The following is a 55644-nucleotide window of genomic DNA, read 5'->3' as shown; positions in this document are numbered from 1 at the left end:
ATGAACTGCTCGCGCGGACGGCGCACTTTTTTCAGGTTGACCAGCCAGTCGGTATCCGGCTTGCGGTAGCCCAGCGGCAGGATCACCACGCTGCGCAGTTTGCGCTCTTTCAGCGACAGGATCTGGTCGACGGCGGCAGGATCGAAGCCTTCCATCGGCGTGCTGTCGACGCCTTCGGCGGCGGCAGCCACCAGCGCCACGCCCAGGCCGATATAGGCCTGACGCGCAGCCGCGTCAAAGTTGGCGACGTCGCCGCGTGCGGCCACGATGCCTTGCAGTTGTTTGCGATAGGCTTCCCAGCCTTCGTTTTTGAAACCGCGCACTTCGTTGGTGTAGTCAAACATCGAATCGATGCGCTCTGGCGTGATGTTGTCCCAGGCCGCGAACACCAGCAGGTGCGAGGCATCGGTCACTTGCGCCTGATTCCACGCCACTTCGCGGATTTTCGCGCGCAGGTCCGGATTTTTCACCACGAACACTTCAAACGGCTGCAGGCCGCTGGAGGTTGGCGCCAGGCGGATCGCTTCCAGGATGCGGTTCAGCTTTTCCTCATCCAGCTGTTTCGATGCGTCGTAGCTCTTGGTGGCGTAGCGCCAGTTCAGGTGTTGAATTACGTCGGTCATATTGATACTCCTATTTGTAATAAGGCCTCCGCAAGCAGGCTCGGGCGGACCATCTTATAATAAGTTTCAAGTCAACTTGAGGGTCAAGCAAAAAATGAAAATCGGTGAACTCTCCCGAAAGTCAGGCATTGCTGCCTCCGCGATACGGTTTTATGAGGAGCAGGGGCTGCTGGCGCCAATATCGCGCACGGCGTCCGGCTACCGCCAGTACGCCAGCAATGCGCCGGATCGCCTGAAGCTGATTCAGGGCGCGAAAAAACTCGGCTTTACGCTGGAAGTGATACGCGACATGCTGGATGAAAACGGCAAGTGCTCGGTCGAGAAGACCATGCGCCAGTCGGCCATCCTGTTGCGCGAGATTGAGGAACAGCAAGCGGCACTGGAACAGCGCCGCCAGTCGCTGCTGATTTTGCGCGCCAACCTGGGCGGCTACCAGACCGAAGATCTGTGCCGCGACAAGCTGACAGTGAACTAACTTAAACGAAGGACAGGCCTTCGAGAGGGAAGCCCTTGATGAACTCGGCCGCCGCCAGGCGCTTGCCGCCCGGTTTTTGCAGCGAGGTCAGACGCAGCGCGCCAGTACCGCAGGCGACCACAATGCCATGCTGCGCATCGGCCGACAGCACCTTGCCTGCTGGCCCGCTGCCATCCACCACTTCCGCGCCCCACAGCTTGACCACCACATCGTTGACCGTACCGTGTGCGCCGGGGAAGGGATTGAAAGCGCGGATCTTGCGGCCGATCTCCAGCGCGGACTGGGTGAAGTCCAGCGCCGCTTCTTCCTTGCTGATCTTGCTGGCGTAGTTGACGCCTTCTTCCGGCTGCACCACGGCTTCCAGCTGCTGGTGCTGATATTTATTGAGCGCCTCGACAATCATCTTGCCGCCCAATGCCGCCAGCTTGTCGTGCAGGCTGCCGGTGGTGTCGCTGTCGTCGATGGCGATTTTTTCGATCAGCAGCATCGGGCCTGTATCCAGGCCTTCTTCCATCTCCATGATGGTGATGCCGGTTTCTTTGTCGCCAGCTTCAATCGCGCGATGAATCGGCGCCGCGCCGCGCCAGCGCGGCAGCAGCGAACCGTGAATGTTGAGGCAGGGCTTGATGTCCAGCGTGCTGCGCGGCAGGATCAGGCCGTAGGCCGCCACCACCATCACATCGTAGGGCGTCGACAGCAGGCGCTGGTGCGCGGCCTTGGCTTCTTCTGCGCGCTGCGGGTCCTTGCTGTCCATGCGCAGCGACAGCGGCTGCAATACCTCGATGCCTTGCGACAGCGCGTACTGCTTGACGGCCGATGGCTGCAATTGCATGCCGCGGCCGGCAGGGCGGTCCGGCTGGGTCAGCACCAGCGGGATTTCGTAGCCGGCTTCGTGCAGCGATTGCAGTGCGACGGCGGCGAATTCCGGCGTTCCGGCGAAGATGACTTTCATGATTAGTAGCGGCGGCCCTGGGCGCGCAGCTGGGCTTCGCGCTGCATGCCGCGCTCTTCCTTCTGCAGCTTGGCCTTGATGCGGTTGCGCTTCAGTGGCGACAGGTATTCCACGAATACCTTGCCTTTCAGGTGATCCATCTCGTGCTGGATGCATACCGCCAGCAGGCCGTCGGCATCCACTTCAAAGGCCTGGCCCTTGACGTCGAAAGCACGCACCTTGACCTTGGTCGGACGCTCAACGCCGTCGTACACGCCCGGCACCGACAGGCAGCCTTCTTCGTAGACTTGCTTGTCGTCGCTGGCCCAGAGGATTTCCGGATTGATGAAGGCGGTCAGCGCGCTCTTGTCTTCGGTAATGTCGATCACCACCACTTGCTGGTGCACATCCACCTGGGAGGCGGCCAGGCCGACGCCGGGCGCGTCGTACATGGTTTCGGCCATGTCGGCGACCAGTTTTTCCAGTTTTTCATCAAAAACGGTCACTGGCACGGCAACTTTGTGCAGGCGTGGATCGGGGTAACGCAGAATATTTAAAATGGCCATGATAACTAAATGAAAACGGTGTATGCCCCGCCAATGCAATCGCCGCGCAGCGTACAGGAGCGCGGTTTCGCTTGCTAGTTCAGGGTTTTATGGGCAGAATTTGATTCAATTTGGCAAGCTTTACAGCTCAGCTGCCGTGTGCTTGCGGCGCACTTACTGGATCTATTATGAAAAATTTTAGCACAGTCGGTACACGCTTGGCATGGGCTGCCTTGTTTACAGTGGCCTCTGCGGCCTCAGCCTCGGCTGCACCGGTCTGCGAGTTCCGCCCGGACGCGCCGGACCAGCACGTCGTCGTCAAGGGCGACACGCTGTGGGATATCTCCGGCGCCTTCCTGCGCAAGCCCTGGTGCTGGCCCACGGTATGGGGCATGAACCGTGACGAAATCGCCAACCCGCACTGGATTTATCCGGGCCAGGTAATCTGGTTCGATCGCGCCGCCGGCCGCCTGCGGCTGGGGCAGCGGCTGGAAGGCGGTCTGAACGATCCTTCGGCACAGAAACTGACGCCGCGCGTGCGCACCGAGGGGCTGGGCAAGGACGCCGTGCCGTCGATACCGCCCGGCATCATCGAACCCTTCCTGACCCAGCCGCTGATTATTGAGGATGACGAATTGCAAGGCGCACCGCGCATCGTCGCCACGCAGGAGGGCAGGGTGTTTCTTGGCAAGGGCGACAAGGCCTATGTACGCGGCGAGCTGGGCGGCAACAGCGCGTTCCAGGTATTCCGTCCCGGCGCGCCGCTGAAAGATCCTGTCACCAAGCAAGTGATTGGCTACGAAGCCTTCTATCTGGGCACGCTCAAGCTGCAGGCCGAAGCTGGGGCCGGCAGCGACGTGCATACCTTTACGGTGGCCACGGCGGTGCAGGAAATGGGCAGGGGCGACCAGTTGCGCGCCGTACCGCCGACGCCGATGCAAAACTACGCGCCGCATCCGCCGGCACAGCCGGTCACAGCGCGCGTGGCGGCCATCTACGGTGGCGTCACGCACGCCGGGCAGAACCAGATCGTCAGCATTAATCGCGGAAAGCTTGACGGACTCGATGGCGGCTCGGTTTTGCAGCTGTACCATGCAGGAAGAACTGTGAGCGACTCCACCGCGAAGAAAACCTGGTATGGGCGCGAGCAGCAGGTCAGGCTGCCGGACGAGGAAATGGGCAGCCTGTTTATCTTCCGCACGTTCAAGCATATTTCCTACGGCTTGATCATGCAGGTGACGGCGCCGGTGGAAGTGGGCGACGTCGCCAAGTCGCCGGAGTAAACCGCGCCGTGCAAGCCACGGATACCCCTGCAGAAATGACCCGTCCAGCGCTGGCAGGCTGGCTGCGTCTGCAACAGACCGAACGCGTCGGCCTGCTGACGGCGCACAGGCTGCTGGAGCGCTTCGTTACGCCGCAAGCCATCTTTGAAGCCGGCCGCGAGCAACTGCTGGCTGTCGTCAAGCCGCATCAGGCCGACGCGCTGCTGGCCGCGCCATCGGCGCGGCTGGAAACCGACCTGGACGCGCTGCAAGCCTGGCAGCTGCAGCCCGGCAACAGCCTGCTGGCCTGGGGCGATGCCGGCTATCCCGACTATCTCAGCAATATCAACGCTGCGCCCTTGCTGCTCTACCTCAAAGGCAGGCCGGCGCTATTATCCGGGCGCGCGGTGGCGGTGGTGGGCGCGCGCAACGCCAGCCGCCAGGGCGTGCTGAACGCCGAGCAGCTGGCGCAGGCCTTGTCGGAGGCTGGGCTGACGATTGTGTCCGGGCTGGCGCTGGGCGTCGACGCGGCCGCCCACGCCGGAGGCCTGAATGGTCCGGGCGGCACCATCGCCGTGCTGGGCACGGGCATCGACCGCATCTATCCCGCCCGCAACAGCGCGCTGGCGCGCCGCATCGCCGAGGAAGGCTGCATTGTCAGCGAATACGCGCTGGGCACGCCGCCCACGCGGGACAACTTTCCACGGCGTAATCGCATCATCAGCGGACTAGCGCTTGGCGTGCTGGTGGTGGAAGCGGCGGCCAGGTCCGGCTCGCTGATCACCGCCGAGCTGGCGCTGGCGCAGGGGCGCGATGTGTACGCCGTGCCGGGTTCGATTCATGCGACACTGTCGAAAGGCTGCAACCAGCTGATCCGCGACGGCGCCAGGCTGGTGGAGAGCGCCGCCGATGTGTTGCAAGCCTTGCAGATGGCGGTCGATGGCAAGGCTGGCGCGCGCGCCGGACTGGATGACAGTTTTGTCGACCGGGTGCTGGCGGCGATCGGTGCCGATCCGGTCCAGGCCGAGGTGCTGGCCTTGCATCTTGGACAAGCCCCCGGCGAGCTGCAAGGGCAATTGCTGGCGCTGGAACTGGCGGGCTTGCTGGAGCGTTTGCCGGGCGGCATGTTCCAAAGGTTATGCGTGTGAACAGAAGTTGTACCGAATTCGTTTTAACTGATAGAGTAGAGCCATGTTCGATGTCCTTGTTTATCTCTACGAGACTTATTACCGTCCCGATGCCTGCCCGGAACCGGCGGCATTGGCCAAGAAGCTGTCGGCTGTCGGTTTTGACGACGTCGAGATCTCCGAGGCGCTGGTCTGGCTGACCGACCTGACCGCCATGGCGGGTGTGGAACAGACGCTGACCGCTTCCTCGACCGGCACCCGCTTTTACGTCGACGAAGAGCAGGACGCGCTGGGCGCAGGCGCCATCGGCTTCATCCAGTTCCTCGAATCGGCCAAGGTGTTGTCGCCGCTGCAACGCGAGATCGTCATCGAGCGCGCGCTGGCGCTGGAAGAAATGCCAGTGTCGCTGGGCAAGCTCAAGGTCATCGTGTTGATGCTGCTCTGGAGCCAGGGCAAAGAGCCGGATGCGCTGATGTTCGACGACCTGTTCGGTTCGGACGAAGACCAGGCACCGCGCCTGCTGCACTAAGCCTGCTGTACTTAGCTGCTTTAAATTCCCTTTTGGCAATAAAACGCGCCATAATCGGCGCTGCGCGCGTTGCGCGCTTGCCGTATGGCGGGCAATCCGCTTATTATTTGCGCTTTGACAAGACTGTGACAGAAACATGCAGATTACCGTGCTATGCATGTATGATGCGCATGCTGTCCTTCCAAAGTGTTACAAACGAGATACTAAAATATGAGCAAAACCCTCATCATCGCCGAGAAGCCATCTGTCGCGAACGACATCGCGAAGACGCTGGGCGGCTTTACCAAGCACGATGAGTACTTTGAATCCGACGAGTACGTGTTGTCCTCCGCCGTCGGTCACCTGCTGGAAATCGCCGTTCCGGAAGAACATGACGTCAAGCGCGGCAAATGGAGCTTTGCGCACCTGCCGATGATTCCGCCGTACTTCGCGCTGAATCCGATCGCCAAGACCGAGGCGCGGCTCAAGGTACTGAACAAGCTCATCAAGCGCAAGGACGTCACCACCCTGATTAACGCATGTGACGCGGGCCGCGAAGGAGAACTGATCTTCCGCCTGATCGCGCAGAACGCCAAGGCCAAGCAGCCGGTCAAGCGTTTGTGGCTGCAATCGATGACGCCGGCGGCGATCCGCGACGGCTTCTCGCACCTGCGCACCGATGAAGACATGATGCCGCTGGCCGACGCCGCGCGCTGCCGCTCGGAGGCGGACTGGCTGATCGGCATCAACGGCACCCGCGCCATGACCGCCTTCAATTCGAAAGAGGGCGGCTTCTACCTGACCACCGTTGGCCGCGTGCAGACGCCGACCTTGTCGATCGTGGTCGAGCGCGAAGAAAAAATCCGCAAGTTCAAGCCGCGCGACTACTGGGAAGTGCGCGCCGAATTCGTCTGCGCCGCCGGCGTCTACGAAGGCCGCTGGCTGGACACCAAGTTCAAGAAGGACGAGACCGATCCGGAGAAACGCGCCGAGCGCCTGTGGAGCAAGGCCGCAGCCGACTCCATCGCGGTGGCCGTGCGCGGCAAGCAAGGCAATGTCACCGAAGAATCCAAGCCGACCACCTCGATGGCGCCGGGCCTGTTCGACCTGACCAGCCTGCAACGCGAGGCCAATTCGCGCTTCGGCTTCTCGGCCAAGAACACGCTGGGCCTGGCGCAGGCGCTGTACGAAAAGCACAAGGTGCTGACTTATCCGCGTACCGATTCGCGCCACCTGCCGGAAGACTATCTGGACACCGTCAAGCAGACGCTGGACTCGGTGAAAGAGAACAACAACTACCACCAGTTCGCCAAGCAGATCCTGGACAAGGGCTGGGTCAAGCCGAACAAGCGCATCTTCGACAACACCAAGATCTCGGACCACTTTGCGATCATTCCAACGCCGATCGCGCCGAAGAATTTGTCCGAGCCGGAGCAGAAGCTGTACGACCTGGTGACGCGCCGCTTCATGGCGGTATTCTTCCCGGCTGCCGAGTTCCAGGTCACTACCCGCTATACCGAAGTGTCTGGCCATCAGTTCAAGACTGAAGGCAAGGTCATGACCAGTCCGGGCTGGCTGGCGATCTATGGCAAAGAAGCCGACGGCGACGACAAGGAAAAAGAAGGCAGCAACAAGAGCCTGGTGCCGGTTGCCAAGGGCGAGAAAGTGCTGACCGACAAGGTCGACGCCAATGGCCTGGTGACCAAGCCGCCTGCGCGCTACACCGAGGCGACGCTGCTGTCGGCCATGGAAGGCGCCGGCAAGCTGGTCGAGGACGACGAACTGCGCGATGCGATGGCCGGCAAGGGCCTGGGCACGCCAGCGACGCGCGCCGCCACCATCGAAGGCCTGCTGACTGAAAAGTATCTGCTGCGCGAAGGCCGCGAGCTGATGCCGACCGCCAAGGCGTTCCAGCTGATGACGCTGCTGCGTGGCCTGGGCGTCAACGAGCTGACCGCGCCCGAGCTGACCGGCGAGTGGGAATACAAGCTGTCGCAAATGGAGAAGGGCAAGATTTCGCGTGACGAGTTCATGCGCGAAATCGCGCAGATGACCCAGGTGATCGTCAAGCGTGCCAAGGAATACGATAACGACACCATCCCTGGCGACTACGCGACGCTGACCGCGCCGTGCCCGAATTGCGGCAGCGTGGTGAAGGAAAACTATCGCCGCTTCGCCTGCACCAAGTGCGAATTCTCGATGAGTAAAACGCCGGGCGGCCGCCAGTTTGAAATCGAGGAAGTGGAACAGCTGCTGCGCGACCGTACCATCGGCCCGCTGCAAGGCTTCCGCTCCAAGATGGGCCGTCCGTTTGCCGCCATCCTGCGCATCTCCAAGGATGAGGATATCAAGAACTACAAGCTGGAGTTCGATTTCGGCCAGAACGACGACTCGGAAGATTCCGAACCGGTCGACTTCACCGGCCAGACCGTACTGGGCCCGTGCCCCAAGTGCAATGGCGGCGTGTACGAAATGGGCCTGGCCTATGTTTGCGAACACAGCGTGGCGAAGCCGAAGACTTGCGACTTCCGCAGCGGCCGCATCATCCTGCAACAGGAAATCCTGCCGGAGCAAATGGCCAAGCTGCTCAACGACGGCAAGACCGACCTGCTGCCGGGCTTTGTCTCGCAGCGCACGCGCCGTCCGTTCAAGGCTTTCCTGGTGAAAGGCAAGGACGGCAAGATCAGTTTCGAGTTTGAAGAGCGCAAGGCCAAGGCGCCGGCCAAGGGCAAAGCTGCGGCCGCCGATGAGGGCGATGCAGCCGAGGAGAAAAAAGCCCCGGTGAAAAAAGCGGCGGCGGTCAAAAAGCCAGCGGTCAAGAAAGCGGCAGCCGTCAAGAAGCCGGCGGTCAAGAAAGCGGCAGCCAAAAAAGCGGCGTAAAAAAGCGCTGACGACAAAAAACGGGACACCGCGGTGTCCCGTTTTTTATTCCCGCGCCAGTGCCGAGTCGCATGCAAGTCACATCCAGGTAATCCCGCCACATTAATATAGTTGCTGTGCTAAACTATTGATTCCTTTGGGCAATTCAAATTCAAGCGCCCGAACAGCAGTTTCAATAGCAGCAACGCATCTTTATTTTCCAACATTGCCTGTTAGGCACGACACTCATGAAAAATCTGAAAATTGGCACGCGCCTGGCGGCGGGTTTTGGCTTGATATTGGCGTTGATGATCTTGATGACGCTGATCGGCATACGCCATATGCATTCGGTGGCGACCGCGACCAACGAGATGATGCAGCAGCCGCTGGCCAAAGAACGCATGATCAGCGACTGGTATCGCCTGATCCATACCAGTGTGCGCCGCACCTCGGCGATTTCCAAGAGCACCGACCCGTCGCTGGGGCCGTACTTTGCCGACGAAACCAAGCAATCGGTGGCCGAGATCAACAAATTGCAGAAAGGCGTCGAGGAACTGATCGACGGCGCCGAGGAAAAAGAGCTGTATAGCAAGCTCAAGGACTACCGCAAGCTATATGGCGAATCGCGCGACAAAATCGTCGCGCTGAAAAAAGAGGGCAAGCTGGACGAGGCGGCCGAAGAACTGGAACAGCGCTTCACGCCTGCCGGCAAAGCCTATCTGGGTAACCTGAGCGCGCTGCTGGAACACCAGCGCAAGAGCATCGATAGCCAGGCGCAAAGGATTGACGCGCTGTACCAAAGCAACCGTACTTTCATGATTGGCCTGGGCGTGCTGGTGCTGGCGCTGGGTGTCTTCTGTGCATGGCGTCTGACGCGCGGCATCACGGTGCCGCTGGGCCAGGCGGTCGAGATTGCCGAGGCGGTGGCGCAGCGCGATCTGACCTCGCATATTGCAGTCGACAGCACGGACGAAACCGGCCGCCTGCTGAGCTCCCTGCAGAAAATGAATGATGGCCTGATCAGCATCGTCACCGAAGTGCGCAACGGCACGGAAAGCATTTCGACGGCGTCGAGCCAGATCGCTGCCGGCAATCTGGACTTGTCGGGCCGAACCGAAGAGCAGGCGTCCAGCCTGGAAGAAACCGCCTCGTCGATGGAAGAGCTGACTGCGACCGTCAAGCAGAACGCCGACAATGCGCGCCAGGCCAACCAGCTGGCGGTGACTGCGTCGGAAGTGGCGCAGCGCGGCGGCGGTGTCGTATCGGAAGTGGTGAGCACGATGGAAGCCATCAACGGCTCCTCGCGCAAGATTGCCGACATCATCAGCGTGATCGATGGCATTGCATTCCAGACCAACATCCTGGCACTGAACGCCGCAGTGGAAGCGGCACGCGCCGGCGAGCAAGGACGCGGCTTCGCGGTGGTGGCATCGGAAGTACGCAACCTGGCGCAGCGCAGCGCGGCGGCGGCCAAGGAAATCAAAGGGCTGATCGACGACTCGCTGGCGAAAGTGGATGCCGGCAGCGCGCTGGTCTCGCAGGCGGGCGCGACCATGACCGATGTGGTCGACAGCATCCAGCGCGTGACCGACATCATGGGTGAAATCACCTCGGCCACGCACGAGCAGAGCTCGGGCATCGAGCAGGTCAACATGGCGATCGGCCAGATGGACCAGGTCACACAGCAGAACGCCGCGCTGGTAGAAGAAGCCGCCGCCGCTGCCGCCTCGCTGCACGACCAGGCAGATGCGCTGACCGCCATCGTCTCCGTCTTCAAACTGCACGACAGCCACACCCCTCGCGCCCCACAGCGCCTGCAACTCCGCGCCTAAACCAAATCCGGGGTCAGTTCTGGCCCCGGATTATTGGGTTTGCAGTTCGATGTTGATCATGTTGTCGTCGGGCTTGCGGTCGATCAGTTTGTTGTCGGGATCGATGCCGGCTTTCGCCGGGCGGCCGTTGACGATGACGGTGTAGCGGTTTTCTTTTTGGCTGATCAGCTTGCGCTCGCGTAGCAGGCTGTTGCCGTCCTTGTCGTCGACACCGATGTCGATCCAGTCGCGCAGCGCCACATCTTTTTCTTCGCCCTGCTCGCCGGCGCGCACTTTCGCCGCGCTGACCGTGAAGCTGACTTCGTACTTGCCGTCATTGAGCTTGCGCGCCGTGGCCGAGGTGGCGTGGTTTTCATACAGGACGATGTGGTTGAACAGGTCGTCGATCAAATAAGCCTGGTCGGCCGGCGTGACTTTACGCAGCGCCTCCACCAGCACGTTGACGCTCGGGTAGGGTGCGGATTTGCGCCCGTAATCCTGCAACATGCCTTTCAGCGCTTCGTTGACCTTGGCTTCGCCGAGGATGTCCTGTAGCTGGTACATCGCCAGGCTGCCCTTGCGGTACTGGATGTAGTTCTGGTTTTCGTTTTCCGCCAGCGGCAGTTCTTTCTTGCGCTCCAGTGCACGGCCGAACAGGTACTGGTCCAGGTCATAGTGCAGGAAGCGCCGCATTTTGTTGGCGCCGAAGTTTTTCTTCATCACCATCAGCGCCGAATATTCCGCCAGCGTTTCGCTCAGCACCGTGCTGCCGCGCGTGTTGCCGCCCACCAGCTGGTGTCCCCACCACTGGTGCGCCACTTCATGCGCGGTGATGTAGAACGGGTAGTCGATGTCTTTCGGATTCTTGTCGTTGACCTTGGCAATAAAGCCCACCGCTTCCGAATACGGAATGGTGTTCGGATACGATTGCGCAAACTGCTGGTAGCGAGGGAATTCGACAATCCGCACCAGCTTGTGCTGGTAGGGGCCAAAGTTTTTGGTGTAGTAGTCCAGCGATTCCTTGATGCCCTTGTCCATCCGCTCCAGGTTGTATTCGTGACCCGGATGGTAGTACAGCTCGATGCCGACATCCTGCCACCAGTCGCGCTTCACCAGGTAGCGCGCCGACTGGAAGGCGTACATATTCAGCATCGGCTGTTCCATTTTGTAATGGAAGTAGCGGCGCCCTTTGGCGCTCCAGTCCTTGACCAGCATGCCCGGCGCGATGGCGGTCTGGTCGGCGCTGGTGCCGACGGTGGCGTCGAAGCTGATCCAGTCGGCGTCGTTGCTGGCGAAGTTGTTGGCAAGGCCGGCCGGATCGTCGCGCGGCAGCATGCGTTCGCGCGCCGCCAGCTGGTGTTTCTTGCGGTCGCGCGCATCGCTCAGTTCCCAGTCCGGCTGGTAGCCGATGTGCGGCATCACGCCGTTGTTGAAGAAGCTGCCGTTGGCGATTGCCGGCGTATCGCGGCCGAGGCCCAGGATGCCCTGTGGTGCGTAGCGGATGTCAAACTCCATGCTTAGCTGTTCGCCCGGCGCCAGCGGCTTGCTCAGCTTGTAGCTGTAGAAGCCCAGCTCGCCATCCTTGAGGCCGTCCCGCACCGGCTGGCTGAAGCGCACGCTGTAATGCGCCACTGTATTGTCCTGCGAAATCATGATGTCACTGATCGGTTGCTGGCCCTTGTTTTGCAGCAGGTAGCGGCCTTTGACCATCAAGGTACGTTGTTCCGGCCAGATGTCGACATTCATTTTGACATCGGTGATGCGCGGCTGCGGTATCACCGCGTACTGCTTGTACTTGCGCTCGTAGTCGGCTTTTTCGGTTTCCTTGTGGTAGCTGGACTCGTAGCCGCCGGCCACCTGCTGGTTGTAGAACAGTACCGCCCCGGCCGTGACGAAGATCAGCAGGCCGGCCGCGATGGCGCTCAGTACCGGCAGCGTCAGCGCATGGCGCGCCAGTTGCAGCCGCTGGCGGAAACCGTCGTTGGTGCCGCGTGCCCAGAACAGCAGCGACAGCACGATCAGCAGCAGCGCCGCGCCGCCCCAGTAGGCTTCGTACCAGCGCTCGCGCGCCAGGAAGTGGCCGTAGCCGTTCATCGCCGAGTAGACGATGGCCGGCATATTGCCGTAGATGAGCATCGGGTTTTCCAGCCCCACCGAGCTGGCCGTGACGCTGATGATGTAGTAGACGATCATCGCGAAGTAGGCGAGGTAGCGCTGGTTGATGAGCACTTGCAGCGCAATCGCCAGCACCGCCGTCAGCGCATAGCCGGGCATTTGCAGCAGGAACAGGTGGTACAGGTACAGCCCCGGTTCGAGCAGGAAGTAGCCCTGGACGACCTGCACCGCCATGCCGGTCAGCATTACCACCAGCATCAGCAGCGCTTGCAGGCCGATCAGCGCGAACAGCTTGGCCAGCAGCGGCAGCCAGCTGGGGATCGGCAGCGCGTCCAGCATCTGCCCCATGCGTGCTTCGCGCTCTCGCCAGATCAGCTCGCCCGCGTAGAAGGTGGTGATCACCATCATGAATAGCGCGAAGGTTTCGCTGACCACTTGCAGCACCTGGTAGGTGACGGGATAGGTATTGGTGCCGTACATCGAGCCCAGGTCCAGCGACGAGGCAAACATCATCAGCACGCCGGCCAGCACGATCACCAGGAAGTAGATGTTCTTGGTGGTTTCGCGCAGGTTCAGCCAGCTCATCTTGATCAGCAGCCAGGCCAGGCTGCGCGACTGGAAGTCCGGCTTTTCCTGGGTGTTGGACGACGCCTGCGACAGGTGCTGCGGCACTTCGCCCTCGCCGGTGCTGCTGGTGCTACTGCGGCTGTGGCCGCTGTCGCTGGTGGCGATGAAGTGGAAGCGCCAGTAGCCGACCAGCAGGCCGACCAGCGCGGCCGAGGCCCAGATCACGCGGTTCAGCAGGTACACGCCTTCCGGGTAGAACATGCGGGTGTTGCGTTCGATGATGGGCCAGTATTCGGTCACGCGCATCACCGCCGTGGTGCCGAACGGGTCGATCAGCGCGGCAAAGGTTTTGTAGTCGAGGTCGCGCGCCAGGCCCGGCGCCACCATGTAGCCGACCAGCATCACCACGCTGCTGATATACACCGGCAGCATGCGCCGCGTCAGCGCGGCCAGGATGAAGAACACGGCGCCGAAGATAAAGATGTTCGGCAGGATGACGATGAAGTAGGGGATCAGGTAGGCCAGCGCATCCGCATGCGCCAGCCGCTCCGGATCGACGCCGGGAATATAGCTGCCCAGCCAGGCGCCCAGCACGATGCTGGTGAAGATGATCGCCAGTGTCAGGTAGGCGCCGAGGAAGCGGCCGAAGATGTACTGGTGTTTCCTGATCGGCGCACTGAAGAAGAAGTGCTGCATATCATATTCAAAATCCTGCTGCACCGAGCGGCCCATCATCGCGGCGATGACGATCACGCCCAGTGAGCCGAGGAAGCTGGTGGTGAACATCAGCGAGCGCGGCGAGTCGATCAGCTGGCTGCCGAAGGTGATCGACGCGCCTTTGAAGAAACCGCCGGCGGCGGCCATCCACAGCAGCGACAGGGCCAGGAAACCGAGGAAGTACACCCAGGTCGACAGCAGCTTGAGGCGCTGGCGCGCTTCAAAGAGGGCGATGGCAAACATGATGCGGCCTAATCGCAGGTGTTCGCGGCGCGGTGGCGGCCGGCGATGGTGGCGAAGTAGACATCCTCCAGATCGCCGATGGCTTCCTCAAAGCCGTCGCCCGGATCGGTGTCGCTGTAGACGTGGATCAGCGTGCGGCCGGACAGCAGGCGCGACGAGATCACCGGATGGCGCAGCTGGAACGATTGCAGGTCGCGCTTGTCGATGAAGCGTGCCCAGATCTTGTCGCTGACTTCGTGTATCAGTTCCTGCGTCGGTCCGCACAGCAGCAAATGGCCTTTGTTGATGATGGCCATATTGGCGCACAGGTCGGCCACGTCGGAGACGATGTGGGTGGACAGGATCACCGTCTTGTCCTCGCCGATATCGGACAGCAGGTTGTGGAAGCGCACCCGCTCCTGCGGGTCGAGGCCGGCGGTCGGCTCGTCGACGATGATCAGTTTCGGATCACCGAGCAGCGCCTGGGCAATGCCGAAGCGCTGGCGCATGCCGCCGGAAAAACCGCCGAGGCGCTGGTTGCGCACCTCGAACAGATTGGTCTGTTGCAGCAGGCCGTCCACCACCTCGCGGCGGCGGTGGCGGTTGCTCAGGCCTTTCAGTACCGCAAAGTGGTCCAGCATTTCGTAGGCGGTGACTTTCGGATACACGCCGAAGTCCTGCGGCAGATAGCCGAGCTGGCGGCGGATCTCGTCTTTTTCGTCCAGTACGTCCAGGTCGCCAAAGAACACCGAGCCGGAATCGCATTCCTGGAGCGTGGCCAGCGTGCGCATCAGCGTCGACTTGCCGGCGCCGTTAGGGCCAAGCAAGCCGAACATCCCGGTCGGGATGGTGAGCGAGATATTGTCCAGCGCCACCACACCGTTGGCGTAGGTCTTGGACAAATTGCTGATACTTAATTCCATGCTAACTCCTGATTCTGCACGACCACACACTTTTCACATGATGGCATTGTATTGAATTTGGTCCACAGCTGGGGCGCCATTGCGATGGGCAGCAAAATGACGCGCCAGAGTGCAGAATTAACGGAACAGCCGGTAAGCGCTTGTTGGTAGTTGAATAGACAACTTATTCAATTTCTAAACAAAACCTGCTCCCGGTTGAACCACCAGCGGCACAGGGCCAGCAGCAGCCCGGCGGTGATGGTTGTTGACAGTAATATCACGGAAAACATGCGGTAGTCCATCGTTCCTTTGACCAGTTCCTTCATCGCCAGCGAGACATTGGTCAGCGGCACCATGGCCCAGCGCCAGTTCAGTTCCACGCCTGGCAGTAGCGCCACCAGCGTCGGCAGGATGGTGACGATAATCAGCGGCGAGATCAGCCCGGCTGCCTCCTTGTAGCTCTTGGCGTAAACCGAGATCGACAGCAGAATGGCGGCGAAGATGGCGGCGGTCGGCACCAGCATCAGCGCCACCATGGCCAGGTCCAGCGGGCCGATGGCGCGCACCATCTGCGCCAGGTCGCTGGCGATCATGTGGCCGAAGAAGTACAGCAGCGTGCACACGCTGACGATCATCAGCAGTGCCGACGCCAGGCCGATGGTGAACAGCATCAGGAATTTGGCCAGCACGATGGCGGTGCGCGAGACGGGCGCCAGCAGCAGGGTTTCCAGCGTGCCGCGTTCCTTCTCACCCGCGCCGGTGTCGATCGCCGGATACATCGCCGCCATCAGGCAGACCATCAGCAGGATGTAGGGCAGCATGCCGCCGATGATGGCGCCCATCTGCTCGCGCTTGTTGGCGGTGGAGTGGTCTTGCAGCGTGACCGGGTCAAGCGCGAAGGCCAATTGGTGCTTGTTCAGATTGAAGGCGGACAGCGCATGCTCGCGCAGCTCGCGGTTGTGCGCGTCGATCACGGCGGCCACGCGCTTGCGGGTCAGATCGATGGCGGAGGCGCTGTTGTAGTGCAGCTGGATCACGCCTTGCTGCTGGGTGGCCAGTTGCGCTTCCAGGCCGGCCGGGATGACCAGCGCGAACTTGATGCGGTCATTGGCGATGGCGGTTTTGATTTCGTCTGGGCTGGCCAGTGCGATTTCATGGAAGCCTTTCTCGCGCGCCAGCCGCTCGGCCAGATGCGGCGCATGTTGTTTGCCGAAAATCGCATAGGCCATGTTGGCTTTGCTGGCCTGCTTGAACATGGTGGACGACAGGAAGCCAAAGCAGGCAATGATCAGTGGCATGGCAAACACCGGGATGAACACGGTGAAGAAGAAGGTGCGGCGGTCGCGCGCCAGTTCCAGCAGTTCCTTGAGGTAGATGGTCCACATGCTTAGGCTCCCTGGTTAATGACGCTGACAAACGCATCGTACAAATCGGCGCTGCCGCCCAGGTGGCGCAGCTCGTCCATGCTGCCGTGGAAGGCGGTCTTGCCATGGTTGATGACGCATACGCGGTCGCACAGCTTTTCCACTTCATGCAGGTGGTGGGTGGAGAAAATCAGCGGCACGCCCAGCGCCTTGTAGCTGGCGATGAAGTCCAGCAGGATCTTGGCCGACATGACATCCAGGCCGGTGGTCGGTTCGTCGAGGATGACGATTTTCGGCTCGTGCACAACGGTGCGGGCGATCGCGCATTTCTGGCGCATGCCGGTGGATAGCTGGTCGGCGCGCTTGTTGCCGAATTCATGCATCTGCAATAGCTCGAACAGTTCGTCGCAGCGCTGCTTCAGGCGCGCCGGGCTAAGGCCGTGCAGGCGGCCGAAGTATTCGATGTTCTCGCGCGCGGTCAGTCGGCCGTACAAGCCGGTGCTGCCGGACAGGAAGCCGATGTGCTGGCGCGCCGCCAGCGGATTGGCCAGCAGGTCGATGCCGTTCGCATGGATGCTGCCGGCGTCCGGCTTGAGCGCGGTGGAGAGCAGGCGCAGCGTGGTGGTCTTGCCGGCGCCATTCGGACCCAGCAGGCCCAGCACTTCGCCAGGCGCACAGCGGAAGCTGACGTCGCGGACGGCGTGGAACCAGCCGTCATGGTCGCGTGGATCACGCGCGGTGGGCTGCTTGCCGCCGCGCGATGGCAGGCGAAAGCGTTTGGCCAGATTGTTTACCTCGATCATCGACGCTTGCTCCAGGTGGAAAAGTTTCAAGAGTAGCATGTTAAAATTCTTGCACGCAAGCCACACGAGCAGCGGCAACTCTTGCTATAGTCGCAGACGGGAGCGTAGCCAAACATGAATCCTCAACTCAGGGAAAAAATACTGGCGGTGATGCACAGTGGCGTCGACCGCGAACAGTCCAGCGGTTTCTTCCGCGTGGCGCTGGGGCTGTATTACCTGTCCAGCCTGATGACCAAGGAAACCCTGGACTTCAAGCAGCTGGACCGCGACTTCAACCGCTTCATCTACCAGACCATCGGCAAGGGCCACAGCATCACCAGCATCCTCCAGTACATGAGTGGCGGCAAGGTGGTGGAGGTGGTCGAGTCCAAGCGCTTCCTGAAAGCCTTTGGCGATTGCTGCACCGAGGTGCCGCTGGAGAATATCCCCTTCCTGCTGGGCCTGAACCTGGGCGTAGCCAAGGACATTTCCAAAATCGATGTGCGCGGCCCTGTGGCCGACTACATCGAGCGTCAGCGGCAGTTGCGTGAGGACGCAGAAGCAAAATAAGAGGGTGGTCCTTTATAATGGGATTTTCCATCTGAAACACGAGTTTGCTTATGGCTGCTTATCACCACACTCCGCTGGACCGATTCATTGCCGGCGCCGACAAGGCGTTGCGCGTCATTTCCGGCATTTCCTCGGCTTCGCGGCCAAATCCGGGCGCGCGTGCGGACGACGCCGAGATGAGCGAAGCCGAACGCCGCCATGCGGCCGGCCTGATGCGCGTCAACCATGTCGGTGAAGTGTGCGCGCAGGCGCTGTACAACTCGCAGGCCCGCTTCGCCCGCACGCAGGCGATCCGCGAACAGTTCGAGCATTCCAGCCGCGAGGAAGAGGACCACCTGGCGTGGACCGCGCAGCGCCTGGAGGAGCTGGGTTCGCATATCAGCGTGCTGAATCCGCTGTTCTACGCCGGCTCGTACGCGCTGGGCACGGTGGCGGCGGTGCTGGGCGACGCGCGCAGCCTCGGATTCGTAGTGGAAACTGAGCGCCAGGTGGAAGCGCACCTGGAAAGCCATCTGGATAAATTGCCGCCGCAGGACGCCAAGTCGCGCGCCATCGTCGACCAGATGCGCATCGATGAAATCGAACACGGCGCCGCCGCCCAGCGCCTCGGCGCGGCCGCAATGCCGGCGCCGGTGCAGGCGGTAATGTCGGCCATGGGCAAAGTCATGACCAGCACCGCGTACTACATCTGAAGATAGGTCAGTGCAATGCTGGCCGGGTAGTCGGCGCGGTGCGGATAGGCGTGGCGGTAGTAGCAGGACCAATAGCTGATGATCCTGCTTTCCACTGTGTGAATATAGCGCGGATTGTCGGCCATGAATTGCCGATACGGCGCCAGGTCCACCTGCTGTAGCCCTGCGCGGATGACCTCGGCGATTTCCACGACGTACTCGCCCAGTAGCTGTATGACGAACGGCGCCAGCCATGCTTCCTTACGCTGCAAAAGTTGCGCGACGCATGCCTGCCGCAAATGGCCGTCGTGATGGCGGCTGCCCAGGCATAGCAGCATGGTCTGGGCGATATCGTCATCCAGCGGCGTCTGTAGCAGTTCGCCGGGAAAGTACAGGCGCACCGGGATGGCCAGCTGCTCGTCACCGAGCTTGATCTGGTAGGCCCATAAGCGATAGTGGTAATCCGGTATCAGTTGCGCCACGCGGCCAGCCTGAGCCGACAGCGCTCTCGGGAATGCGTTGGGGACGTAGCTGCTGGCGGTGGTTTCAATCGCAAAATTCATGTTAGTATCATTCCATGTTCAAGAAACCAAATCAACAAGGTGCATGTTCCCGCGGGCCATAGAAGCCTGCTGATTGCGTTTTCTTTTTATATCTACAGTTTTCTATAGGCCACAGTGAGTTCAGCTCCCTGTGGCCTTTGTCTTTTCTGGAGCCACCATGGAGCTGATGCTGTATGACACCTACGAACGGGCGTTGCGTCCCTTCGTTGCCTTGCAATCTGGTGCAGCGGGCCTGTATGCCTGCGGCCCGACAGTCTACGATTATGCCCACATCGGCAATCTGCGCACGTATCTGTTTGGCGATGTGCTGCGCCGTGTGCTGGCGCTGAACGGCTATGCGGTGCGGCATGTGATCTGCGTAACCGACGTCGGTCATCTGACCTCGGACGCCGATACCGGTGAGGACAAGATGGAGAAGGGCAGCCGCCGCACCAGCAAATCCGCCTGGGATATCGCCGCCTTCTATACCCGCGCCTTTCAGCAGGATATCGCCGACCTGAACATCCTGGCGCCGGCGGTGTGGGCGCACGCGACCGAGCATATCCAGGAGCAGATCGATTTCATCGCCGGCATCGAACGCAAGGGCTTTAGCTATCGCACCGAGGATGGTATTTACTTCGACACGCAAAAGCTGGAACGCTACGGCCATCTGGCGCGATTGAAGATTGAGGGCTTGCAATCCGGCCACCGCGTCGAGCTGCGCGACAAGCGTTCGCCCACTGACTTCGCGCTGTGGAAATTCAGCGGCGATGCGCAACGCCAGATGGAGTGGGACAGTCCATGGGGACGCGGCTTCCCCGGCTGGCATATCGAATGCTCGGCGATGTCGACCCGCTACCTGGGCGCGCTGTTCGATATCCATATCGGTGGCGAGGATCATATCCCGGTGCACCACACCAACGAAATCGCGCAGCACGAAGCCTGCCACGCGCATCCGCCAGCACGCTACTGGCTGCACGGTGCATTTTTGAAAGTGGATGGTGGCGACAAGATGTCGAAGTCGGCCGGAGAATTTCTGCGGCTGGCAACCCTGAGTGAGCGCGGCGTCGATCCGCTGGCCTACCGCTATCTGGTGCTATCAGCCCATTATCGCTCGCCGCTGACCTTCTCCTGGGCGGCGCTGGACGCCGCGCAGACCGCACTGAACCGCCTGCGCCTGGCTTACCACCGCCTGCCAGAAGGCGGCCAGCCAGACGCCCATTACCAGCAAGCCCTGCAAGCAGAGCTGAATCAGGACCTCAACACGCCCCGTGCACTGGCGTTGATGTGGGAGCTATTGAAATCCGACGTGTCGGAGGCAGCACAAAAAGCCACGCTGCGCTGGCTGGATGAGGTACTGGGATTAGGACTGGCCGCGTGGACGCCAGCGCTGCCAGCCGTGCCGGGCGAAGTGCAAGCAATGGTGACCGCACGCGACCTCGCGCGTCAGGAAAAACGCTGGGCCGACGCCGACACGCTGCGGCTATCCATCGAAGACGCCGGCTACACAGTGCGCGACACCCCGGCCGGCACCAGCATCCAGCCGCACTAGCAAGCAGGGCGCGCGCATCATGGTTTGCTTGCCGCCTGACGCGGCTTGCCGTCTACGTACAACGTCTTGTCTTTTTTCGTGACCACGTATTTGATGTCGGCCACCTTGGGCACCGGACCGTACGATACGCCGTTGACGTAGACTACGCGATTCAGCAACTCGACCTTGTCACCGTTCACTGTGATCACGCCGCTGCTGCCTTGAATCTTGCCGACGCTTTGCGTGTCGTCGATCTTGACGCTGGTGGTTTCGGTGCTGGCGTAGCATGCCGGAACGCACAGGGCGGCCAGCAGCGGCAGGTAAGTGAGCTTCATGGCTTAAGCCTCTTCGATGATCTCGAACGAATGGGTGATGTCGGCGGTTTTGCCCAGCATGATCGATGCGGAGCAGTATTTGTCGTGCGACAGGGTGATGGCGCGCTCGACCTGCTCCGGCTTCAGGCCCTTGCCGGTAACGACAAAGTGGAAGTTGATCTTGGTGAAAACTTTAGGTTCGGTGTCGGCGCGTTCGGCTTTCAGCACGCATTCGCAGCCACGGATGTCGGCGCGGCCTTTTTTCAGGATCAGCACCACGTCGTACGCGGTGCAGCCGCCGGTGCCCAGCAGCACCATTTCCATCGGACGCGGTGCCAGGTTGTGGCCGCCGCCTTCCGGTGCGCCATCCATGCTGACCAGGTGGCCGGAGCCGGTCTGGGCCAGGAAACTCATGCCCGATGGGCCATTCCAGCTAACTTTGCATTCCATTGCATTCTCCGGGTTAAAAACTTTGTCCATATTGTAATGGAGCGCGCAAACCCTGTGTTTGCGCGGCTTGCAAGCCATATCGGGCTTGACGTGAGTGCCTTGAAGCGGTTATGATTGTCGGCTTTCCATTCGCTCAGGAAAGTAAATAAAAAGGCCGAGTCCGCTGTAGCTTTAGCGGAACCACCATTTGAGCGGTAATTTCTTATTAAGAAAGTCATCACATGAAAACTTTTTCCGCTAAAGGACATGAAGTCCAGCGCGACTGGTTCGTGATTGACGCGACGGACAAAGTCCTCGGACGTGTTGCCAGCGAAGTGGCACTCCGACTGCGCGGCAAACACAAACCTGAGTTCACCCCTCACGTCGATACCGGCGATTTCATCGTCATCATCAACGCAGGCAAACTGCGCGTGACCGGCACCAAAGCAACCGAGAAGACCTACTACCGTCACTCGGGCTACCCAGGTGGCATCTACGAGACCAACTTCCTGAAAATGCAACAGCGTTTCCCAGGTCGCGCTCTGGAAAAAGCCGTCAAGGGCATGCTGCCAAAAGGCCCACTGGGCTACGCAATGATCAAGAAGCTGAAAGTGTACGCTGAAGGTTCGCACCCGCACGCTGCTCAGCAACCTAAAGCACTCGAAATCTAAGGAACTGACATGATCGGTAACTACAATTACGGCACCGGCCGTCGCAAGAGTGCAGTAGCTCGTGTGTTCATCAAAGTTGGCACTGGCCAAATCATCGTTAACGGCAAACCAGCGTCGGAATACTTCTCGCGCGAAACCGGCCTGATGGTGATCCGCCAGCCTCTGGAACTGACCGGCAACGTTGAACGTTTCGACATCAAAGTCAACGTACACGGCGGCGGCGAGTCCGGCCAGGCAGGTGCAGTTCGTCACGGCATCACCCGCGCTCTGATCGACTACGATTCGGGCCTGAAAGGTGACCTGGCACGCGCTGGCTTCGTAACCCGCGATGCACGTGAAGTTGAACGTAAAAAAGTTGGTCTGCGCAAAGCACGTCGCGCAAAACAATTCTCGAAGCGTTAATTTTTACGCTCTGGCGCGCTGCTTGCGGCGCGTCACCGAAAAAGCCGCCGGCCTTGTGTCGGGCGGCTTTTTTTCCATCTGACTACGGTCATGCGCCTGTAGTCGTTGCCTGATAAAATGGCTCCTCACTCTTATTTCAAGGAAGAACAATGATCAAAGTTGGCATCGTCGGCGGCACCGGTTATACCGGAGTAGAACTGCTGCGTTTGTTGGCAGTCCACCCGGATGTGGAACTGACGGCAATCACCTCGCGCAAAGAGGACGGCTTGCCAGTCGCTGATATGTTCCCTTCGCTGCGCGGCCGCGTGAACATCAAATTCTCGTCGCCGGAAAACGCCGACCTGAGCAAGTGCGACGTGGTGTTCTTCGCCACCCCGCACGGCGTCGCCATGGCGCAAGCGCCTGAGTTGCTGAAAGCCGGCGTCAAGGTCATCGACCTGGCGGCCGACTTCCGCATCAAGGAAAAAGCTGTCTTCGAAAAATGGTACAAGATCGAGCACACCTGCCCGGACCTGCTGGAACAGGCAGCCTACGGCCTGGCCGAGCTGAACCGTGAAGACATCAAGCAGGCCAATCTGGTCGCCAACCCAGGCTGCTACCCAACCACCATGCAGCTGGGCTACTACCCGCTGCTGAAGGCCGGCGTGATCGACGCTGGCTCGCTGATCGCCGACTGCAAGTCGGGCGTGTCGGGCGCTGGCCGCAAGGCGGAAATCGGCACCCTGTTCTCGGAGGCGTCGGACAACTTCAAGGCCTATGGCGTGGCTGGCCACCGCCACACGCCGGAAACTTCGGCCCAGCTGCAGCGTTTCACCTCGGACAAGGTCAACCTGATCTTCACCCCGCACCTGGTACCGATGATACGCGGCATGCACTCGACGCTGTACGCGCGCCTGACCAAGGACATCAGCAACGAAGAACTGCAAAAATTGTTCGAAGAGCAATACAAAGACAGCGCTTTTGTCGATGTGATGCCGTTCGGCTCGCATCCTGAAACCCGCTCGACCCGTGGTTCCAACATGCTGCGCCTGGCGCTGCACCGTCCGGACAACGGCAACACCGTGATCGTGCTGGTGGTGCAGGACAATCTGGTCAAGGGCGCATCCGGCCAGGCGGTACAGTGCATGAACCTGATGTTTGGCCTGGAAGAAACCACCGGTTTGACGCAAATTGCGCTGCTGCCTTGATCTAGCGCCTTGATTTTGTGTGGTTTATCATCAAATTTGAAGCTGGGCGGAGCAGGAAAACTGTCCAAGGTCTATAATGGCTTCCAATGTGTTTTTCTCGTAGGAGTAAAAAATGAATGCTGTTGCTGAAATGCCAGCGCCTATCATCTTCACCGATAGCGCTGCTGAAAAAGTGGCCCAACTGATCGAAGAAGAAGGCAATCCCGACCTGAAACTGCGCGTATTCGTGCAGGGTGGCGGCTGCTCCGGCTTCCAGTACGGCTTCACCTTCGATGAAATCGTCAATGACGACGACACCACCATGGTCAAGAACGGCGTCCAGCTGCTGATCGATTCGATGAGCTATCAGTACCTGGTCGGCGCTGAGATTGACTACAAGGATGACCTGGAAGGTGCGCAGTTCGTTATTAAGAACCCAAGCGCAACCTCGACCTGCGGCTGCGGTTCGTCGTTCTCGGTATAAGTTCGGATTTCCCCGGAAAACGGCGGCCTAGGGTCGCCGTTTTTTTTCGCCTGTGCTGATGATAGTATACCCCCCTATAGTATATTTATTGAGGAGGACGCCGTGCACACCACACGCGACAAAACCAAGTTGCTGGCGCGGGTGCGCCGCATACGCGGCCAGGTAGAGGCCATCGAACGCGCGCTGGAAGGGGAGAGCGGCTGCACCGAGATTCTGCAACTGGTCGCCGCCGCCCGTGGCGCCACCAACGGCCTGATGGCCGAGCTGATCGAAGATCACATCAAGGAACACGTTGCCCATCCGGACGTCAGCGCAGCCGAGCGTGAGGACGCGGTCGAGGAACTGCTGGCCGTGGTGCGCACCTATCTGAAATAAGGACTGCAATGAACCTCGCACACGATCACGTCTTTGACCAAGGCAAGCAGGCCGCCGAGCGCGGCACCCGGCTGGTGATGTGGATTACCGCCGTCATGATGCTGGTGGAGATCAGCGCCGGCTGGTGGTTCAACTCGATGGCGCTGCTGGCCGATGGCTGGCATATGAGTTCGCACGCGCTGGCGATTGGCCTGAGCGCGTTCGCCTACTCGGCAGCGCGCAAATACGCGCGCGATCCGCGCTTTACCTTCGGCACCTGGAAGATTGAAATCCTGGCGGGCTACACCAGCGCCGTATCGCTGCTCGGCATCGCCGCGCTGATGGCGTTCAGCTCCTTTGAGCGCTTGTTCTCGCCTCAGCCCATCCATTATCGGGACGCCATCATCATTGCGGTGATCGGCTTGGTGGTGAATATCGCCTGCGCCTTCATTCTTGGCGACGCGCATCATCATCATGGCCACAGTCATGGACATGAGCACCATCACGGGCATGGCGACCACCATCATCACCACGATCTGAACCTGAAAGCCGCCTACGTCCACGTCATTGCTGACGCCGCTACCTCGGTGCTGGCGATTGCCGCGCTGGCTGGCGGCTGGCTATGGGGCTGGTCGTGGCTGGACCCGGTGATGGGCATTGTCGGCGCGGTGTTGGTGGCCGTGTGGGCCAAGAACCTGATCGCTGAAACCGGCCGCGTGCTGCTGGACCGCGAAATGGACGCGCCCGTCGTCGCTGAAATCCGCGAAGTGGTCGAAGACGGCAATCCTGGCGCCAAAATCACCGACCTGCACGTATGGCGCGTTGGCCAGCAGGTCTACTCGTGCGCGGTCAGCGTGGTCAGCAGCGACCGCGCACTAACGCCGGCGCTGCTGCGCGATCAGCTGTCGATACACGAAGAGATCGTGCATTCGACCATCGAGGTTAATTACACGAGCTAGCGTGGGTACAGCGCGCCCAGCACGCGCTCGCCTTGTGCGCCAGTGACGGCCGGCAGATTGCCGGCCAGCCGCTCGCTGAAGCGGTGGCCCAGCCAGGCGAATGCCAGCGCTTCCACGCGGTTGGGCGCGACGCCCAGCGCCTGCGTGGAGGCGACCATTACCTGCTTGCCCAGCGCCTGGCCCAGCGCTTCCATCAGCACGCCGTTGTAGGCGCCGCCGCCGCAGATGTAGACCGCATCCGCGCCGCCGCCATGCGCCTTGACGGCGTCCGCCAGTGTAACGGCCGTGTATTCGGTCAGTGTGCGCTGCACGTCTTCCGGCGCGGCCGGCGCGTGCACTGCCAGGCGCGCATCCAGCCAGTCCAGGTGGAACAGGTCGCGGCCTGTGCTTTTCGGCGCAGGCAGGGCCAGATACGGCTCCTTCAGCAGTTCCGCCAACAGTTCGGGGATCACCTTGCCGGTGGCGGCCCAGGCGCCGTCGGCGTCGTATTCCTGGCGCTGGTGGCGCATGATCCAGCCGTCCATCAGCACATTGCCCGGACCGGTATCGAAACCGGTCACGCGGCCGTCGCCCTTCAGCACGCTGATGTTGGCGATGCCGCCGATATTCGCCACCACCCGTGCCTGCCCTTCCTTACCGAACATCGCCTGGTGGAAGGCCGGCACCAGCGGCGCCCCTTGGCCGCCGGCCGCCACGTCGCGGCTGCGGAAGTCCGCAATCACGTCGACGCCGCACAGTTCGGCCAGCAGGGCGGGATGATTGGTCTGGCGCGTGTAGCCCAGCTCCGGGCGATGGCGGATGGTCTGGCCATGCGCGGCAACGGCGCGCACATCGGCTGGCGTGTGGCCGGACTGGCGCAGCAGCTCGGCCACGCATTGCGCATAATGCTGCGCCAGCTGGCTGGCGGCCAGCGCTTCGCGTTCGATCTCGTTGTCGCCGCTGGCCTGCAAGGCCATCAGCTCAGCCCGCAGCGATGGCGGGAAGGCGACGTAAGCGGCTGCGACGGTGGTGATGGCCGCATCATCAAATTGCGCCAGCGCGCCATCCACGCCGTCCAGGCTGGTGCCCGACATTAAACCGATATACAAAGCCATAGCATTCCTCTGGTGATTTTCAAAAATTATAGTCGAGAGGTGGCTGGCCGGCAGCGCTGTTGATATGCCTGCAAGGATTGCTGCAAATAACGGGCGACCGTACCGTCGTGCTTGAGCCGCGCCAGCGCAGCCGACATTTTCGGCGCATGTGCAGCATGGGCGCGGTTGAGGTAGCAATGCCCGGTGGTGGACAGCACGGTCGCCAGCTGGCGTACGGCAGGCGTTTCAGGCAGGCTATTGCAAAGCCGGAAGGCGAGGTAGTCATCGACTGCCTCCTGCACGTCGAAATACAAATCCGTGCGGCCAATTTGCAGCTTGCGCAAGCCCTGGCCGATGTCGTCAATCATCGACCAGTTGTCCGCATCGACATGGGTGCCGAGCAGCGCTTCCAGTTCCTGGATGCCGCGGCGGCACTCGCTGCGCAGCTTGTGCAGCCTGAGTTTATCCAGTCCGGGGAAATGCGCGTGTGGCCCCGCGCCGTAGACGCAGAAGTTGACTGCGTTGTTGGGCTCACCGAGGCGTATCAGGCCGGGGAAGAAATCCTGGTAGTCAAATGTGCGTCCCAGTTCGCCGTCGGCCTGGCCTGCCAGCACCATCGCGGTGGCCCGCCTCGGCGGCACGTCGAGAAACGTGAAGCCCACGCCACTGATGGCGCACACGTCCTGGTACACCTTGATCAGCCATTGCGTGCGCGGATTGTCGTAGGGGCGGGAGAAGACGAATTTCAGTGTGACGGCCGGCTTGGCGGCCAAGGGGAGGGCTGATGCCTGCAGAAGCAACCGTCGCGTGACCATAGGCGTCTTTCAGTATGCGTGTGCTGCCACACGGAAGAGGCAGCCAGGAAAGCGCATTATGATAAAAAACAGGCCGACGAGGCGGCCTGTTGAATCGATGCTGAAATGCTTATTTTTGCGCAACCTGCGTCTTCGACGCGCCGCCGCCAGCCGGGCGTAGCAGCGCGAAGCGGTGGGTCATGTCGTTGGCGTAGATTTTGAAACGGCTCATTTCAGCGGCGGTCAATGGCGCCTGTGCCTGGACGTTCATCTTGGCAGGATCCTTGGCTTCGCCGCCGACGCGGAATTCGTAGTGCAGGTGGGCGCCGGTCGACCAGCCGGTGGTGCCGACATAGCCAATCACATCGCCCTGCGAAACCTTGGCGCCTTTTTTCATGCCGGAGCCAAAGCGGCTCATGTGCGCATAAGCCGTGGTGTAGTTGCTCCAGTGCTTGATGATGATGAAGTTGCCGTAGCCGTTCATGGTGCCGGCAAACTCAATCGTGCCATCGCCGGCGGCGCGGATCGGGGTGCCGGTCGCCGCCGGGAAGTCGATGCCCTTGTGGGCTTTCCACTGGCCGGAAATCGGATGCACGCGCATCGAGAAGCCGGACGAAATACGCGAGAACTCCACCGGCGATTTCAGGAAGGCTTTCTTCAGCGATTTGCCGTCGAAGCTGTAGTAGCCGCCGCCCTGTTTGCTCTGCGGATCTTCAAACCATACCGATTGATACGTGGTGCCCTTGTTGGTCAGTTCGCCTGCCAGCACGCGGCCAGCGCGTACGAACTCGCCATCCTGCCAGAAGGTTTCATACACCACGTTAAAGCTGTCGCCGCGTTTCAGGTCGCCGCGGAAGTCCACGTTGGTCGAGAACATTTCGATGATCTGCTTGACGATGGTGTCCGGCAGCTTGGCGCCGTCTTCGCTGGAGTCGGTTGCCGCATACAGCGTCGATTTAATCGTACGCGCATGCATTTCCACGCGGCGTTCCAGCTTGGCTGGTTCGGCGGTGGCCACAAAGCCGTTGCCCTGGCGGGTGATCTTGATGTTGGTGACTGGATCGTCCTTGCCGTCCACCACGGTGGCGCGCAGCCACTGCAGATTGCCTTCGTCGTCGGTCTGCGCCTGTACCCGCTTGCCGGATTTCAGCTGCATGACGCCCTTGGCGATCTTGTCTTTCTTGATGAAGGTCTCGGCCGCGTCGTCATCCACACCCAGGCGTTGCAGCAGGGTGGCCAGCGTATCGCCGTTGCGGATTTTCTCTTCGTGAACGAACTGAGCCTTGGAAGATTGCTGGTCGAGCGCAGTGATTTGCGCGCTCAGGTCCGGCGTGGCAACTGCTTCCTGTACCGTTTTCACTGGCAGGTCCGACGCGTCAGGCGCGAGTGGAGCTACACCGGCGGCACCAAAAGCACATACTGCGAGAAACAAAGCAGAGGCGCTGATGATGCGCGCCTTGCGCGTAGACCCTAGCAGACTGAACAAGCGTGAGCTTGTGAATTTATGTATTTGGTTCATGCAATCAGTTAAAATTTGCCGCTTGAACTATTCAGGAACGTTTTATTTCTTCTAATTATCTATTTTGTTCGTTTTCATGCGGCAAGATTGATCGATCGGGGATTATAACAAACTCCTGCGCCTGACTACCTTTTTCTGAAAAAAACGCTTAAAAAACATGACTACTACTTCTTCGATACCGTCGGCCACCTCTAAAGTAGCGTTGCCCTTATCCGACAACGTACAAGAGGCACTTGCCATCACCAAACGCGGTGTCGACGAGTTGCTGATTGAAAGCGAGTTCGCGCAAAAGCTGGCGCGATCGGAACAAAGCGGCGTGCCGCTGCGTATCAAGCTGGGCCTGGATCCGACCGCGCCCGACCTGCACCTGGGCCACACCGTGGTGCTGAACAAAATGCGTCAATTGCAAGACCTTGGTCATCAAGTCATCTTTTTGATCGGCGACTTCACTTCGATGATCGGCGATCCGTCGGGCCGCAACGCCACCCGTCCGCCGCTGACCAAGGAACAGGTCGAGCAAAATGCGATGACCTATTTCAAGCAGGCCTCGCTGGTACTGGACCCGGCCAAGACCGAAATCCGCTACAACTCCGAATGGTGCGACCCGCTGGGCGCGCGCGGCATGATCCAGCTGGCCTCGCGCTACACCGTGGCGCGCATGATGGAACGTGACGACTTCACCAAGCGTTTCAAAAACGGCACGCCGATCGCCGTGCACGAATTCCTCTACCCGCTGATGCAGGGCTACGACTCGGTGGCGCTGAAGTCAGACCTGGAATTGGGCGGCACCGACCAGAAGTTCAACCTGCTGGTCGGCCGCGAACTGCAAAAGGACTACGGTCAGGAGCCTCAGTGCATTTTGACCATGCCGCTGCTGGAAGGTTTGGACGGCGTCGAAAAAATGTCCAAGTCGAAGAACAACTACATCGGCATCACCGAACCGGGCAACACCATGTTCGCCAAGATCATGAGCATCTCGGATGACATGATGTGGAAATACTTCGATCTGCTGTCGTTCCGCTCGATCGCCGACGTGGCGGCGCTGAAGGCCGAAGTGGCCGGCGGCCGCAATCCGCGCGACGCCAAGGTGGCGATTGCCCAGGAAATCGTGGCGCGTTTCCACTCGCAGCAGGCGGCGGAAGATGCGCTGGCCGACTTCGTCAACCGCTCCAAGGGCGGCATTCCGGACGATATTCCGGAAGTGGCGCTGGGCGGTGCGCCGCTGGGCGTGGCGCAACTGCTGAAGCAGGCCAATCTGTGCGCGTCCACCTCGGAAGCAATGCGCATGGTGGAGCAGGGCGGCGTGCGCGTGGATGGCACGGTCATCAGCGACAAGGGCTTGCAGCTGCAAGCTGGCAGCTTCGTGCTGCAAGTCGGCAAGCGCAAGTTCGCGCGCGTGACCCTGTCCGCATGATCGCGCTGCTGCAACGCGTCAGCAGCGCCAGCGTGGTGGTGGACGGTGCGGCCATCGGCGCCATCGACGCCGGCCTGATGGTGCTGGTCTGCGCCGAACGCAACGACACCGAAAAGGACGCGGATACGCTGCTGGCCAAGCTGCTCGGCTACCGCGTGTTCGCCGACGATGCAGGCAAGATGAACCGCAGCGTCACCGACACCAGCGGCGGCCTGCTGCTGGTGCCGCAGTTCACCCTGGCGGCCGACACCAAGTCCGGCACCCGCCCCTCGTTCACGCCAGCCGCCGCGCCGGCCGATGGCCTGCGCCTGTTCAGCTACTTTGTCGAGCAGGCGCGGCTGAAGCACGCCAAGGTCGAAACCGGCCAATTCGGCGCCGATATGAAGGTGTCGCTGACTAATGATGGCCCGGTCACTTTCTGGCTGCAAACCAACGCCAAGTAAATCATGAGTACAACCACCATTTTGCTGATCCGTCACGGTGAGACGGCCTGGAACGCCGTGCGCCGCCTGCAAGGCCATATCGATATCCCGCTGAATCCGCAGGGCGAACGCCAGGCGCTGGCATTGGGCCGCGCGCTGGCTGAAGAATCGCTGGACGCAGTGATCTCCAGTGACCTGCAACGCGCCATGCAGACCGCACAGGCGGTGGCCGCGCACCACGCCGGCATCACGCTGCAGACCAGCGCGCAACTGCGCGAGCGTGCCTATGGCGTGTTCGAGGGCATGCTGTACCAGGATATCCAGGATGAATACCCGGCCGATTTCCAGCTGTGGCAGGCGCGCGATATCGACGCCATGATGCCGCACGGCGAACGCTTGGCCGAAAGCTTCCGCCAGTTCTACGACCGTGTGATCGCCGCACTGAAGGCGGTGGCCGCAAGCCATCCAGGCCAGGCGGTGGCGGTGGTGGCCCACGGCGGCGTGCTGGAATGCGCCTACCGCGAGGCGCGCGGCATGCAGCTCGACAGCCCACGTGATTTCCAGGTGAAAAACGCCAGCATCAACCGCTTTGTCGTGGAGAGTGGCAAGTTGGCGCTCACTAGCTGGGGCGAGGTTGAGCACCTTGCGTCGGCCGCCATGGATGATGTCATTTAATAACGTCAAGGCTGCACATTTGCCGAATTCATAAAAAATAGTGCTTATTATTTGAGCAGGGCTTCGGTTAAAATAGAAGGTTCCTTCTCACCCCTTTCAGGTATTGCACGTGCAAATCGGCCCTCATTTACTGCGCAACAACGTTTTCGTCGCCCCGATGGCCGGGGTCACGGACCGGCCTTTCCGCCAGTTGTGCAAGGAGCTGGGCGCGGGTTATGCGGTGTCTGAAATGGCGGCCTCCAATCCGCGCCTGTGGGCGACCGAGAAGAGTTCGCGCCGCACCGACCACACCGGTGAAATGGAGCCGAAGGCAGTGCAGATCGCTGGCGCCGATCCGAAGGATCTGGCCGATTGCGCGCGCTTCAATGTCGAGCGCGGCGCGCAGATCATCGATATCAATATGGGTTGCCCGGTGAAAAAGGTGTGCAACGCCTGGTGCGGCTCGGCGCTGCTGCAGGACGAGGTGCTGGTCAAGCAGATCGTCGATGCGGTGGTGGGCGCGGTGGACGTGCCGGTGACGCTGAAGTTCCGCACCGGCTGGGACCGCGAGAACAAGAACGCGCTGAACATCGCGCGCATCGCCGAGGACGCCGGTATCGCCATGCTGACCCTGCATGGCCGCACCCGCGCCGACGGCTACAAGGGTGACGCCGAGTACGACACTATCGCGGCCGTCAAGCAATCGGTTTCCATTCCAGTGGTGGCCAATGGCGATATCACCTCGCCGGAAAAAGCCCGCTTCGTGCTGGACTATACCGGCGCCGACGCCGTCATGGTGGGCCGCGCCGCGCAAGGCCGTCCGTGGATTTTCCGCGAGATCGACCATTACCTGCGCACCGGCAAGCATATGCCGGCGCCGTATGTGGACGAAGTGCGGGCGCTGATGGATGAGCACCTGCGCGCCCACTACGCCTTCTACGGCGACTATCTCGGCGTGCGTACAGCGCGCAAGCACATCGGTTGGTATGTGCGCGACCTCCAGGGCGGCGAGGAGTTCCGACAGAAAATGAATCTGCTGGAGTCCGTTGCCGAGCAGCTGCTGGCGGTCGATCAATTCTTCGAATCCCAGTGGCGCTACGGCGAACGGTTACAATACCGCCTCGCTGAAGATTTGCAGGCCGCTTAAGCGGGCCGAAAGCACCAAAAAAGTCACATCATCAGAAGGGTAAACGTTTCCAGCCACAAGCCGGACGATTTACCAGCGTTATAGATTAATTAGCCGAACGACAAGAAAATGAGCAAAGAAAGTATCCAGGAAGTAGTCCAGAAAAGTCTCGAAGAATACTTCGCCGACCTGGGCGAGCAACAGGCATCGAACATTTACGACATGGTTGTGCTGACCGTTGAAAAGCCGATACTGGAAGTGGTCATGACCCGTGCCGACGGCAACCAGTCTCACGCGGCGCAGATGCTGGGCATCAACCGCAATACCTTGCGCAAGAAATTGCAGGAACACGGCCTGCTGTAAAAGCGCCTGTTCTATCCGGCAATGAGTGGCTGGGGACGGCCGCTGTTGCTGTACCGAATATTCAACCACCTAGTCTTTTCATCGCCATGATTAAACAAGCTCTCATCTCCGTATCCGACAAAACCGGTGTGCTGGACTTCGCGCGCGCGCTGTCCGCCATGGGCGTCAACATCCTGTCGACCGGCGGCACCGCCAAGCTGCTGGCCGACAACGGCGTGCCGGTCACCGAAGTTGCCGACTACACCGGTTTCCCGGAGATGCTGGACGGCCGCGTCAAGACGCTGCACCCGAAAGTGCACGGCGGCATCCTGGCCCGCCGCGATTTCCCTGAGCACGTGGCCAAGCTGGAAGAGCACAGCATCCCGACCATCGATATGGTGGTGGTCAACCTGTACCCGTTCCAGGCGACGGTCGCCAAGGACACCTGCACGCTGGACGACGCCATCGAGAACATCGACATCGGCGGCCCGGCCATGCTGCGCTCCGCCGCCAAGAACCACAAGGACGTGGTGGTGATCTGCGATCCGTCCGATTACGGCGTGGTGCTGGCGGAAATGAAAACCACCGACAACGCCCCTGGCTATGTCAGCTACGACACCCGCTTCACGCTGGCCACCAAGGTCTACTCGCACACCGCGCAGTACGACGGCGCCATCGCCAACTACCTGACCAGCCTGGACGCAACCCGCGCGCACGGCAGCCGCAGCGCCTATCCGGCCAAGCTGAACGTGGCCTTTGAAAAAGTGCAGGACATGCGCTACGGCGAAAACCCGCACCAGTCGGCAGCCTTCTACCGCGACGTGGCCGCCACCGAAGGCGCGCTGGCCAATTACAAGCAGCTGCAAGGCAAGGAACTGTCGTTCAACAACATCGCTGATGCCGATGCGGCCTGGGAATGCGTGAAGAGCATGGGCGGCTTCGACCAGTCGGCCGCTTGCGTGATCGTCAAGCACGCCAATCCGTGCGGCGTGGCGCTGGGCGCGAATGCGGCCGATGCTTACAAACGCGCACTGCAAACCGACCCGACCTCGGCTTTCGGCGGCATCATTGCCTTCAACGTCGAAGTGGATGGCGTGGCGGCGACCGAGCTGGCCAAGCTGTTCGTGGAAGTGCTGATCGCGCCGTCGTTCACTGCGGAAGCCAAGCAGATCCTGTCGGCCAAGCAGAACGTGCGCTTGCTGGAAATCCCGCTCGGCAATGGCGTCAACGCGATGGACTTCAAGCGCGTCGGCGGCGGCCTGCTGGTGCAGTCGGCTGACTCGAAGAATGTGCTGCTGGCCGATGTCAAAGTGGTCAGCAAGAAGCAGCCTACCCAGCAGGAACTGCAAGACATGATGTTTGCCTGGCGCGTGGCCAAGTACGTGAAATCGAACGCCATCGTCTTCTGCGGCAATAACATGACGCTGGGCGTGGGCGCCGGCCAGATGAGCCGTATCGACTCGGCCCGCATCGCTTCGATCAAGGCGCAGAACGCCGGCTTGTCGCTGGCCAATTCGGTGGTGGCGTCGGATGCCTTCTTCCCGTTCCGCGACGGCCTGGATGTGGTGGTGGATGCTGGCGCGACCTGCGTGATCCACCCAGGTGGCTCGATGCGCGACCAGGAAGTGATCGATGCCGCTGACGAACGCGGCGTGGTCATGGTGTACACGGGTACTCGTCACTTCCGTCATTAATCGGAACACGGCCCGGTCCAAAAGCCCGCATTGCTTGCGGGCTTTTTCTTTACTGCATACAATCTGTAAATGATAATTCTCGGCATCGACCCCGGCTTGCGCACCACTGGCTTTGGCGTCATTCAAAAGCAGGGCAGCAAGTTGCGCTACATCGCCTCCGGCACCATCAAGAGCGGCGAGGGCGATCTGCCGACGCGGCTCAAGGTGATACTGGACGGTGTGGGCGAAGTCGCGCGCACCTATGGCCCGGATTGCGCCGCCATTGAGCAGGTCTTCGTCAACGTCAATCCGCAATCGACTTTGCTGCTGGGCCAGGCCCGTGGCGCGGCAATTTGCGCGCTGGTGTCGGCGGAACTGAGCGTGGCCGAGTATTCCCCAACACAAATCAAACAGGCGGTGGTCGGCACTGGCCGCGCGGTCAAGGCGCAGATGCAGGACATGGTCGCGCGCCTGTTGCAATTGCCAGGCTTGCCAGGCACCGATGCGGCCGATGCGCTGGGTATCGCCATCTGCCATGCCCACAGCAGCGAAACGCTGACGCTGATTGCCGGCGGCACCAATGCCACCGCCAACGGCCCGTTGGCTGGTCTGCGCATGCGCCGTGGCCGCCTGGTCGGCTAACTTCTTAAAGGTAAACAATGATCGGACGTCTCTCCGGGATTCTGCTTGAAAAAAATCCGCCGCAATTGCTGGTGGATGTAGGTGGCGTCGGCTATGAAGTCGATGTGTCGATGAGCACCTTCTACAACCTGCCTGGCGTGGGCGAGAAAGTGGTGCTGTTCACGCACCAGGCGATCCGCGAGGATGCGCATTTGCTGTTCGGCTTCGGCAATGCCGAGGAGCGTGCGGTGTTTCGCCAGCTGATCAAGATTACTGGCGTGGGTGCGCGCACCGCGCTGTCTATCCTGTCCGGCATGTCGATCGCCGACCTGGCGCAAGCGGTGACCTTGCAGGAGGCTGGCCGTCTGGTAAAAGTACCAGGCATCGGCAAGAAAACGGCCGAACGTCTGCTGCTGGAACTGAAAGGCAAGCTGGGCGCGGATATCGGCGCCGGCGGCGCGCACGCTGCGCCGGACGCACAATCCGACATCCTCAACGCGCTGGTCGCTTTGGGCTACTCCGACAAGGAAGCCTTGCTGGCACTGAAAACCGTCCCTGCCGGCGCCAGCGTCTCCGACGGCATCAAGCAAGCTCTCAAAGCCCTCTCCAAAGGCTGATCGACCGCAAACGGATCACCGGTGCCTCCGCCTCCGTACTCGACAGCCTGGCCGCGATGAAACTTGACTAAGCCAGGCGCCGAGGCAGGGTAAAATAGCTGTATGAGCATACAGACCGACAATTTTACCGAGCAGCGCATTATTGACGCGGCGCCGTCCTCTCCCCATGAAGAGGCGATCGAACGCGCGTTGCGGCCCAAGCATCTCGATGAATATGTCGGGCAGGCCAAGATCCGCGATCAGCTGGAGATTTTCATCTCGGCCGCCCGCAAGCGCCAGGAGGCGCTGGATCATACGCTGCTGTTCGGCCCGCCGGGCCTCGGTAAAACCACGCTGGCCAACATCATCGCCCGCGAGATGGGCGTCAACCTGCGCCAGACCTCCGGCCCGGTGCTGGAACGGCCGGGTGACCTGGCTGCCATCCTGACCAATCTGGAAGCCAACGACGTCCTGTTCATTGACGAAATCCACCGCCTGTCGCCAGTGGTCGAAGAAATTCTGTACCCGGCGCTGGAGGACTACCAGATCGACATCATGATCGGTGAAGGCCCGGCTGCCCGTTCGGTCAAGCTCGACCTGCAACCGTTCACGCTGGTCGGCGCCACCACCCGCGCCGGCATGCTGACCAATCCGCTGCGCGACCGCTTCGGCATCGTCGCCCGCCTGGAGTTCTACACCACCGAAGAACTGACCAAGATCGTCAGCCGCAGCGCCGCACTGTTGAAAGCCCATATCGACGAAGACGGCGCGCGTGAAATCGCCCGCCGCGCACGCGGCACACCGCGTATTGCCAACCGCCTGCTGCGCCGCGTGCGCGACTACGCCGAAGTCAAAAGCAACGGCGAAATCACCAAGGCGGTCGCCGACGCAGCACTGATCATGCTGGATGTCGACACTGTCGGCTTTGACGTCATGGACCGCAAGCTGCTGGAAGCGGTGCTGTACAAATTTGGCGGCGGCCCGGTCGGCATCGGCAACCTGGCAGCCGCCATCGGCGAAGCCGCCGATACCATCGAAGACGTGCTGGAACCCTACCTGATCCAGCAAGGCTTTTTGCAACGCACGCCGCGCGGGCGCGTTGCCACGCCGGCGTCTTACCGGCACTTCGGCGTCACTCCGCCGCGTACCAATCCGAATGGCGAACTGTGGGGCGATCTGTAATGCAGATCTGGGTGGATGCGGACGCCTGTCCCGCCGTCATCAAGGAGATACTCTACCGCGTGGCCGACCGCGTGCAGATGCAGGTCACTTTGGTGGCCAATCAACTGCTGCGCGTGCCGCCATCGCGCTTCATCCGCTCGGTGCAAGTGCCGTCGGGCGCGGATGTCGCCGACCAGGAAATCGTCCGGCTGCTGGAGCCGGGCGATCTGGTGATTACCAGTGACATTCCGCTGGCATCGGATGTGTTGAAGAAGGGCGGCCATGCGCTCAATCCGCGCGGTGAGTTCTACACCAACGACAACATCGCGCAAATGCTGACCATGCGCGCCTTCATGGACGAATTGCGCGGCAGCGGCGTTGACACAGGCGGTCCGGCAGCGTTCAGCCAATCCGACCGGCAGAACTTCGCCAATAGCCTCGACCGTCATCTGGCCAAGCGCAAACATGGATGAACTGCGCGCTATCTCGACCTTTATCCGCGCTGCCGAACTGGGCAGCTTCAACAAGGTCGCGGAAGCGCAAGGCACCACGCCGCAGGCAGTCAGCAAAACCATCCGTCAGTTTGAGCAGCATCTGGGCGTGCGGCTGTTCCACCGCACCACACGCAACAGCTCGCTGACCGAGGAAGGCCAGCGCCTGCTGGAGTCCATCAAGCCGAGCCTGGACGGCGTTGTCGGCGCTCTGGCCCGCGCCCGCAACGCTGCGCGCGAAGATGAAGGCCTGATCCGCGTAGCTGTATCCGGCTCTATCAGCCGCCGCGTGCTGATGCCGCTGCTGGCCGAATTCCAGCTGCGTTATCCCAGCATCCAGATTGACCTGATTCAGGAAGACGGCTTTGCCGACCTGGTGCATGACCGCATCGACGTCGGCTTCCGTGGCGGTAATCCGCCGGATGCGCAGATCGTCAGCCGCCGTTTGTTCCCGGTGCAGCAAATTGTCTGCGCCACGCCGGCCTACCTGAAGCGCCATGGCACACCGCAAACCTTGCAGGATCTGGCCACCCATCGCTGCACCGCTTATCGCCAGCCTGGCAGTGGCAAGGCGATGGCCTGGGAGTTCGAGGTGAATGGTGACACGGTCTTCCATCACGTACAACCCATCTTGCTTAGCAATGATCCGGACACCGAGATGCATGCGGTGCTGGCCGGCATGGGCATCGGCCAGATCGACAGCATCAATGCCACTGCCGCGATCCGCGCCGGCAAGCTGAAACCGCTGTTGACGCAATATCTCAGCGAACGCATGGGCTTCTACCTGTACTTCCCGCAACGGGCTGACATGCCGGGCCGCGTGCGCCGTTTCATCGACTTCGCGGTCGAACGGCTGCACAACAGCGAGCAGTTTTATATCAACTTTTAGTTGCTATTAAAACGGTTTATTGCGACTACTTCAGTTGTGGTGATGAGCCTATAGTTCACCTGTCTTTCAACCCAACAGGAGAACTCATCATGAAAAATCGTGTCGCTGTCATTACCGGTGCATCAAGCGGCATCGGCCTTTCCACTGCCAAGCTGCTGGCTGCCCGTGGGGCTAAAGTTGCGCTGCTGGCGCGTCGCAAGGAGGTGCTGGAGCAGGCGGTGAATGAGATCCGCGCTGCTGGCGGCGAGGCGCTGGCGCTGGCGGTGGATGTCACCGACCAGGCTTCCGTGGATGCTGCTGCGGCCGCCGTTGAGCAGGCTTACGGCCCGGCCAATCTGGTGTTCAACAATGCCGGCGTCATGCTGCCGGGCGCAGTGGAAGCCCGTGAGATGGACGCCTGGGAACAGCAGATCGACCTTAACGTTACTGGCGTGATGCGCGTGATCTCGGCCTTTGTGCCGCAGCTGGTCAAGAGCGCCGAGCAGGGCGCTGTAGCGGACCTGGTGAACACCTCATCGATCGCCGCGCAGAATATCTATCCCTACTTCGCCGTCTACAGTGGCACCAAGGCGTACGTCAGCCACCTGAGCCGCCACCTGCGCGCGGAGCTGGGGCCGAAGAATATCCGCGTGTCGCTGATCGAGCCAGGCATCACCGAAACCGAGCTGCAAAGCCACTGGACCTTCCAGGGTGCCAAGGACTGGTTCGCTGGCGCAGCGCAGAGCATGGACTTGCTACAGCCGCAGGATGTGGCGGAAGTGGTCGGCTTCCTCGCCACCCAGCCCAAGCACGTCAACTTGCAGCAGGTGGTGGTGATGCCGACCAAACAGGCCAGCTGATTACCAGCGCATTACCAACTATGATGCACGTACTGCGCGATGCGGTTGCGGTAGATCTCGCGCAGTGCTTCCATGGTGTCGGCCGGCAGTGCCGGCACTGCGCTGGCGCGCGCATTGGCCTGCGCCTGCGCCGCGTTGCGTGCGCCGGGAATCACAGTGCTGACTGCGTCTTCCATCAGTATCCAGCGCAGCGCGAATTCGGCCATGGTGGCGTTGGCAGGCACCAGCTTGCGGATTTCCTCCACCACCTCCAGTGCCACATCGTAGGGCACTCCGGCAAAGGTTTCCCCCTTGTCGAAGGCTTCGCCGTGACGGTTGAAGGCGCGGTGGTCGTCGGCCGCGAAGGCGGTGGACGCGTTCATCTTGCCGGTCAACAGGCCGGATGCCAACGGCACGCGGGCAATCACGCCCACCTGGCGCTTTTTCGCCTCTGCGAAAAACAGCGAGGCGGGGCGCTGGCGGAAGATGTTGTAGATGATCTGGACCGACTGCACATTCGGATACTCAATCGCCTTCAGCGCCTCCTCTACCTTTTCGACAGAGACGCCGTAGTGGCGGATCTTGCCAGCCGCCACCAGGTCATCCAGGTAGCCGAACACTTCCTGCTGGTAGTAGACCGCAGGCGGCGGGCAGTGCAGCTGCACCAGGTCGAGGCAATCGGTCTGCAGATTGACTAGCGAGCGCTCAACGAAGGCGGTCATGTTTTGCTTGTTGTAGCCTTCCGCCACGTGTGGTGACAGACGGCGGCCCAGCTTGGTAGCCACGTAGGGTTGGTCGCCGCCACGTTCCTTCAGTACTTCCGAGATCAGCTGTTCCGAGCGGCCATCGCCATAGACATCGGCGGTGTCGATAAAGGTGGTGCCGGCGTCCAGCGATGCGTGCAGCGCCGCCTTGGCGTCTTCCTTGCTCACGTCGCCCCAGGCGCCGCCGATGGCCCATGCGCCAAATCCGATTTCCGATACGGTCTTGCCGGTGCGGCCGAAAGTTCTCTGTTTCATGGTGTGGTCCGAAAAGGTCAAAGACGCTTTTATAGCACCGCATGATAGGATTTGAGGATGAGCTGTATTCATCGTTAGATTGAACATTATTCATGTCTATTTTTGACCGCGTCGATCTCACCGATCTGAGGGTATTCCTGACCATCATGCGCACCGGCAGTTTCAAGGGCGCGGCCATTCAGCTGGGCCTGACGCCGTCTGCGGTCAGCCACGCCATCCGCAGGCTGGAAGAACGGTTGTCGGCCAAGCTGCTGAACCGCAGCAGCCGCGCCGTGTCCGCCACCGGCGTCGGCCGCGAGCTGGCGCAGCGGATCGAGGAAGGCTTCGACAAAATCGGCGATGCACTGGCCGAGCTGGACGCGCCGGGCAGCGGACGCTACGGCGAGCTGCGCATCAATGTGTTTTCCGACGCTGCGCACCTGCTGATTGCGCCCGCGCTGCCGGAATTCGCACGGCTCTGTCCTGGGGTACGGCTGACGGTGGTGGTCGAGGACCGGCCTATCGATATCGTCGCGGAAGGTTATGATGCCGGCATCCGCTACGGCCATTACGTGCCGGAGGATATGATCGCCGTGCCGCTGAGTAAAGCGCAGCGATGGGTGGTGGCCGCCGCGCCGTCCTATCTCGATGCGCACCCGGCCATCCATCACCTGGATGACCTGGCTGGCCACACCTGTTTGCAACTGCTGCTGGGCGATCACTCCAGCTACAAATGGGAATTCAGCCGGGGCCGCAGGTTGCGCATGCCCGGCGCGATCACCATCGCGGACACTGCCACCACCATCATGGCCGCCAAGGCCGGCATGGGGCTGGCTTATCTGCTGGAACAGCGCATCGCCGCCGAACTGGCGGACGGCAGCTTGCGCATCGTGCTATCGGAGCACGCCGCCAAAGGCGAGCCCTTCCACATGTACTACAGCAGCCGCCGCCACAAGCATCCGGCGCTGCGCACGCTGATGAACATCATTCGTCAGCAGCAGGGGATTTCTGAATACGCATGGTCGGCACGAAGCGGGTGAGGTAGATGGTGACGCAGCAGCCGACTGTCACGATCAGCAGACGTACCCACAGATGGTCGGTGCGCCAGATCGAATAGCTCATCGAACCCCACATGAAGATCAGTATCCAGATTTTGCCGCGCAGCGGAATGCCGCGGCCGTTTTCGTAATCACGCAAATACTTGCCGAAGACTTTGTTGGTTTGCAGCCAGTTGTGCATGCGCGGCGAGGCGCGCGCAAAACACGCGGACGCCAGCAGCAGGAAAGGCGTGGTTGGCAATAGCGGCAGAAAGATGCCGAGCACGCCCAGTATCACCGCCAAAATGCCTATCGAGTTGAGAATTATTTTCATTTGGCCAAATCGTATCACCTTGGGTTAGACTATGACAAAAATGATAGCGCTAACTTTTTAGTGGAGGAGACGATGAAGAAAAGCATGCTGGCCGTCGCGGCCGGTTTATTGATGGCGTCCGGCGCCCATGCCGACACTCAGTACAAGATCCTGGTGCTGGCCATGCCGAGCAAGTACCACTACGAATACATTCCGGTGGCGCGTGACAGCCTGGAGCGGCTGGGCAAGCTGCACGCGTTCGAAATGACCTACACCAACAAGCCGGAAGTTTTCGACGGCGACCTGAAACAGTATGCCGCCGTGATGTTCCTGAACACGCCGCCGGAAGAACTGAACGAAGCGCGCCGCAAGAAATTCGAGGACTACATGAAGGCCGGCGGCAATGCCATGCTGGTGCACCGCTCGCTAATCATTCCGCCCAACACCTGGCCATGGTACGAGAAACTGATCGGCCGCCGCACCGGCAACCATCCGATGCTGCAAACCGGCGTGGTCGATGTGGCCGACAAGAAGTTCCCGGCCACCTTCGGCCTACCGGAGCACTGGATCTGGAGCGACGAGTTCTATGTGTTCGACAATCCCTACCAAGTCAAGATCAACCCGGTGCTGAACGTGGACGAGAGCAGCTATGACCCGACCAAAATCTGGCCGGGGCAGGTGTCGCACGGCATGGGCAAGGACCATCCGCTGAGCTGGTATCACTACGTCGAAAAAGGCCGCGTGTTCGTCACCGCGCTGGGACACGACGGCAATATGTACAAGGACCCGCAATACCTGTCGCACCTGATGGGCGGCATCTACTGGACCGCCACCGGCAAGGGCGCCAAGCCTTGAGCGTGGCTTGCGTGCGCCGAACTCGGCAGTTAATTTCTACAATGCGTGGAACTTAATCAAGATGAAGGAGACAGCATGCTCGCATTACGAATGATCGCGCTGGCAGGCGTCCTGGGCTTGTCGGCCCATGGCGCCATGGCCGACGATGCGGTGGGTGAAATCAACGTCGACAAGCAACAGATCGCCATCGCCGGCAACGGCTATGTGCGCACCTTTCCCTGCGAAGGCCGGCGCGTGACCATCGATGGCACGCAGCACAATATCACCTTGACCGGCACCTGCTCCAGCCTGGAAATCAACGGCGCGGAAAACAAGGTCGCGCTGACCTTGGCGCCGAAAGCGGTCTTGGTGGTGGCCGGCATCCAGAACACGGTCAACTGGCGCTCGACCGGCGAGCCCCAGCAACGCATTAGCGGCGTCGGCCACAAAATCCAGCGTAATTAGTCCTGGCGCACCCAGGTCTGTGAGCGGCCCAGCATCGGCATGCCGATGTAGCCGCGCACGTTCAGCTTTTTGCCACCGTCGGCCAGCTGCAGCTTGCTCTTGTAGACCTTGCCGTTGTTCGGATCGAGGATCTGGCCGCCGGAATATTCCTCGCCGTCCTTTTTCAGATTGGACAGAATGGTCATGCCGATGATCGGCTGGTCCTTGCGCGCGCCTTCGCATTTATCGCACTTGGGATTCTGGTCTTCGCCCGGTGCGCGGAACAGTTGTTCGATTTTGCCTTCCAGCACGCCGTTGGTTTCGGTGATGCGGATCAGCGCCTTCGGCTTGCCGGTTTCGTCGTCGATGTTCTTCCACAAGCCGGTTGGCGACGTGTTGTCGGCGAACGCCGGTGCGATGGACATGGCGGCTGCAGCGATGAAAGCGAGGTATTTCATTTGTGTCTCCTGGTTGTTTTTTGTGTAGGCCATTATACGAACTGACCGCTCGTGCTAATTAGAGGCTATCATCGAAATGCACAAAAAGTCTAAAATGAGATAATATGTTCAGATGAAGAAAACATCTGAACATCAGAATCTGCTGGCGCAGATGCAGCAAGTGGCCGAGGGTTTGGGCAAGACGCTGGCGCCGTTCTGCGAAGTGGTGCTGCACGACCTGACGCAGCCGGAACACGCCATCCTGGCCATCCACAACAACTTGTCGGGCCGCGAAGTGGGCGAGCCGGCGACCGAGCTTGGCCTGGCGCGCGCGGCCGATCCGGCGTTCGAGCAGGTCATCGCCAATTACCCCAACACCTTTCCTGATGGCCGGCTGGCCAAGAGCACCTCGATCGGCATCAAGGACAGCGAAGGCCAATACGTTGCCGCACTGTGCCTGAATGTTGACCTGACCGTGTTCCGCAGCCTGAATACCATGCTGACCCAATTCGGCAGCGTGGACACTGCCGTCGCCATCAACGAAACCATGGCGCCTGCCGGCGCGGACGCGATCCGCCAGCGCATCGACCAGTTTGCCGCCCGGCTTGGCAGCACGCCGCGCGCGCTGAAGGCCGACGAGCGCAAGGCCTTGATGCGCGAGCTGAAAGAAGCCGGCCTGAGCGATGTGCGCCGGGCGATGGACATTGTCGCCGCTTATCTCAACGTATCCCGCGCCACCGTCTACAACGACGCGCGTTAATCATCCACAGGAAAAATCATGAGCGAACTGAAACTGCCTACCTTTCAAGACGTGGTTGCCGCCTCCGAGCGCATCGCTGGCGTGGCGCACCGCACGCCGGTGCTGACCTCGTCCACCGCCAATGCCGAACTGGGGGCAGAAGTGTTCTTCAAGTGCGAAAACTTCCAGCGCATGGGCGCGTTCAAATTCCGTGGCGGATACAACGCGCTGGCCAAGTTCACGCCGGAACAGCGCAAGGCGGGCGTGGTGGCTTTCTCGTCGGGCAATCACGCGCAGGCGGTGGCCTTGTCGGCGCGGTTGCTGGGCATACCGGCTACCATCGTCATGCCGCATGATGCGCCGGCGGCCAAGGTCGCTGCCACACGCGGTTACGGCGCCACGGTGGTGATCTACGATCGCTACACGGAAGACCGCGAACAGATCGGCCGCGACCTGGCGGCCAAGCATGGCCTGACGCTGATTCCGCCATACGATCACGCCGACGTGATTGCGGGGCAGGGCACGGCGGCCAAGGAACTGTTTGAGGAAGTAGGGCGCCTGGATTATGTATTCGCACCGTTGGGCGGTGGCGGCCTGCTGGGCGGCACCGCCTTGTCGACGCGCGCGCTGTCGCCGTCGGCGAAACTGTTTGGCGTGGAGCCGGAGGCGGGCAACGATGGCCAGCAATCGTTCCGCAGCGGCAGCATCGTGCACATCGACACGCCGAAGACGATCGCCGATGGCGCGCAAACGCAGCATCTGGGCAACCTGACCTTCCCGATTATCAAACGCGATGTGGATGACATCCTGACCGCCAGCGACGACGAACTGCGCGCCGCGATGCGCTTCTTTGCCGAGCGCATGAAGATGGTGGTGGAGCCGACTGGCGGGCTAGGGTTTGCCGCCGCGCGCGCGATGAAAGAGCAACTGCAGGGCAAGCGCGTCGGCATCATCATCAGCGGCGGCAACGTCGACATCGCCCGCTACGCCGAACTGCTGGCATAAAAACCGGGGTCAGAACTGACCCCGGATCAGGTTTAAGCCGCTGGCAGCTTGGCGATCTGCTCGCGCATTTTGTCCAGCGTGGCGGAGAAGTTGGCGACGCGCTCTTTCTCTTGCGCGACCACTTCCGCCGGTGCGCGGGCGACGAAGCTTTCGTTCGACAGCTTGCCGTTGGCCTTGTTGATCTCGCCTTCCAGGCGGGTGATCTCCTTGCTCAGGCGCTCACGCTCGGCTTTGACGTCGATTTCCACTTTCAGCATCATCTTGGTGGTGCCGACGATGCACACCGCCGCAGGTGATTCCGGCAGCACATCCACAATCTGCACTTCCGACAGCTTGGACAGCGATTGCACGTACGCTGCAAAGCCTTCCATCGCAGCCTTGTCGGCGGCGTTGCCCGGCTCGACGATCAGCGGCACGCGCAGCGATGGCGCCAGTTGCATTTCGCCGCGCAGGTTGCGGGTCGCATCGGTCAGCGCTTTCAGCTGCTGCATCCAGGCTTCGGCCGATTCGTCGATATTGGCGGTGTTGGCGATCGGGTACGGTTGCATCATGATCGAATCACCGGTCTTGCCAGCCAGCGGCGCAATCGCCTGCCACAGCGCCTCGGTTACAAACGGGATCACCGGATGCGCCAGACGCAGCACCACTTCCAGCACGCGCAGCAGCGTGTGGCGGGTGGCGCGCTGCTGGCCTTCGGTGCCGCTTTGTACCTGCACCTTGGCCACTTCCAGATACCAGTCGCAGTACTCGTCCCAGACAAACTTGTAGATGGCCGAGGCGATGTTGTCGAAGCGGTAGTCTTCGAAGCCCTTGGCCACTTCCAGCTCGGCTTTTTGCAGCAGCGAGATGATCCACTTGTCGGCTTGCGACAGGTCGGCTTCCGATGCCGAGCAGTCCTTGCCTTCGGTGTTCATCATCACGAAGCGGGTAGCGTTCCACAGCTTGTTGCAGAAGTTGCGGTAGCCTTCGGCGCGGCCCAGGTCGAAGTTGATGTTGCGGCCCAGCGAGGCGTACGAGGCCATCGTGAAGCGCACCGCGTCAGTACCGTAGGCAGCGATACCGTTCGGGAATTCCTTGCGGGTGGCTTTGGTGATCTTCTCGGCGTCTTTCGGATTCATCAGGCCGGTGGTGCGCTTGGCAACCAGCGCTTCCACATCGATGCCATCGATCAGGTCGATCGGGTCCAGCGTGTTGCCCTTGGACTTGGACATTTTCTGGCCCTGCGAGTCACGCACCAGGCCATGCACGTAGACGGTCTGGAACGGTACTTTGCCGGTGAAGTGCGCGGTCATCATGACCATGCGCGCCACCCAGAAGAAGATGATGTCGAAGCCTGTCACCAGCACCGACGATGGCAGGAAGGCCTTGATGTCCGGGGTTTCTTCCGGCCAGCCCAGGGTCGAGAACGGCACCAGCGCGGACGAGAACCAGGTGTCCAGCACGTCGTTGTCGCGGCGCAGTGGCGCGGTGATGCCTTTGGCCGCCGCTTGCGCCTTGGCTTCCTCTTCGGTACGGGCGACGAAGATGTTGCCGGCGTCGTCGTACCAGGCCGGGATCTGATGGCCCCACCACAGCTGGCGCGAGATGCACCAGTCCTGGATGTTGTTCAGCCACTGGTTGTAGGTGGTGCTCCAGTTTTCCGGCACGAATTTGATCTCGCCGGTGGCGACTTTTTCCAGTGCCACTTCAGCGATCGATTTGCCCGGATTGAAAGTGCCTTCCGGCGCAGGCTTGCTCATGGCGACGAACCACTGGTCGGTCAGCATCGGCTCGATGACCACGCCGGTACGGTCGCCGCGCGGCACCATCAGCTTGTGTGGTTTGACTTCTTCCAGCAAGCCCTGTTCTTCCAGGTCGGCGACGATTTTCTTACGCGCGACAAAGCGGTCCAGGCCACGGTAGGCTTCCGGCGCGTCGTCGACGATCTTCGCTTCCAGCGTCAGGATTGACGGCATGTCCAGGTTGTGGCGCTGGCCGACGGCGTAGTCGTTGAAGTCGTGCGCCGGGGTGATTTTCACGCAGCCGGTGCCGAAGGCTTTGTCGACATAGGCGTCGGCGATGATCGGGATTTCGCGGCCGACCAGCGGCAGCTTGAGCATCTTGCCAACCAGCGGCAGGTAGCGTTCGTCGGTCGGATCAACCGCCACGGCCACGTCGCCCAGCATGGTTTCAGGACGGGTGGTGGCCACGGTCAGCGTGCCGCTGCCATCGGCCAGCGGGTACTTGATGTACCACATCGAACCGTTTTCTTCTTCCGACACCACTTCCAGGTCGGACACGGCGGTGCCCAGCACCGGGTCCCAGTTGACCAGGCGCTTGCCGCGGTAGATCAGGCCTTGCTCGTGCAGGCGCACGAACACTTCGGTCACCGACTTGGAGCGCTCGGCGTCCATGGTGAAGTATTCGCGTTTCCAGTCCGGCGAGGCGCCCAGGCGGCGCATCTGGCCGGTGATGGTGGAGCCGGATTTCTCTTTCCACTCCCAGACTTTCTTGATGAATTCTTCGCGGCCCAGGTCGTGGCGCGAGATTTTCTGCGCGTCCAGCTGGCGCTCCACCACGATCTGGGTGGCGATGCCGGCGTGGTCGGTGCCGGGGATCCAGGCGGTGTTATGGCCCAGCATGCGGTGATAGCGGGTCAGGCCATCCATGATGGTCTGGTTGAACGCATGGCCCATGTGCAGGGTGCCGGTGACGTTCGGCGGCGGCAGCTGGATGCTGAAAGAAGGTTTGCCGGCGTCGAGGGTGGCGGTGTAGTAACCGCGCGATTCCCACTCGCTGCGCCAGAACTGTTCAATGTCGGCAGGCTCGAAAGACTTGGCTAATTCCATGATATGGCTGATATTTTATAAATGCGTTTGCGAAAACAGCCATTATAGATGACGCAGCCCCCGCTGCGTATTATTGTGGCAGTGGCAAAATGATAAAAATCACAAGGAGGAGCGCGCTATGCCAAGTTTTGAAACCCTGACTTTGTCAGTAGAAGACCATATTGCCACCGTGCGGTTGAACCGGCCGGAGAAGCTGAATGCGATGAACGCGGCGATGTGGGATGAGATCCGCGCGGTGTTCCGTCACATCGATGAGACGCCGGAGATCCGCGTCGCCATCCTCGAAGGCGAGGGCAAGGCGTTCACCTCGGGCATCGACCTGCAGATGATGATGGGCGTCGGCGCGCAGGTGCGCGATGACTGCGACGGCCGCTCGCGCGAGAAGCTGCGCCGGGTGATCCTCGATTTGCAGGACGCGCTGACCAGCCTGGAACGCTGCCGCAAGCCGGTGCTGGCCGCCGTGCACGGCGCTTGCGTCGGCGGCGGCATCGATCTGATCTGCTGCGCCGACATGCGCTATTGCTCGGCCGAGGCCTGGTTCACCATCAAGGAAATCGATATCGGCATGGTGGCCGATGTGGGAACTTTGCAACGACTGCCGCGCCTGATCGGCGAGGGCATGGCGCGCGAGCTGGCCTATACCGCGCGCAAGTTCGACGCCGCCGAGGCGAAGCATATGCGCCTGGTCAACCGCGTGTTCGACTCGCCGGAAGCCTTGCGCGCCGGCGTGCGCGAGATCGCCGTACAGATCGCCGCCAAGTCGCCGCTGTCGGTACGCGGCGTCAAGGAGATGATCAGTTACACGCGCGACCACAGCGTCGCCGACGGCCTGAACTACATCGCCACCTGGAACGCCGCCATGCTGATGTCGAACGATCTGCAAGCGGCGATGCTGGCGGGCGCCAGCAAGTCCACGCCGGTATTCAAAGACTGAGCCGCCAGGTATTGCGGCCGGCAGCCTTGGCCTCGTACAGCGCGACGTCGGCGCGCTTGTAGAGTTGTTCGTGGTTTTCGCCGCTGCGGTAGACGGCGGCGCCGATGCTGGCGCTGATTTCGATTACCGCCTCGCCATGCGGCAGCGGCGCCGCCAGATTGGCGAGGATGCGCGCGCACACCGGTTCCAGTGTCTCGCGGTCGGTGGTCTGGCTCAGCAGCACGGCGAATTCGTCGCCGCCAAGACGGAACGGCCGGTCCGCCTCGCGCACGGCTGCGCGCAGCCGCTCGGCGGCGGCGGCCAGCAGCGCGTCGCCGGCGTCGTGGCCCAGCGTGTCGTTGACCGGCTTGAAGCGGTCCAGGTCGATCAGCAGCAGCGTGAAGGAGGCCCCGCCGCGCTCGGCCTGCGCCACCAGGTGGCGCAATTCATCGTTGAACAGGCGGCGGTTGGCCAGGCCGGTCAGCGGATCGCCATAGGCCAGCGTCTCCAGCTGGGTTTGCGTGGCGCGTAGTTCGGCCGTGCGTGCCTCCACCATCGCTTCCAGCTCGCGCTGGCGGCGCCGCAGATAGCTGGTACGGGCCTGCATCAGCCCCGCGCCCAGCAGCAGTCCGAGCGCCACCATTGCCACCCGCGCCAGCGGCCGCTGATGCCAGGCCGGCATGACGTGCACCGGCACCTCGATCGGCGCGGCCCAGTCGCCATTGCGGTTGGAGCCGCGCAGTTGCAGCACATAGTCGCCCGGTGGCAGATTGTTGTAGCTGGCGCGGCGCGACGAGGCTTCGCTGCTGACCCAGTTGGGATCGAAACCCTTGAGCCGGTAGGCGTAGCGGTTGCGCTCCGGTGCGGTGTAGTCGAGCGCCGCGAACTCCAGCGAGAATCCGCGTTCGCGCGCTTCGATCGGCACCACGATAGTCGGCGCCTTGCCGCCCAAGCCCTGGTTGTACGGCGCGAACGGCATGTCCTTGTCGTTGAGCAGGATGCGCGTGACCACCACCGGCGGCGTGTAGCGCCAGGCCTCCAGTGCCTGCGGCTTGACCACGGTGAGGCCGCTCAAGCCGCCAAACACCAGGTCGCCGCTAGCGCTCACCGCGCCGGAGTTGGTCCAGTAGGTCGGCACATGCACGCCTTCGCCGGGACCGAGCGCCTTGATTTCCAGTGTGTGCGGATCGATGCGCGCCAGGCCGGCGTCGGTGCTGGCCCAGATCATGCCCTGACGATCCTGTAGCAGCTTGTTGCCGCCGCTGTCGGGCAGGCCCTGCTGCATGCCCAGCCGGCGGAAGCGGCGCCGCCCGTCCGGATCGGTGCGTTCGAGGATGACCACGCCGGTGCCGAAATTCGACAGCCACAGCCGGCCCTGGCCATCCATCAGCAGCGAGGAAACATAGCCGGGCGGCAGCCGGTCCGGCGTTGACAGGTCGGCGGGAATCGCCTCCACGCCGTTTGCGCCCACGCGCGCCAGGCCGGTGCGCGTGCCCACCCAGACATCGTTGCCGACCGGGAGAATGGCGGTGACGCGCGGATCGCCCAGGCGTTTGTCTTCATGCCGCAGCAGTTGCGGTTCGCCGTCGGGCGACAGTTGCAGCGCCCACACGCCATCCAGGCCGCCCATCCACAAGGTGTTGCCGCTGATCGCCAGCGCCCACACTTCATCTTCTTCGCGCCGCTGCGGCAGCTTTACCCGCTGCGCGCGGCTGCCGTCGGCGTTGGCGCGGAACAGGCCGTTCTGCGTGCCGATATACACTTCGCCGCCGGGACCCGCCGCCGTGGCCAGCACGCGCCCTTGCTGCATGCCGTTGTGCGCCGCCACGCGTCCGCTCAGCCCGTGCTGCGGATCGACGATCGCGACCCCGCCGTTGATCAGGCCCAGCCACAGCCGTCCATCGGACGCGACCATGGTGCTGGCCGCGCTGATCACGCCGCTGCGGCCCGCATCCAGATAGCGGACGGTGGCCACCGCGCGCGGCTGCGGCGCATGCTGGCTGATGCCGGCCATATTGGACGCGTAGATGATGCCGCTGCGTTCGCGGAACATCGCCATCACATCGTTGTCGGCCAGGCTGTCGGGCGCGTCGGCGCGGTGGCGGATGCGCCGCGAACTGTTGTGCTGCACGTCGTACACCACAATGCCGCCGTTGGCACCATTGGTGCCAAACCAGATTTCGCCGGGCGCGGCTTCGACGATCCCCGATACCCGTTCCTGCTGCAGCGTCGCTTGCGGACCGCTCTCGCGCACCGCTACGCCCGCATCTCCCGGCACCGCAATGACGAAGGCGCCGTTGGTGCGGCTGCCGATCCACAGCTTGCCGGTACTGTCCTTGAGCAGTGCGCTGATCGGAAGTCCCAGTTTGCCGCCCAGCGCCACTTGCCGCGCCGGCTGGCCGCGCTTCAGCTGGAACAAGCCGCGGCGCGTGCCGGCCCACAAGGAGCCGTCGGCGTCGCGCAGCAGCGTATCGATGCCGCCCTCGGGCAGCGTGGCGTTACCATAATTGTCGCTCAGCCGGTCGAATGCGCCGCTGGCCGCCAGGTGATCGAGGCCGCTGCCGGTGGCGATCCACAAGCCGCCGGTGCCGTCATCGGTAATGGCGTTCACGCGCGGGTCGCGCAGGCCGGTGGGACTGGCGCGGTAGCGCACAAAGTTGTCGCGCTGCGGATCGTAGCGCACCAGGCCGCCGGAGTTCATGCCGGCCCACAGCCGGCCCTGGGTGTCGACGTGCACGCTCATGACGTAGCTGTCGGGCAGCGCGTCGTCGCGCGCGTCGGCCAGGTATTTGACCTGGCGGTTGCCGTCCCAGCGCACCAGGCCGGCCTGGGTGCCTATCCATACAAAGCCCTGGCGGTCCTGAGTGAAGCACAGGCCGCTGCTGATGTCGTTGTGCACGTAGCGCTTGAACGCGGTGTAGGACATGCTGTCCCAACGTTCGCCGGTGTCGGCGTGCGCCGCGACGCACATCGCCAGGCACAGGGCGGCGAGGAGGGACAGGCGGCGCGGCGGCGGGGCAGGGTGTTGAGCATTGCTTTGTGGCATAAGGACACTATACCCGAGCCCTCGCGCGCTGAATGTAGGATTTTTGCCACTTTGCCTGTCAGCCGGTTTATAATCGGCGCGCTGCCGCAAGGTGGCAAACGCTAGGGGTCCTGCGTCATGCGAATGGCGCGGGTGAGAAATACCCTCCGAACCTGATCTGGATAATGCCAGCGAAGGGAAGCTTAGGATGTCTGCCGTGCGCTGTTCGCGCGGGCTGTCGTCCAACCTCCTTTGCTGGCTCCTGTTAGCCCAACAAAGGAGCCAAATGAACGCCAACCCGAAATTCATGTCCGCCACCGCCACGGTGGACCAGGCAGCGATACAGCCACTTCCCAATTCCCGCAAGATCTACGTGCAAGGCAGCCGCGCCGATATCCGTGTGCCGATGCGCCTCATCTCGCAGGCCGATACGCCGGCCTCGTTCGGCTTCGAGGCCAATCCGCCGGTGACTGTCTACGATACCTCCGGCCCGTACACCGATCCCGCAGCGCGCATCGACATCCGCTCCGGCCTGGCCGAAACGCCGCGCCTGCCGTGGATACTGGAGCGCGACGATACTGAGGAGCTGGATGGTCCGACTTCGGCCTATGGCCAGGCGCGACTGGCCGATCCGGCGCTGGAGGAATTGCGCTTCAATCTGCACCGCAAGCCGCGCCGCGCGCGCGCAGGCCGCAATGTCACGCAGATGCACTATGCGCGCCAGGGCATCATCACGCCGGAAATGGAGTTTGTCGCCATCCGCGAAAACCTGCGGCGCAAGGAATATATCGCGAGTCTGAAAGTGTCCGGACCGAATGGCCAGCGGCTGGCGGAGCTGATGGGGCGCCAGCATCCTGGCCAGGCTTATGGCGCAAGCATTCCTGCCGAGATCAGCGCCGAATTCGTGCGCCAGGAAATTGCTCGCGGCCGTGCCATTATCCCGGCCAATATCAACCACCCGGAAGTCGAGCCGATGATCATCGGCCGCAACTTCCTGGTGAAGATCAATGCCAATATCGGCAATTCGGCAGTGACGTCGTCGATAGGCGAAGAGGTCGAGAAAATGACCTGGTCGATCCGCTGGGGCGGCGACACGGTGATGGACCTGTCGACCGGCAAGCATATCCACGAAACGCGCGAATGGATCATCCGCAACAGCCCGGTGCCGATTGGTACGGTGCCGATTTACCAGGCGCTGGAAAAGGTCAACGGCAAGGCCGAGGACCTGACCTGGGAAATCTTCCGCGACACGCTGATCGAACAGGCGGAGCAGGGCGTCGACTACTTCACCATCCATGCCGGCGTGCTGCTGCGCTATGTGCCGCTGACGGCCAAGCGCATGACTGGCATCGTTTCGCGCGGCGGTTCGATCATGGCCAAATGGTGCCTGGCGCATCACCAGGAGTCCTTCCTGTACACGCACTTTGAAGAGATCTGCCAGATCATGAAGGCGTATGACGTGTCCTTCTCCTTGGGCGACGGCTTGCGTCCGGGGTCGATTTACGACGCCAATGACGAGGCGCAACTGGGCGAGCTGAAAACGCTGGGCGAGCTGACCCAGATCGCCTGGAAGCACGATGTGCAGGTGATGATTGAAGGCCCCGGCCACGTGCCGATGCAGCTGATCAAGGAGAATATGGACCTGCAACTGGAGCAGTGCCATGAGGCGCCGTTCTACACGCTGGGACCGCTGACCACCGATATCGCACCGGGCTATGACCACATTACATCGGGCATCGGTGCGGCGCAGATCGGCTGGTACGGCACGGCCATGCTGTGCTACGTGACGCCGAAAGAGCATCTCGGCCTGCCGGATAAGAACGATGTCAAGGACGGCATCATCACCTACAAGATCGCCGCGCATGCAGCCGACCTGGCCAAGGGCCATCCGGGCGCGCAGATCCGCGACAACGCGCTGTCCAAGGCGCGCTTTGAATTCCGCTGGGAAGACCAGTTCAACCTCGGCCTCGATCCGGACAAGGCGCGCGAATTCCACGATGAGACCTTGCCCAAGGATTCCGCCAAGGTGGCGCATTTCTGTTCGATGTGCGGCCCGCATTTCTGCTCGATGAAGATCACCCAGGAGGTGCGCAAATATGCCGAAGATGGCATGCAGGTCAAGGCGGTGGAGTTCATCAAGAGCGGCGCCGAGCTGTATAGCAAAGCCTGAATCATGATTGACATTGAATTGAACGGCGCACCGCATCGGGTGCCGGCGCAGCACACGCTGGAGCAGTTGGTTGATGCGCTGGCGCTGAGCGGACAGGCGCTGGCGCTGGCGGTCAACCGCAACGTGGCGCCGCGCCAGCAATGGTCCGAGCGTGTGCTGCAGGCCGGCGACAAAGTGGATATCGTGCGCGCCATCGGTGGCGGCTAACTGGAGATAAAAATGAATGACGTGTTGACGATTGCAGGCAAACAGTACAAGTCGCGGCTGCTGGTGGGCAGCGGCAAGTACAAAGACCTGCAGCAAACCCGCGAGGCGACCGACGCCGCCGAAGCGGAGATTATTACGGTGGCGATCCGCCGCGTGAATATCGGCCAGGACCCGAAGGCGCCCAGCCTGCTGGATGTGCTGCCGCCGTCGCAGTACACCATCCTGCCGAATACGGCCGGTTGCTACACCGCCAAGGACGCCATCTACACGCTGCAAATGGCGCGCGAACTGCTGAACGGACATAAGCTGGTCAAGCTGGAAGTGCTGGGCGATGAGAAAACCCTGTTCCCGAATATGCCCGAAACACTGGTTGCCGCGCGCGAGCTGGTGAAGGATGGCTTCGACGTGATGGTGTATTGCAGCGACGATCCTATCCAGGCGCGCATGCTGGAGGATATCGGCTGCGTGGCGGTGATGCCGCTGGCGTCGCTGATCGGTTCCGGCATGGGCATCCTGAATCCGTGGAACCTGTCGCTGATTATCGAACAGGCCAAGGTGCCGGTGCTGGTGGACGCCGGCGTGGGTACTGCCTCCGACGCGGCCATCGCCATGGAGCTGGGGTGCGACGGTGTGCTGATGAACACCGCCATCGCCGGTGCGCAAGACCCGGTGCGCATGGCGCGCGCGATGAAGCTGGGTGTGCAGGCGGGCCGGGAGGCTTACCTGGCCGGACGGATCGCGCGCAAATTCGCGGCATCGCCGTCGTCACCAATGGCGGGCCGGCTGGCATGAGCGTCGACACGCGCGCCTGCGTGCTGGTGTTCGCCGGACTCGATCCGTCCGGCGGCGCAGGACTGGCGGCGGATCAGCAGGCGATAGCCGGGCAGGGCGCGCATGCGCTCAGCGTCTGCACCGCGTTGACGGTGCAGGACAATGACCGCGTGTTCGCGGTGCAGCCGGTGGATGCCGCGCTGGTGCTGCGCCAGGCGCAGGTGCTGGCCGACAAGATGACCATCAGCGCGGTCAAGATCGGCATCACCGGCAGCGCCGCCAACGCGCAGGCGATTGCGGAGTTCGTCAGTCGGCTGCGCCAGCGGCAGCCCGACCTGCCGCTGGTGCTGGACCCGGTGCTGGCCAGCGGCCATGGCGATCTGCTGTCGCGCGACGACGCGGCGCAAGCGCTTGCGCCCTTGCTGCCGCTGACCACCGTGCTGACGCCCAACGGCCCGGAAGCACAGGCGCTCAGCGATGCCACTCAGCCGGAGATGCAGGCGCGCAATCTGCGCGCGCGCGGCTGCCACCATGTTTTCATCACCGGTGGTCACGCTGACGGCGAGGAGATCGTCAACCGCTGGCACGGGCCAGGTGCGCCGCGCGAATGGCGCTGGCCACGCATCGATGGCGCTTTCCATGGCAGCGGCTGCACGCTGGCGTCGGCCATCGCAGGCCAGCTGGCGCTTGGCCTGCCGACCGCAGTGGCGCTGGAACACGCCCAGCATTATGTCTATCACGCGCTGCGCGACGCTTACGTCATCGCTGCGGGTCAGCGCATTCCCTTACGCTAAACGAAAGAGCATCATGCAAGGACTTTATCTGGTCACGCCCAACTGGGACGACACCGACCGCTTGCTGCAACTGAGCGAGCAGGCCATGCAGGCCGGACCTATCGCACTACTGCAATATCGCCACAAGGATGCCGGCCCGGCGCTGCGCGCCGAGCAGGCGGCGGCCTTGCAGGCGCTGTGCCGCCGCTATCAGGTGCCGTTCATCGTCAACGATTTTGTTGAGTTGTGCCAGCAACTGGATGCGGACGGCGTTCACCTCGGCGGTACGGACGCGGAAGTGGCCAATGTCCGCGCACAGCTCGGCAGTGAAAAAATCATCGGCGCTTCCTGCTATGGCGACATGGCGCGCGCCATCGATGCGCAACTGGCCGGTGCCAGCTATGTCGCTTTCGGCGGATTCTATCCATCGCGAGTCAAGCAGTATGCGGTCACCACGCAAGCGTCCATCCTCGATCAGGCACGCGAGGTGATTCGGGTGCCGACGGTGGTTATCGGTGGCATGACGCCGGAAAACGCTGCCCCGCTGGTCGCGCGTGGCGCCCACATGGTGGCCGCGATCAGCAGCATCTATCAAGCTGAAAGTGTGGCTGAAGCCGTTAGCCAATTTAACGTACTTTTCAAAACGAAATAAAA

General features: G+C 61.6%; 56 protein-coding genes and 1 riboswitch (1 of these 57 running past the window's edge). Of the genes, 38 read left to right on the top strand and 18 right to left on the bottom strand.

Annotated features, from left to right (window positions below):
- Positions 1–623, bottom strand: partial view of an NAD(P)H-dependent oxidoreductase gene (locus KW842_RS19515; protein ID WP_218305784.1) — the 5' portion only. Its footprint begins 16 nt before the window's first position; 623 of the gene's 639 nt are visible here — the first part of the coding sequence; the start codon lies at positions 621–623; the stop codon falls past the left edge of the window.
- A gap of 94 nt (positions 624–717) precedes the next feature.
- Between KW842_RS19515 and KW842_RS19510 the strand changes: the two genes are divergently transcribed.
- On the top strand, positions 718–1098 hold the full coding sequence (locus KW842_RS19510; RefSeq protein ID WP_218305783.1) for a MerR family transcriptional regulator: 381 nt from the start codon (positions 718–720) through the stop codon (positions 1096–1098).
- 1 nt (position 1099) lies between these two features.
- Here the strand turns inward: KW842_RS19510 and fmt are convergent, their stop codons facing one another.
- Together fmt and def are read right to left on the bottom strand one after the other, a co-directional pair.
- A complete protein-coding gene (gene fmt / locus KW842_RS19505; protein WP_218305782.1) occupies positions 1100–2050 on the bottom strand; it encodes a methionyl-tRNA formyltransferase in 951 nt (316 codons plus the stop codon).
- Between the two features lie 2 nt (positions 2051–2052).
- On the bottom strand, positions 2053–2595 hold the full coding sequence (gene def / locus KW842_RS19500; protein WP_218305781.1) for a peptide deformylase: 543 nt from the start codon (positions 2593–2595) through the stop codon (positions 2053–2055).
- Between the two features lie 167 nt (positions 2596–2762).
- Between def and KW842_RS19495 the strand changes: the two genes are divergently transcribed.
- The 5 genes from KW842_RS19495 to KW842_RS19475 all read left to right on the top strand — a co-directional run bounded on the left by KW842_RS19495 (position 2763) and on the right by KW842_RS19475 (position 10162).
- Positions 2763–3857, top strand: a complete 1095-nt coding sequence (locus KW842_RS19495) for a LysM peptidoglycan-binding domain-containing protein (RefSeq protein WP_218305780.1) — start codon at positions 2763–2765, stop codon at positions 3855–3857.
- A gap of 35 nt (positions 3858–3892) precedes the next feature.
- Positions 3893–4984, top strand: coding sequence for a DNA-processing protein DprA (dprA, locus tag KW842_RS19490; protein WP_218305779.1), 1092 nt, complete (start codon positions 3893–3895; stop codon positions 4982–4984).
- 43 nt (positions 4985–5027) lie between these two features.
- On the top strand, positions 5028–5492 hold the full coding sequence (locus KW842_RS19485) for a DUF494 family protein (protein WP_218305778.1): 465 nt from the start codon (positions 5028–5030) through the stop codon (positions 5490–5492).
- Positions 5493–5702: 210 nt separating this feature from the next.
- The gene (locus KW842_RS19480) at positions 5703–8351 is read left to right on the top strand and encodes a DNA topoisomerase III (RefSeq protein ID WP_218305777.1); all 2649 of its coding nucleotides are present in this window, start codon (positions 5703–5705) and stop codon (positions 8349–8351) included.
- A gap of 227 nt (positions 8352–8578) precedes the next feature.
- Positions 8579–10162 (top strand): methyl-accepting chemotaxis protein, encoded by a 1584-nt coding sequence (locus KW842_RS19475; RefSeq protein ID WP_218305776.1) that lies wholly within the window; start codon positions 8579–8581, stop codon positions 10160–10162.
- A gap of 30 nt (positions 10163–10192) precedes the next feature.
- On the opposite strand, the gene KW842_RS19470 is transcribed toward KW842_RS19475, so the two are convergent.
- The 4 genes from KW842_RS19470 to KW842_RS19455 form a co-directional block, all read right to left on the bottom strand.
- Entirely contained in the window at positions 10193–13783 is a 3591-nt protein-coding gene (locus KW842_RS19470) for a M1 family aminopeptidase (RefSeq protein ID WP_218305775.1), read from the bottom strand.
- A gap of 8 nt (positions 13784–13791) precedes the next feature.
- Positions 13792–14685, bottom strand: a complete 894-nt coding sequence (locus tag KW842_RS19465; RefSeq protein ID WP_218305774.1) for an ABC transporter ATP-binding protein — start codon at positions 14683–14685, stop codon at positions 13792–13794.
- A gap of 167 nt (positions 14686–14852) precedes the next feature.
- Positions 14853–16049, bottom strand: coding sequence for an ABC transporter permease (locus tag KW842_RS19460; protein WP_218305773.1), 1197 nt, complete (start codon positions 16047–16049; stop codon positions 14853–14855).
- Between the two features lie 2 nt (positions 16050–16051).
- Entirely contained in the window at positions 16052–16831 is a 780-nt protein-coding gene (locus tag KW842_RS19455) for an ATP-binding cassette domain-containing protein (protein WP_218305851.1), read from the bottom strand.
- A 114-nt stretch (positions 16832–16945) separates the two neighbouring features.
- On the opposite strand from KW842_RS19455, the gene KW842_RS19450 reads away from it, so the two are divergent.
- Together KW842_RS19450 and coq7 are read left to right on the top strand one after the other, a co-directional pair.
- Complete coding sequence (locus KW842_RS19450; RefSeq protein ID WP_218305772.1) at positions 16946–17380, top strand: hypothetical protein; 435 nt, start codon at positions 16946–16948, stop codon at positions 17378–17380.
- A 50-nt stretch (positions 17381–17430) separates the two neighbouring features.
- The gene (gene coq7 / locus KW842_RS19445; RefSeq protein WP_218305771.1) at positions 17431–18072 is read left to right on the top strand and encodes a 2-polyprenyl-3-methyl-6-methoxy-1,4-benzoquinone monooxygenase; all 642 of its coding nucleotides are present in this window, start codon (positions 17431–17433) and stop codon (positions 18070–18072) included.
- On the opposite strand, the gene KW842_RS19440 is transcribed toward coq7, so the two are convergent.
- Positions 18063–18614, bottom strand: coding sequence for a hypothetical protein (locus KW842_RS19440; protein WP_218305770.1), 552 nt, complete (start codon positions 18612–18614; stop codon positions 18063–18065). The genes coq7 and KW842_RS19440 overlap by 10 nt on opposite strands.
- A 157-nt stretch (positions 18615–18771) precedes the next feature.
- On the opposite strand from KW842_RS19440, the gene cysS reads away from it, so the two are divergent.
- On the top strand, positions 18772–20145 hold the full coding sequence (gene cysS, locus KW842_RS19435; protein WP_218305769.1) for a cysteine--tRNA ligase: 1374 nt from the start codon (positions 18772–18774) through the stop codon (positions 20143–20145).
- A 17-nt stretch (positions 20146–20162) separates the two neighbouring features.
- On the opposite strand, the gene KW842_RS19430 is transcribed toward cysS, so the two are convergent.
- Both KW842_RS19430 and KW842_RS19425 read right to left on the bottom strand, forming a co-directional pair.
- Complete coding sequence (locus tag KW842_RS19430; protein WP_218305768.1) at positions 20163–20459, bottom strand: hypothetical protein; 297 nt, start codon at positions 20457–20459, stop codon at positions 20163–20165.
- A 3-nt stretch (positions 20460–20462) separates the two neighbouring features.
- Positions 20463–20888 (bottom strand): OsmC family protein, encoded by a 426-nt coding sequence (locus tag KW842_RS19425; protein WP_218305767.1) that lies wholly within the window; start codon positions 20886–20888, stop codon positions 20463–20465.
- A gap of 221 nt (positions 20889–21109) precedes the next feature.
- Between KW842_RS19425 and rplM the strand changes: the two genes are divergently transcribed.
- The 6 genes from rplM (at position 21110) to dmeF (ending at position 24903) form a co-directional block, all read left to right on the top strand.
- A complete protein-coding gene (rplM, locus tag KW842_RS19420) occupies positions 21110–21538 on the top strand; it encodes a 50S ribosomal protein L13 (protein WP_056157909.1) in 429 nt (142 codons plus the stop codon).
- 9 nt (positions 21539–21547) lie between these two features.
- Positions 21548–21940 carry a 30S ribosomal protein S9 gene (gene rpsI / locus KW842_RS19415; protein ID WP_072789011.1) on the top strand — a complete coding sequence of 131 codons (393 nt, stop codon included), beginning with the start codon at positions 21548–21550 and terminating at the stop codon, positions 21938–21940.
- A 149-nt stretch (positions 21941–22089) separates the two neighbouring features.
- A complete protein-coding gene (gene argC, locus KW842_RS19410; protein WP_218305766.1) occupies positions 22090–23127 on the top strand; it encodes an N-acetyl-gamma-glutamyl-phosphate reductase in 1038 nt (345 codons plus the stop codon).
- A gap of 112 nt (positions 23128–23239) precedes the next feature.
- Positions 23240–23590, top strand: a complete 351-nt coding sequence (gene erpA / locus KW842_RS19405) for an iron-sulfur cluster insertion protein ErpA (RefSeq protein ID WP_218305765.1) — start codon at positions 23240–23242, stop codon at positions 23588–23590.
- 102 nt (positions 23591–23692) lie between these two features.
- The gene (locus tag KW842_RS19400) at positions 23693–23965 is read left to right on the top strand and encodes a metal/formaldehyde-sensitive transcriptional repressor (protein ID WP_218305764.1); all 273 of its coding nucleotides are present in this window, start codon (positions 23693–23695) and stop codon (positions 23963–23965) included.
- An 8-nt stretch (positions 23966–23973) separates the two neighbouring features.
- Positions 23974–24903 carry a CDF family Co(II)/Ni(II) efflux transporter DmeF gene (dmeF, locus tag KW842_RS19395; RefSeq protein ID WP_218305763.1) on the top strand — a complete coding sequence of 310 codons (930 nt, stop codon included), beginning with the start codon at positions 23974–23976 and terminating at the stop codon, positions 24901–24903.
- On the opposite strand, the gene KW842_RS19390 is transcribed toward dmeF, so the two are convergent.
- The 3 genes from KW842_RS19390 to KW842_RS19380 all read right to left on the bottom strand — a co-directional run bounded on the left by KW842_RS19390 (position 24900) and on the right by KW842_RS19380 (position 28289).
- A complete protein-coding gene (locus KW842_RS19390) occupies positions 24900–25997 on the bottom strand; it encodes an anhydro-N-acetylmuramic acid kinase (protein ID WP_218305762.1) in 1098 nt (365 codons plus the stop codon). The two genes, dmeF and KW842_RS19390, sit on opposite strands and share 4 nt — an antisense overlap.
- A 26-nt stretch (positions 25998–26023) precedes the next feature.
- Positions 26024–26749 carry a hypothetical protein gene (locus KW842_RS19385; RefSeq protein ID WP_218305761.1) on the bottom strand — a complete coding sequence of 242 codons (726 nt, stop codon included), beginning with the start codon at positions 26747–26749 and terminating at the stop codon, positions 26024–26026.
- A 151-nt stretch (positions 26750–26900) separates the two neighbouring features.
- Entirely contained in the window at positions 26901–28289 is a 1389-nt protein-coding gene (locus KW842_RS19380) for a peptidoglycan DD-metalloendopeptidase family protein (RefSeq protein WP_218305760.1), read from the bottom strand.
- Positions 28290–28446: 157 nt separating this feature from the next.
- Here KW842_RS19380 and tyrS point away from each other — a divergent pair, with 157 nt between their 5' ends.
- The 12 genes from tyrS to KW842_RS19320 all read left to right on the top strand — a co-directional run bounded on the left by tyrS (position 28447) and on the right by KW842_RS19320 (position 38517).
- Positions 28447–29703: a tyrosine--tRNA ligase gene (tyrS, locus tag KW842_RS19375; RefSeq protein ID WP_218305759.1), complete on the top strand. Its 1257-nt coding sequence runs from the start codon at positions 28447–28449 to the stop codon at positions 29701–29703.
- On the top strand, positions 29700–30146 hold the full coding sequence (dtd, locus tag KW842_RS19370; RefSeq protein WP_218305758.1) for a D-aminoacyl-tRNA deacylase: 447 nt from the start codon (positions 29700–29702) through the stop codon (positions 30144–30146). The genes tyrS and dtd overlap by 4 nt, the downstream gene beginning before the upstream one ends.
- 3 nt (positions 30147–30149) lie before the next feature.
- Positions 30150–30800: a histidine phosphatase family protein gene (locus tag KW842_RS19365; RefSeq protein WP_218305757.1), complete on the top strand. Its 651-nt coding sequence runs from the start codon at positions 30150–30152 to the stop codon at positions 30798–30800.
- 109 nt (positions 30801–30909) lie between these two features.
- Positions 30910–31926: a tRNA dihydrouridine synthase DusB gene (dusB, locus tag KW842_RS19360; RefSeq protein ID WP_218305756.1), complete on the top strand. Its 1017-nt coding sequence runs from the start codon at positions 30910–30912 to the stop codon at positions 31924–31926.
- A 108-nt stretch (positions 31927–32034) separates the two neighbouring features.
- Entirely contained in the window at positions 32035–32268 is a 234-nt protein-coding gene (locus tag KW842_RS19355; protein ID WP_072788986.1) for a helix-turn-helix domain-containing protein, read from the top strand.
- Between the two features lie 86 nt (positions 32269–32354).
- On the top strand, positions 32355–33941 hold the full coding sequence (purH, locus tag KW842_RS19350) for a bifunctional phosphoribosylaminoimidazolecarboxamide formyltransferase/IMP cyclohydrolase (protein WP_218305755.1): 1587 nt from the start codon (positions 32355–32357) through the stop codon (positions 33939–33941).
- Between the two features lie 69 nt (positions 33942–34010).
- On the top strand, positions 34011–34562 hold the full coding sequence (ruvC, locus tag KW842_RS19345; protein ID WP_218305754.1) for a crossover junction endodeoxyribonuclease RuvC: 552 nt from the start codon (positions 34011–34013) through the stop codon (positions 34560–34562).
- Between the two features lie 17 nt (positions 34563–34579).
- Positions 34580–35158 carry a Holliday junction branch migration protein RuvA gene (gene ruvA / locus KW842_RS19340; protein WP_218305753.1) on the top strand — a complete coding sequence of 193 codons (579 nt, stop codon included), beginning with the start codon at positions 34580–34582 and terminating at the stop codon, positions 35156–35158.
- A gap of 102 nt (positions 35159–35260) precedes the next feature.
- Positions 35261–36319 (top strand): Holliday junction branch migration DNA helicase RuvB, encoded by a 1059-nt coding sequence (ruvB, locus tag KW842_RS19335; RefSeq protein WP_218305752.1) that lies wholly within the window; start codon positions 35261–35263, stop codon positions 36317–36319.
- Positions 36319–36771: a YaiI/YqxD family protein gene (locus tag KW842_RS19330; protein WP_218305751.1), complete on the top strand. Its 453-nt coding sequence runs from the start codon at positions 36319–36321 to the stop codon at positions 36769–36771. Before ruvB ends, KW842_RS19330 begins: the two co-directional genes overlap by 1 nt.
- Positions 36764–37678, top strand: a complete 915-nt coding sequence (locus KW842_RS19325; RefSeq protein ID WP_218305750.1) for a LysR family transcriptional regulator — start codon at positions 36764–36766, stop codon at positions 37676–37678. Before KW842_RS19330 ends, KW842_RS19325 begins: the two co-directional genes overlap by 8 nt.
- An 89-nt stretch (positions 37679–37767) precedes the next feature.
- Positions 37768–38517, top strand: coding sequence for an SDR family oxidoreductase (locus tag KW842_RS19320; RefSeq protein ID WP_218305749.1), 750 nt, complete (start codon positions 37768–37770; stop codon positions 38515–38517).
- An 11-nt stretch (positions 38518–38528) separates the two neighbouring features.
- On the opposite strand, the gene KW842_RS19315 is transcribed toward KW842_RS19320, so the two are convergent.
- Positions 38529–39515, bottom strand: coding sequence for an aldo/keto reductase (locus tag KW842_RS19315; RefSeq protein ID WP_218305748.1), 987 nt, complete (start codon positions 39513–39515; stop codon positions 38529–38531).
- A 92-nt stretch (positions 39516–39607) separates the two neighbouring features.
- Here KW842_RS19315 and KW842_RS19310 point away from each other — a divergent pair, with 92 nt between their 5' ends.
- Positions 39608–40534, top strand: a complete 927-nt coding sequence (locus KW842_RS19310) for a LysR family transcriptional regulator (RefSeq protein ID WP_218305747.1) — start codon at positions 39608–39610, stop codon at positions 40532–40534.
- On the opposite strand, the gene KW842_RS19305 is transcribed toward KW842_RS19310, so the two are convergent.
- A complete protein-coding gene (locus KW842_RS19305; protein ID WP_218305746.1) occupies positions 40479–40865 on the bottom strand; it encodes a YbaN family protein in 387 nt (128 codons plus the stop codon). The two genes, KW842_RS19310 and KW842_RS19305, sit on opposite strands and share 56 nt — an antisense overlap.
- A 72-nt stretch (positions 40866–40937) precedes the next feature.
- On the opposite strand from KW842_RS19305, the gene KW842_RS19300 reads away from it, so the two are divergent.
- Together KW842_RS19300 and KW842_RS19295 are read left to right on the top strand one after the other, a co-directional pair.
- Positions 40938–41699, top strand: coding sequence for a ThuA domain-containing protein (locus KW842_RS19300; RefSeq protein WP_218305745.1), 762 nt, complete (start codon positions 40938–40940; stop codon positions 41697–41699).
- A gap of 75 nt (positions 41700–41774) precedes the next feature.
- On the top strand, positions 41775–42143 hold the full coding sequence (locus KW842_RS19295) for a DUF3060 domain-containing protein (RefSeq protein WP_218305744.1): 369 nt from the start codon (positions 41775–41777) through the stop codon (positions 42141–42143).
- Here KW842_RS19295 and KW842_RS19290 read toward each other — a convergent pair.
- Positions 42140–42580 carry a DUF2147 domain-containing protein gene (locus KW842_RS19290; RefSeq protein WP_218305743.1) on the bottom strand — a complete coding sequence of 147 codons (441 nt, stop codon included), beginning with the start codon at positions 42578–42580 and terminating at the stop codon, positions 42140–42142. The two genes, KW842_RS19295 and KW842_RS19290, sit on opposite strands and share 4 nt — an antisense overlap.
- A 112-nt stretch (positions 42581–42692) precedes the next feature.
- Between KW842_RS19290 and KW842_RS19285 the strand changes: the two genes are divergently transcribed.
- Positions 42693–43319 (top strand): transcriptional regulator, encoded by a 627-nt coding sequence (locus KW842_RS19285; RefSeq protein WP_218305742.1) that lies wholly within the window; start codon positions 42693–42695, stop codon positions 43317–43319.
- Positions 43320–43337: 18 nt separating this feature from the next.
- Positions 43338–44303: a threo-3-hydroxy-L-aspartate ammonia-lyase gene (locus KW842_RS19280; protein ID WP_218305741.1), complete on the top strand. Its 966-nt coding sequence runs from the start codon at positions 43338–43340 to the stop codon at positions 44301–44303.
- Positions 44304–44335: 32 nt separating this feature from the next.
- Here KW842_RS19280 and KW842_RS19275 read toward each other — a convergent pair whose 3' ends face one another.
- Positions 44336–47131, bottom strand: a complete 2796-nt coding sequence (locus KW842_RS19275; RefSeq protein ID WP_218305740.1) for a valine--tRNA ligase — start codon at positions 47129–47131, stop codon at positions 44336–44338.
- 118 nt (positions 47132–47249) lie between these two features.
- On the opposite strand from KW842_RS19275, the gene KW842_RS19270 reads away from it, so the two are divergent.
- A complete protein-coding gene (locus KW842_RS19270) occupies positions 47250–48065 on the top strand; it encodes a crotonase/enoyl-CoA hydratase family protein (protein WP_218305739.1) in 816 nt (271 codons plus the stop codon).
- Here the strand turns inward: KW842_RS19270 and KW842_RS19265 are convergent.
- Entirely contained in the window at positions 48055–51090 is a 3036-nt protein-coding gene (locus KW842_RS19265; protein WP_218305738.1) for a ligand-binding sensor domain-containing diguanylate cyclase, read from the bottom strand. The genes KW842_RS19270 and KW842_RS19265 overlap by 11 nt on opposite strands.
- A gap of 93 nt (positions 51091–51183) precedes the next feature.
- Positions 51184–51286, top strand: a riboswitch (TPP riboswitch).
- A gap of 69 nt (positions 51287–51355) precedes the next feature.
- Between KW842_RS19265 and thiC the strand changes: the two genes are divergently transcribed.
- From thiC to thiE, 5 genes are read left to right on the top strand one after another with little or no spacing between them, the layout of a single operon-like run.
- Entirely contained in the window at positions 51356–53239 is a 1884-nt protein-coding gene (thiC, locus tag KW842_RS19260) for a phosphomethylpyrimidine synthase ThiC (RefSeq protein ID WP_218305737.1), read from the top strand.
- A gap of 3 nt (positions 53240–53242) precedes the next feature.
- Positions 53243–53446, top strand: a complete 204-nt coding sequence (gene thiS, locus KW842_RS19255) for a sulfur carrier protein ThiS (protein ID WP_218305736.1) — start codon at positions 53243–53245, stop codon at positions 53444–53446.
- Positions 53447–53458: 12 nt separating this feature from the next.
- Positions 53459–54238, top strand: a complete 780-nt coding sequence (locus KW842_RS19250) for a thiazole synthase (protein ID WP_218305735.1) — start codon at positions 53459–53461, stop codon at positions 54236–54238.
- Positions 54235–55011, top strand: coding sequence for a hydroxymethylpyrimidine/phosphomethylpyrimidine kinase (locus KW842_RS19245; RefSeq protein WP_218305734.1), 777 nt, complete (start codon positions 54235–54237; stop codon positions 55009–55011). Before KW842_RS19250 ends, KW842_RS19245 begins: the two co-directional genes overlap by 4 nt.
- A 13-nt stretch (positions 55012–55024) precedes the next feature.
- A complete protein-coding gene (thiE, locus tag KW842_RS19240; RefSeq protein WP_218305733.1) occupies positions 55025–55642 on the top strand; it encodes a thiamine phosphate synthase in 618 nt (205 codons plus the stop codon).
- Positions 55643–55644: the final 2 nt, after the last annotated feature.

The organism is Duganella sp. sic0402 (assembly GCF_019219065.1).
Lineage (GTDB): Bacteria > Pseudomonadota > Gammaproteobacteria > Burkholderiales > Burkholderiaceae_D > Rugamonas.
Note: the sequence above shows the minus strand (reverse complement) of the source record. Positions and strands in the feature narration are given on the sequence as shown.

Coding starts and splice junctions, on each gene's coding strand:
- dprA (WP_218305779.1), top strand. CDS start 3,893: ATGACCCGTCCAGCGCTGGCAGGCTGGCTGCGTCTGCAACAGACCGAA.
- KW842_RS19325 (WP_218305750.1), top strand. CDS start 36,764: ATGGATGAACTGCGCGCTATCTCGACCTTTATCCGCGCTGCCGAACTG.
- rpsI (WP_072789011.1), top strand. CDS start 21,548: ATGATCGGTAACTACAATTACGGCACCGGCCGTCGCAAGAGTGCAGTA.
- KW842_RS19250 (WP_218305735.1), top strand. CDS start 53,459: ATGAATGACGTGTTGACGATTGCAGGCAAACAGTACAAGTCGCGGCTG.
- erpA (WP_218305765.1), top strand. CDS start 23,240: ATGAATGCTGTTGCTGAAATGCCAGCGCCTATCATCTTCACCGATAGC.
- dmeF (WP_218305763.1), top strand. CDS start 23,974: ATGAACCTCGCACACGATCACGTCTTTGACCAAGGCAAGCAGGCCGCC.
- KW842_RS19475 (WP_218305776.1), top strand. CDS start 8,579: ATGAAAAATCTGAAAATTGGCACGCGCCTGGCGGCGGGTTTTGGCTTG.
- KW842_RS19390 (WP_218305762.1), bottom strand. CDS start 25,997: ATGGCTTTGTATATCGGTTTAATGTCGGGCACCAGCCTGGACGGCGTG.
- KW842_RS19495 (WP_218305780.1), top strand. CDS start 2,763: ATGAAAAATTTTAGCACAGTCGGTACACGCTTGGCATGGGCTGCCTTG.
- KW842_RS19425 (WP_218305767.1), bottom strand. CDS start 20,888: ATGGAATGCAAAGTTAGCTGGAATGGCCCATCGGGCATGAGTTTCCTG.
- ruvB (WP_218305752.1), top strand. CDS start 35,261: ATGAGCATACAGACCGACAATTTTACCGAGCAGCGCATTATTGACGCG.
- thiE (WP_218305733.1), top strand. CDS start 55,025: ATGCAAGGACTTTATCTGGTCACGCCCAACTGGGACGACACCGACCGC.
- thiS (WP_218305736.1), top strand. CDS start 53,243: ATGATTGACATTGAATTGAACGGCGCACCGCATCGGGTGCCGGCGCAG.
- fmt (WP_218305782.1), bottom strand. CDS start 2,050: ATGAAAGTCATCTTCGCCGGAACGCCGGAATTCGCCGCCGTCGCACTG.
- KW842_RS19510 (WP_218305783.1), top strand. CDS start 718: ATGAAAATCGGTGAACTCTCCCGAAAGTCAGGCATTGCTGCCTCCGCG.
- KW842_RS19465 (WP_218305774.1), bottom strand. CDS start 14,685: ATGGAATTAAGTATCAGCAATTTGTCCAAGACCTACGCCAACGGTGTG.
- KW842_RS19450 (WP_218305772.1), top strand. CDS start 16,946: ATGAATCCTCAACTCAGGGAAAAAATACTGGCGGTGATGCACAGTGGC.
- dtd (WP_218305758.1), top strand. CDS start 29,700: ATGATCGCGCTGCTGCAACGCGTCAGCAGCGCCAGCGTGGTGGTGGAC.
- coq7 (WP_218305771.1), top strand. CDS start 17,431: ATGGCTGCTTATCACCACACTCCGCTGGACCGATTCATTGCCGGCGCC.
- ruvA (WP_218305753.1), top strand. CDS start 34,580: ATGATCGGACGTCTCTCCGGGATTCTGCTTGAAAAAAATCCGCCGCAA.
- KW842_RS19295 (WP_218305744.1), top strand. CDS start 41,775: ATGCTCGCATTACGAATGATCGCGCTGGCAGGCGTCCTGGGCTTGTCG.
- KW842_RS19330 (WP_218305751.1), top strand. CDS start 36,319: ATGCAGATCTGGGTGGATGCGGACGCCTGTCCCGCCGTCATCAAGGAG.
- argC (WP_218305766.1), top strand. CDS start 22,090: ATGATCAAAGTTGGCATCGTCGGCGGCACCGGTTATACCGGAGTAGAA.
- KW842_RS19440 (WP_218305770.1), bottom strand. CDS start 18,614: ATGAATTTTGCGATTGAAACCACCGCCAGCAGCTACGTCCCCAACGCA.
- tyrS (WP_218305759.1), top strand. CDS start 28,447: ATGACTACTACTTCTTCGATACCGTCGGCCACCTCTAAAGTAGCGTTG.
- KW842_RS19305 (WP_218305746.1), bottom strand. CDS start 40,865: ATGAAAATAATTCTCAACTCGATAGGCATTTTGGCGGTGATACTGGGC.
- KW842_RS19430 (WP_218305768.1), bottom strand. CDS start 20,459: ATGAAGCTCACTTACCTGCCGCTGCTGGCCGCCCTGTGCGTTCCGGCA.
- KW842_RS19365 (WP_218305757.1), top strand. CDS start 30,150: ATGAGTACAACCACCATTTTGCTGATCCGTCACGGTGAGACGGCCTGG.
- KW842_RS19460 (WP_218305773.1), bottom strand. CDS start 16,049: ATGTGGACCATCTACCTCAAGGAACTGCTGGAACTGGCGCGCGACCGC.
- KW842_RS19265 (WP_218305738.1), bottom strand. CDS start 51,090: ATGCCACAAAGCAATGCTCAACACCCTGCCCCGCCGCCGCGCCGCCTG.
- KW842_RS19300 (WP_218305745.1), top strand. CDS start 40,938: ATGAAGAAAAGCATGCTGGCCGTCGCGGCCGGTTTATTGATGGCGTCC.
- KW842_RS19275 (WP_218305740.1), bottom strand. CDS start 47,131: ATGGAATTAGCCAAGTCTTTCGAGCCTGCCGACATTGAACAGTTCTGG.
- KW842_RS19245 (WP_218305734.1), top strand. CDS start 54,235: ATGAGCGTCGACACGCGCGCCTGCGTGCTGGTGTTCGCCGGACTCGAT.
- KW842_RS19480 (WP_218305777.1), top strand. CDS start 5,703: ATGAGCAAAACCCTCATCATCGCCGAGAAGCCATCTGTCGCGAACGAC.
- KW842_RS19290 (WP_218305743.1), bottom strand. CDS start 42,580: ATGAAATACCTCGCTTTCATCGCTGCAGCCGCCATGTCCATCGCACCG.
- thiC (WP_218305737.1), top strand. CDS start 51,356: ATGAACGCCAACCCGAAATTCATGTCCGCCACCGCCACGGTGGACCAG.
- purH (WP_218305755.1), top strand. CDS start 32,355: ATGATTAAACAAGCTCTCATCTCCGTATCCGACAAAACCGGTGTGCTG.
- cysS (WP_218305769.1), top strand. CDS start 18,772: ATGGAGCTGATGCTGTATGACACCTACGAACGGGCGTTGCGTCCCTTC.
- KW842_RS19485 (WP_218305778.1), top strand. CDS start 5,028: ATGTTCGATGTCCTTGTTTATCTCTACGAGACTTATTACCGTCCCGAT.
- rplM (WP_056157909.1), top strand. CDS start 21,110: ATGAAAACTTTTTCCGCTAAAGGACATGAAGTCCAGCGCGACTGGTTC.
- def (WP_218305781.1), bottom strand. CDS start 2,595: ATGGCCATTTTAAATATTCTGCGTTACCCCGATCCACGCCTGCACAAA.
- KW842_RS19470 (WP_218305775.1), bottom strand. CDS start 13,783: ATGTTTGCCATCGCCCTCTTTGAAGCGCGCCAGCGCCTCAAGCTGCTG.
- KW842_RS19310 (WP_218305747.1), top strand. CDS start 39,608: ATGTCTATTTTTGACCGCGTCGATCTCACCGATCTGAGGGTATTCCTG.
- KW842_RS19285 (WP_218305742.1), top strand. CDS start 42,693: ATGAAGAAAACATCTGAACATCAGAATCTGCTGGCGCAGATGCAGCAA.
- KW842_RS19355 (WP_072788986.1), top strand. CDS start 32,035: ATGAGCAAAGAAAGTATCCAGGAAGTAGTCCAGAAAAGTCTCGAAGAA.
- KW842_RS19315 (WP_218305748.1), bottom strand. CDS start 39,515: ATGAAACAGAGAACTTTCGGCCGCACCGGCAAGACCGTATCGGAAATC.
- KW842_RS19320 (WP_218305749.1), top strand. CDS start 37,768: ATGAAAAATCGTGTCGCTGTCATTACCGGTGCATCAAGCGGCATCGGC.
- KW842_RS19380 (WP_218305760.1), bottom strand. CDS start 28,289: ATGAACCAAATACATAAATTCACAAGCTCACGCTTGTTCAGTCTGCTA.
- KW842_RS19280 (WP_218305741.1), top strand. CDS start 43,338: ATGAGCGAACTGAAACTGCCTACCTTTCAAGACGTGGTTGCCGCCTCC.
- KW842_RS19455 (WP_218305851.1), bottom strand. CDS start 16,831: ATGATCGAGGTAAACAATCTGGCCAAACGCTTTCGCCTGCCATCGCGC.
- KW842_RS19270 (WP_218305739.1), top strand. CDS start 47,250: ATGCCAAGTTTTGAAACCCTGACTTTGTCAGTAGAAGACCATATTGCC.
- ruvC (WP_218305754.1), top strand. CDS start 34,011: ATGATAATTCTCGGCATCGACCCCGGCTTGCGCACCACTGGCTTTGGC.